The organism is Streptomyces sp. ATexAB-D23, from assembly GCF_000373645.1.
GTDB classification, from domain to species: Bacteria; Actinomycetota; Actinomycetes; order Streptomycetales; family Streptomycetaceae; genus Streptomyces; species Streptomyces castrisilvae.
In genome coordinates, this window is sequence record NZ_KB892011.1 from 1 (window position 1) to 54,906 (window position 54,906).

The 54,906-nt window shown below is 71.1% G+C and carries 55 protein-coding genes, 1 pseudogene and 2 riboswitches (1 of these 58 only partly in view); of the genes and pseudogenes, 31 read left to right on the forward strand and 25 right to left on the reverse strand.

Annotated elements, in window-relative coordinates; all coding sequences use genetic code 11:
- The 4 genes from B082_RS0111780 to B082_RS0111795 all read right to left on the reverse strand — a co-directional run.
- On the reverse strand, window positions 1-201 hold a 201-nt coding region (locus B082_RS0111780), incomplete at its 3' end, for a helix-turn-helix domain-containing protein (RefSeq protein WP_018551999.1).
- Between the two features lie 46 nt (window positions 202-247).
- Complete coding sequence (locus B082_RS0111785; RefSeq protein ID WP_051094608.1) at window positions 248-889, reverse strand: ATP-binding cassette domain-containing protein; 642 nt, start codon at window positions 887-889, stop codon at window positions 248-250.
- Window positions 890-1,050: 161 nt separating this feature from the next.
- On the reverse strand, window positions 1,051-1,266 hold the full coding sequence (locus tag B082_RS0111790; protein ID WP_018552001.1) for a DUF397 domain-containing protein: 216 nt from the start codon (window positions 1,264-1,266) through the stop codon (window positions 1,051-1,053).
- Window positions 1,266-2,165, reverse strand: a complete 900-nt coding sequence (locus B082_RS0111795) for a helix-turn-helix domain-containing protein (protein ID WP_018552002.1) — start codon at window positions 2,163-2,165, stop codon at window positions 1,266-1,268. Before B082_RS0111795 ends, B082_RS0111790 begins: the two co-directional genes overlap by 1 nt.
- Window positions 2,166-2,916: 751 nt before the next feature.
- Here B082_RS0111795 and B082_RS0111800 point away from each other — a divergent pair.
- A complete protein-coding gene (locus B082_RS0111800) occupies window positions 2,917-3,306 on the forward strand; it encodes a hypothetical protein (RefSeq protein WP_018552003.1) in 390 nt (129 codons plus the stop codon).
- A gap of 134 nt (window positions 3,307-3,440) precedes the next feature.
- Here the strand turns inward: B082_RS0111800 and B082_RS0111810 are convergent, their stop codons facing one another.
- Together B082_RS0111810 and B082_RS0111815 are read right to left on the reverse strand one after the other, a co-directional pair.
- On the reverse strand, window positions 3,441-4,298 hold the full coding sequence (locus tag B082_RS0111810; protein ID WP_018552005.1) for an aldo/keto reductase: 858 nt from the start codon (window positions 4,296-4,298) through the stop codon (window positions 3,441-3,443).
- Window positions 4,295-4,729: a cupin domain-containing protein gene (locus tag B082_RS0111815; RefSeq protein ID WP_018552006.1), complete on the reverse strand. Its 435-nt coding sequence runs from the start codon at window positions 4,727-4,729 to the stop codon at window positions 4,295-4,297. The genes B082_RS0111810 and B082_RS0111815 overlap by 4 nt, the downstream gene beginning before the upstream one ends.
- Window positions 4,730-5,144: 415 nt before the next feature.
- Between B082_RS0111815 and B082_RS0111820 the strand changes: the two are divergent.
- The 3 genes and pseudogenes from B082_RS0111820 to B082_RS0111830 all read left to right on the forward strand — a co-directional run.
- Window positions 5,145-5,324 (forward strand): annotated as a pseudogene (locus B082_RS0111820) (transcriptional regulator); the annotation flags it as partial.
- A gap of 159 nt (window positions 5,325-5,483) precedes the next feature.
- A riboswitch (cobalamin riboswitch) is annotated at window positions 5,484-5,605 on the forward strand.
- A 62-nt stretch (window positions 5,606-5,667) separates the two neighbouring features.
- Window positions 5,668-6,060 carry a hypothetical protein gene (locus B082_RS0111825; protein ID WP_018552008.1) on the forward strand — a complete coding sequence of 131 codons (393 nt, stop codon included), beginning with the start codon at window positions 5,668-5,670 and terminating at the stop codon, window positions 6,058-6,060.
- Window positions 6,057-6,785, forward strand: a complete 729-nt coding sequence (locus tag B082_RS0111830) for a (2Fe-2S)-binding protein (protein WP_018552009.1) — start codon at window positions 6,057-6,059, stop codon at window positions 6,783-6,785. Before B082_RS0111825 ends, B082_RS0111830 begins: the two co-directional genes overlap by 4 nt.
- A gap of 37 nt (window positions 6,786-6,822) precedes the next feature.
- Here B082_RS0111830 and B082_RS0111835 read toward each other — a convergent pair whose 3' ends face one another.
- Genes B082_RS0111835 through B082_RS0111845 form a run of 3 tightly spaced genes read right to left on the reverse strand, consistent with a single transcriptional unit; the run spans window position 6,823 to window position 9,775 of the window.
- Window positions 6,823-7,623: an ABC transporter ATP-binding protein gene (locus B082_RS0111835; RefSeq protein ID WP_018552010.1), complete on the reverse strand. Its 801-nt coding sequence runs from the start codon at window positions 7,621-7,623 to the stop codon at window positions 6,823-6,825.
- A complete protein-coding gene (locus tag B082_RS0111840) occupies window positions 7,620-8,711 on the reverse strand; it encodes a FecCD family ABC transporter permease (RefSeq protein ID WP_018552011.1) in 1,092 nt (363 codons plus the stop codon). Before B082_RS0111840 ends, B082_RS0111835 begins: the two co-directional genes overlap by 4 nt.
- On the reverse strand, window positions 8,708-9,775 hold the full coding sequence (locus B082_RS0111845) for an ABC transporter substrate-binding protein (RefSeq protein ID WP_018552012.1): 1,068 nt from the start codon (window positions 9,773-9,775) through the stop codon (window positions 8,708-8,710). The genes B082_RS0111840 and B082_RS0111845 overlap by 4 nt, the downstream gene beginning before the upstream one ends.
- A 29-nt stretch (window positions 9,776-9,804) precedes the next feature.
- Window positions 9,805-9,947: riboswitch (cobalamin riboswitch) on the reverse strand.
- Between the two features lie 69 nt (window positions 9,948-10,016).
- Between B082_RS0111845 and cobF the strand changes: the two genes are divergently transcribed.
- The 9 genes from cobF (at window position 10,017) to B082_RS0111890 (ending at window position 20,642) form a co-directional block, all read left to right on the forward strand.
- A complete protein-coding gene (gene cobF, locus B082_RS36015; RefSeq protein ID WP_018552013.1) occupies window positions 10,017-10,850 on the forward strand; it encodes a precorrin-6A synthase (deacetylating) in 834 nt (277 codons plus the stop codon).
- 231 nt (window positions 10,851-11,081) lie between these two features.
- Window positions 11,082-11,768, forward strand: a complete 687-nt coding sequence (locus B082_RS0111855) for a DUF6882 domain-containing protein (protein WP_037710003.1) — start codon at window positions 11,082-11,084, stop codon at window positions 11,766-11,768.
- Window positions 11,769-12,214: 446 nt separating this feature from the next.
- Window positions 12,215-13,924 carry a choice-of-anchor M domain-containing protein gene (locus tag B082_RS0111860; protein ID WP_063831054.1) on the forward strand — a complete coding sequence of 570 codons (1,710 nt, stop codon included), beginning with the start codon at window positions 12,215-12,217 and terminating at the stop codon, window positions 13,922-13,924.
- 100 nt (window positions 13,925-14,024) lie between these two features.
- A complete protein-coding gene (locus B082_RS0111865) occupies window positions 14,025-15,596 on the forward strand; it encodes an anchored repeat ABC transporter, substrate-binding protein (RefSeq protein WP_051094613.1) in 1,572 nt (523 codons plus the stop codon).
- Window positions 15,593-16,519, forward strand: a complete 927-nt coding sequence (locus tag B082_RS0111870) for a TIGR03773 family transporter-associated surface protein (RefSeq protein WP_018552017.1) — start codon at window positions 15,593-15,595, stop codon at window positions 16,517-16,519. The genes B082_RS0111865 and B082_RS0111870 overlap by 4 nt, the downstream gene beginning before the upstream one ends.
- Window positions 16,512-17,288, forward strand: a complete 777-nt coding sequence (locus B082_RS0111875; protein WP_051094609.1) for an anchored repeat-type ABC transporter ATP-binding subunit — start codon at window positions 16,512-16,514, stop codon at window positions 17,286-17,288. The genes B082_RS0111870 and B082_RS0111875 overlap by 8 nt, the downstream gene beginning before the upstream one ends.
- 44 nt (window positions 17,289-17,332) lie before the next feature.
- Entirely contained in the window at window positions 17,333-18,169 is an 837-nt protein-coding gene (locus tag B082_RS0111880; RefSeq protein WP_234018148.1) for an anchored repeat-type ABC transporter permease subunit, read from the forward strand.
- Window positions 18,170-18,315: 146 nt separating this feature from the next.
- Window positions 18,316-18,963 (forward strand): choice-of-anchor M domain-containing protein, encoded by a 648-nt coding sequence (locus tag B082_RS36020; protein WP_063831055.1) that lies wholly within the window; start codon window positions 18,316-18,318, stop codon window positions 18,961-18,963.
- Between the two features lie 50 nt (window positions 18,964-19,013).
- Window positions 19,014-20,642: a choice-of-anchor M domain-containing protein gene (locus tag B082_RS0111890; protein ID WP_158688867.1), complete on the forward strand. Its 1,629-nt coding sequence runs from the start codon at window positions 19,014-19,016 to the stop codon at window positions 20,640-20,642.
- 63 nt (window positions 20,643-20,705) lie between these two features.
- Here the strand turns inward: B082_RS0111890 and B082_RS0111895 are convergent, their stop codons facing one another.
- Window positions 20,706-22,520, reverse strand: a complete 1,815-nt coding sequence (locus B082_RS0111895; protein ID WP_026249689.1) for a flavin-containing monooxygenase — start codon at window positions 22,518-22,520, stop codon at window positions 20,706-20,708.
- Between the two features lie 198 nt (window positions 22,521-22,718).
- Between B082_RS0111895 and B082_RS0111900 the strand changes: the two genes are divergently transcribed.
- Window positions 22,719-23,735 carry an SMP-30/gluconolactonase/LRE family protein gene (locus tag B082_RS0111900; protein ID WP_018552023.1) on the forward strand — a complete coding sequence of 339 codons (1,017 nt, stop codon included), beginning with the start codon at window positions 22,719-22,721 and terminating at the stop codon, window positions 23,733-23,735.
- Between the two features lie 12 nt (window positions 23,736-23,747).
- Here B082_RS0111900 and B082_RS0111905 read toward each other — a convergent pair whose 3' ends face one another.
- Window positions 23,748-24,338: a TetR/AcrR family transcriptional regulator gene (locus B082_RS0111905; RefSeq protein WP_026249690.1), complete on the reverse strand. Its 591-nt coding sequence runs from the start codon at window positions 24,336-24,338 to the stop codon at window positions 23,748-23,750.
- A 227-nt stretch (window positions 24,339-24,565) separates the two neighbouring features.
- On the opposite strand from B082_RS0111905, the gene B082_RS39160 reads away from it, so the two are divergent.
- Window positions 24,566-24,706 (forward strand): hypothetical protein, encoded by a 141-nt coding sequence (locus B082_RS39160; protein ID WP_018552025.1) that lies wholly within the window; start codon window positions 24,566-24,568, stop codon window positions 24,704-24,706.
- Between the two features lie 31 nt (window positions 24,707-24,737).
- Here B082_RS39160 and B082_RS0111915 read toward each other — a convergent pair whose 3' ends face one another.
- The 4 genes from B082_RS0111915 to B082_RS0111930 form a co-directional block, all read right to left on the reverse strand.
- Window positions 24,738-25,598, reverse strand: a complete 861-nt coding sequence (locus B082_RS0111915; protein ID WP_018552026.1) for a DUF3592 domain-containing protein — start codon at window positions 25,596-25,598, stop codon at window positions 24,738-24,740.
- 77 nt (window positions 25,599-25,675) lie between these two features.
- The gene (locus B082_RS0111920) at window positions 25,676-26,770 is read right to left on the reverse strand and encodes a hypothetical protein (RefSeq protein WP_018552027.1); all 1,095 of its coding nucleotides are present in this window, start codon (window positions 26,768-26,770) and stop codon (window positions 25,676-25,678) included.
- Between the two features lie 307 nt (window positions 26,771-27,077).
- Window positions 27,078-28,202: an ACR3 family arsenite efflux transporter gene (gene arsB, locus B082_RS0111925; protein WP_018552028.1), complete on the reverse strand. Its 1,125-nt coding sequence runs from the start codon at window positions 28,200-28,202 to the stop codon at window positions 27,078-27,080.
- Window positions 28,199-28,600 carry an ArsR/SmtB family transcription factor gene (locus tag B082_RS0111930; RefSeq protein WP_026249691.1) on the reverse strand — a complete coding sequence of 134 codons (402 nt, stop codon included), beginning with the start codon at window positions 28,598-28,600 and terminating at the stop codon, window positions 28,199-28,201. Before B082_RS0111930 ends, arsB begins: the two co-directional genes overlap by 4 nt.
- An 80-nt stretch (window positions 28,601-28,680) precedes the next feature.
- On the opposite strand from B082_RS0111930, the gene B082_RS0111935 reads away from it, so the two are divergent.
- From B082_RS0111935 to B082_RS0111945, 3 genes are all read left to right on the forward strand, one after another.
- Window positions 28,681-29,145, forward strand: a complete 465-nt coding sequence (locus B082_RS0111935) for an ArsI/CadI family heavy metal resistance metalloenzyme (RefSeq protein ID WP_018552030.1) — start codon at window positions 28,681-28,683, stop codon at window positions 29,143-29,145.
- A 135-nt stretch (window positions 29,146-29,280) separates the two neighbouring features.
- Window positions 29,281-29,736 carry an NUDIX domain-containing protein gene (locus B082_RS39825; RefSeq protein WP_018552031.1) on the forward strand — a complete coding sequence of 152 codons (456 nt, stop codon included), beginning with the start codon at window positions 29,281-29,283 and terminating at the stop codon, window positions 29,734-29,736.
- A gap of 2 nt (window positions 29,737-29,738) precedes the next feature.
- A complete protein-coding gene (locus tag B082_RS0111945; RefSeq protein ID WP_026249692.1) occupies window positions 29,739-30,227 on the forward strand; it encodes a GNAT family N-acetyltransferase in 489 nt (162 codons plus the stop codon).
- A 44-nt stretch (window positions 30,228-30,271) separates the two neighbouring features.
- Here the strand turns inward: B082_RS0111945 and B082_RS0111950 are convergent, their stop codons facing one another.
- Window positions 30,272-31,423, reverse strand: a complete 1,152-nt coding sequence (locus B082_RS0111950; protein ID WP_018552033.1) for an RNA polymerase sigma factor — start codon at window positions 31,421-31,423, stop codon at window positions 30,272-30,274.
- Window positions 31,424-31,431: 8 nt separating this feature from the next.
- The gene (locus B082_RS0111955; protein WP_018552034.1) at window positions 31,432-31,839 is read right to left on the reverse strand and encodes a YciI family protein; all 408 of its coding nucleotides are present in this window, start codon (window positions 31,837-31,839) and stop codon (window positions 31,432-31,434) included.
- A gap of 224 nt (window positions 31,840-32,063) precedes the next feature.
- Here B082_RS0111955 and B082_RS0111960 point away from each other — a divergent pair, with 224 nt between their 5' ends.
- The gene (locus tag B082_RS0111960; RefSeq protein ID WP_018552035.1) at window positions 32,064-32,807 is read left to right on the forward strand and encodes an SDR family oxidoreductase; all 744 of its coding nucleotides are present in this window, start codon (window positions 32,064-32,066) and stop codon (window positions 32,805-32,807) included.
- Between the two features lie 153 nt (window positions 32,808-32,960).
- On the opposite strand, the gene B082_RS0111965 is transcribed toward B082_RS0111960, so the two are convergent.
- From B082_RS0111965 to B082_RS0111975, 3 genes are all read right to left on the reverse strand, one after another.
- Window positions 32,961-33,734 carry a VOC family protein gene (locus B082_RS0111965; RefSeq protein ID WP_026249693.1) on the reverse strand — a complete coding sequence of 258 codons (774 nt, stop codon included), beginning with the start codon at window positions 33,732-33,734 and terminating at the stop codon, window positions 32,961-32,963.
- Window positions 33,735-33,924: 190 nt separating this feature from the next.
- Window positions 33,925-34,395: a DUF5709 domain-containing protein gene (locus B082_RS0111970; protein WP_018552037.1), complete on the reverse strand. Its 471-nt coding sequence runs from the start codon at window positions 34,393-34,395 to the stop codon at window positions 33,925-33,927.
- 191 nt (window positions 34,396-34,586) lie between these two features.
- Window positions 34,587-36,866, reverse strand: a complete 2,280-nt coding sequence (locus tag B082_RS0111975; RefSeq protein WP_018552038.1) for a catalase — start codon at window positions 36,864-36,866, stop codon at window positions 34,587-34,589.
- Between the two features lie 210 nt (window positions 36,867-37,076).
- Between B082_RS0111975 and B082_RS0111980 the strand changes: the two genes are divergently transcribed.
- Both B082_RS0111980 and B082_RS0111985 read left to right on the forward strand, forming a co-directional pair.
- Window positions 37,077-37,478, forward strand: coding sequence for a YrdB family protein (locus B082_RS0111980; RefSeq protein WP_018552039.1), 402 nt, complete (start codon window positions 37,077-37,079; stop codon window positions 37,476-37,478).
- A gap of 144 nt (window positions 37,479-37,622) precedes the next feature.
- Entirely contained in the window at window positions 37,623-38,456 is an 834-nt protein-coding gene (locus B082_RS0111985; RefSeq protein ID WP_018552040.1) for a class II glutamine amidotransferase, read from the forward strand.
- A gap of 26 nt (window positions 38,457-38,482) precedes the next feature.
- Here the strand turns inward: B082_RS0111985 and B082_RS0111990 are convergent, their stop codons facing one another.
- Complete coding sequence (locus B082_RS0111990; protein WP_018552041.1) at window positions 38,483-39,046, reverse strand: DJ-1/PfpI/YhbO family deglycase/protease; 564 nt, start codon at window positions 39,044-39,046, stop codon at window positions 38,483-38,485.
- 348 nt (window positions 39,047-39,394) lie between these two features.
- Between B082_RS0111990 and B082_RS0111995 the strand changes: the two genes are divergently transcribed.
- The gene (locus B082_RS0111995; RefSeq protein ID WP_018552042.1) at window positions 39,395-40,411 is read left to right on the forward strand and encodes an iron-containing redox enzyme family protein; all 1,017 of its coding nucleotides are present in this window, start codon (window positions 39,395-39,397) and stop codon (window positions 40,409-40,411) included.
- A gap of 80 nt (window positions 40,412-40,491) precedes the next feature.
- Here B082_RS0111995 and B082_RS0112000 read toward each other — a convergent pair whose 3' ends face one another.
- The gene (locus tag B082_RS0112000; RefSeq protein WP_026249694.1) at window positions 40,492-41,970 is read right to left on the reverse strand and encodes an aminotransferase class I/II-fold pyridoxal phosphate-dependent enzyme; all 1,479 of its coding nucleotides are present in this window, start codon (window positions 41,968-41,970) and stop codon (window positions 40,492-40,494) included.
- A 465-nt stretch (window positions 41,971-42,435) separates the two neighbouring features.
- Here B082_RS0112000 and B082_RS0112005 point away from each other — a divergent pair, with 465 nt between their 5' ends.
- From B082_RS0112005 to B082_RS0112015, 3 genes are all read left to right on the forward strand, one after another.
- On the forward strand, window positions 42,436-43,620 hold the full coding sequence (locus B082_RS0112005) for an alcohol dehydrogenase catalytic domain-containing protein (protein ID WP_018552044.1): 1,185 nt from the start codon (window positions 42,436-42,438) through the stop codon (window positions 43,618-43,620).
- A gap of 58 nt (window positions 43,621-43,678) precedes the next feature.
- Window positions 43,679-44,716: an NAD-dependent epimerase/dehydratase family protein gene (locus B082_RS0112010; RefSeq protein WP_026249695.1), complete on the forward strand. Its 1,038-nt coding sequence runs from the start codon at window positions 43,679-43,681 to the stop codon at window positions 44,714-44,716.
- Window positions 44,717-44,947: 231 nt separating this feature from the next.
- Window positions 44,948-45,913: an LLM class F420-dependent oxidoreductase gene (locus tag B082_RS0112015; protein WP_018552046.1), complete on the forward strand. Its 966-nt coding sequence runs from the start codon at window positions 44,948-44,950 to the stop codon at window positions 45,911-45,913.
- A 170-nt stretch (window positions 45,914-46,083) separates the two neighbouring features.
- Here the strand turns inward: B082_RS0112015 and B082_RS0112020 are convergent, their stop codons facing one another.
- Entirely contained in the window at window positions 46,084-46,410 is a 327-nt protein-coding gene (locus tag B082_RS0112020; RefSeq protein ID WP_018552047.1) for a hypothetical protein, read from the reverse strand.
- Window positions 46,411-46,819: 409 nt separating this feature from the next.
- Here B082_RS0112020 and ligD point away from each other — a divergent pair, with 409 nt between their 5' ends.
- On the forward strand, window positions 46,820-47,710 hold the full coding sequence (gene ligD, locus B082_RS0112025; protein WP_018552048.1) for a non-homologous end-joining DNA ligase: 891 nt from the start codon (window positions 46,820-46,822) through the stop codon (window positions 47,708-47,710).
- Window positions 47,711-47,734: 24 nt separating this feature from the next.
- Window positions 47,735-48,346 (forward strand): hypothetical protein, encoded by a 612-nt coding sequence (locus B082_RS0112030; protein WP_018552049.1) that lies wholly within the window; start codon window positions 47,735-47,737, stop codon window positions 48,344-48,346.
- 61 nt (window positions 48,347-48,407) lie between these two features.
- On the opposite strand, the gene B082_RS0112035 is transcribed toward B082_RS0112030, so the two are convergent.
- A complete protein-coding gene (locus B082_RS0112035; protein ID WP_026249696.1) occupies window positions 48,408-48,818 on the reverse strand; it encodes a VOC family protein in 411 nt (136 codons plus the stop codon).
- A gap of 236 nt (window positions 48,819-49,054) precedes the next feature.
- Between B082_RS0112035 and B082_RS0112040 the strand changes: the two genes are divergently transcribed.
- On the forward strand, window positions 49,055-49,939 hold the full coding sequence (locus B082_RS0112040; RefSeq protein ID WP_026249697.1) for a DUF4157 domain-containing protein: 885 nt from the start codon (window positions 49,055-49,057) through the stop codon (window positions 49,937-49,939).
- 30 nt (window positions 49,940-49,969) lie between these two features.
- Here the strand turns inward: B082_RS0112040 and B082_RS0112045 are convergent, their stop codons facing one another.
- On the reverse strand, window positions 49,970-51,307 hold the full coding sequence (locus tag B082_RS0112045; RefSeq protein ID WP_018552052.1) for a hypothetical protein: 1,338 nt from the start codon (window positions 51,305-51,307) through the stop codon (window positions 49,970-49,972).
- Between the two features lie 211 nt (window positions 51,308-51,518).
- On the opposite strand from B082_RS0112045, the gene B082_RS0112050 reads away from it, so the two are divergent.
- From B082_RS0112050 to B082_RS0112060, 3 genes are all read left to right on the forward strand, one after another.
- Window positions 51,519-52,145, forward strand: coding sequence for a response regulator transcription factor (locus B082_RS0112050; RefSeq protein ID WP_026249698.1), 627 nt, complete (start codon window positions 51,519-51,521; stop codon window positions 52,143-52,145).
- Between the two features lie 227 nt (window positions 52,146-52,372).
- Window positions 52,373-54,379 (forward strand): HYR domain-containing protein, encoded by a 2,007-nt coding sequence (locus B082_RS0112055; protein ID WP_051094610.1) that lies wholly within the window; start codon window positions 52,373-52,375, stop codon window positions 54,377-54,379.
- Between the two features lie 16 nt (window positions 54,380-54,395).
- Window positions 54,396-54,906: the 5' portion of a DUF4255 domain-containing protein gene (locus B082_RS0112060; protein ID WP_018552054.1), read on the forward strand. 272 nt of this gene lie beyond the right edge of the window; only the first 511 of its 783 coding nucleotides appear in the window; the start codon lies at window positions 54,396-54,398; its stop codon lies beyond the right edge, outside the window.

Genomic DNA, 54,906 nt, shown 5'->3' on the forward strand with positions numbered 1-54,906 from the left:
CACGGCGGCCTGCTCGGCCTCGGACAGAACCTGATGGTCACCTGTGCGTCGGCCCCGCGGACGGGACAGCAGCGCGTCCCGTCCCCCCGCCCGCCACCTCGCCCACCAGTTGTCCACGGCTCGGACCGACACCTTGAACAAGGTCGCGACCTCCGCCCGGTCCCTGCCCTCCACCAGCGCGGACACCGCCAGCAGACGCACAGCCTCCTGCGCATCTGGAGACCAGGTCCGCGCATCCCCCGCCAGATCACTCACATGCTGTCAACGAGCCTGAACCCAAAGCGTTTCGGATCAATATGCGGACCGTACGGTCGCAGAGCCGCTCCATCTGTGCGAGGTCGTGGGAGACGAGCAAGAACCTCCGGTTGCCCCGCAGTGCCGCCACGGACTCCTCGACGGTGTCGCGGCTCCGCTCGTCCAGGGGGCTGGTCGGCTCGTCGAGCAGGAGAGCCGCTGTCTCAAGGGCCAAGGCACGGGCCAGGCACAGGCGCTGGCCGTTGGACAGGGTCTGGGCGGACGTGTCAAGTCGGTCGGAAACCTCTCCCCACAGGCCCGCCTCACGCAGTGCCTGCTCGACGCGGTCGCGCAGCTCCGTCCGGGACGCCCGCACCAGGTGGCGGAGGCCGAAGAGAGTGTTGTCCAGGATGCTGCCGCCGAAGACCACGGGGGTTTGTGGCACCAGGACGGCGATGCTGCGCAGGCCGGCGTCGCCCTTGCCGTGCTGGACGGGACGGTCGAGGATCCGTACCTCGCCCTGGCGACGGAGCCCGTGAGGCAGGAGGTCGACCAGAGCGCGCAGCACAGTGGACTTGCCGGCGCCGGACGGACCGCACAGACCGGTCGTTGACCCGGAGGCCAGCTCAAGGTGACCGGGCCCACCAGATGGCACAAGTCAACGGTCAATTGCGGCCCACGGGCGCGGCGGGAGCTGTGCTGATGGACTCGTGCGCGGAGACTCGGCGGGGCTGTGCACACGAGCGAGGTGCGTACGAATGAGGGGTCTTCTCTCCGCCACTGCCGTGGCGGAGAGAAGACCCCTGAACACTCGGGCTATGACGCGATAAAGCGCTCCCCGCTCACGCCACTGATGAACTGGCTCCAGCTGGCGGCCGGGAACACGACGGCCGCACCGTGGGGGACCTTGGAGTCCCGGATGGCCATCTGCCCATTGGGTAGACGGCCGCCTTCCACGCATGCGCCTCCCTGGTCGTTGCTGTAGCTCGATCGGAACCAGCTGACCCCAAGATCATCGGCCCTGGTCTGCATCAAATCTCCTTGCTTACGCGGTGGATCATGCTCAGAGACTCCTGATAGCCCGGAGCAAGTGCTTGAAGTTCACTGAATGCCGTCTCGTACTTCTTCACGTCATCATCGCGACGCGAGACGCCGGCGCCGACCAAGTTCTCGAGGTACACCATCGGTCGGAGGTTGGGGACTGGCGGCCCAAACCGCAGCAGAATGAAGGGACCGTTCATGCCGGGGTGATAGCCCAAGCTGAACGGTACGACCTGCACCTTGACGTTGGGCAGGGAGCTGGCGATCTCCATGATGTGCTCCAGCTGCCCCTTCATCACCGAGCGGTCGGCGACCACGCGTCGCAGGACCGCCTCGTTGATGATCGCCACAAAGTCGAGAGGGTCAACCTTGCGATGCAAAACCTCCTGCCGAGTCATGCGTACCGCGACCAGGCGGTCGATCTGGTCGCTGGGAAGACCCGCGTGGGCCCTCTGGTGGATGGCTCGGACGTACGGTTCGGTCTGAAGCAGTCCAGGAACGAACTCGGCCTCGTAGCATCCCATCTTCTCGGCGGTGGCCTCCAGGCCGAGGTACGCCTTGAAGCCCGGCTGGATGACGTCACGCACTTCGGGGGATTGCCACCAGTCCTTCTTCGTCTTCGTGACTGTGGCGTACCCAGCCAGGACTCGCTGCTTCTCGGGTGCTGCCCCGTAGATGTGGCACAGCGCTATGACGTCGGCCGGCTCAACTGATCCGCTGTCCGCCGTCTCCAGCCGAGTCAACTTCGAGCCGGCCCAGGACAGATGGCGGCATACCTCTGCGCCGGTCATCTTCTTCTGCAGCCGCAGCTGACGTAGCTCAACGCCCAGTTGGAGCCGACATAGAGCAGGCGTTGCTGCTTCGAAGGCCGATTCGGCCACTTCGATCATCCCGCACCCTCCCGAATCTTGGACCCGGTCTGACGGTGAACGTTCGAGTTGCGCAACGCAGCTTCTCCTGACACATGCAACGTTCGGCTGATTCGCAGAACTATCTTGCGGGGCAGTAAAGTTTGCAGAGAAAATCGTCTCAAGCAATTGCTTATAAGAGCTTCCACGATAGGTCTTGCGCTGTCATGATGTCTGCGGATCGAGTGCACTGGGTCACCGGCCGACACTCATGGTTGCCATTCCCGTCTGCTGCATGTCGGTAGCCCTTCGTGGGAGCGCTTGCAGCACGACGACCTCCGACGAAGCCGAGGCCAGCAATGCGCCAGAGCAATGCCCGCACCATGTGGAACTGGATGAGCGAGGTACGCCCCGAGCGTGTGCGAGGGGTCGACAACGCGGCCAGTTCCGTCCCCAACCCGTACGCACTCGTAGCTGCCGTACGTCGCTCCCAGGTGGACCGGCGCGTAGAGCAGATCCGCAGTTGCCACCGGACGCCAAGGGTGTGCCTATACGCTTTATCCGGCGACGGTGAGAGCCCGACTGCATCGCTCAAGTCTGCTGCGGCCTACGCCGAAGCGCGGGGCAGCGGGCTCCCAGCGGAGCCGGATGCGGCCGAGCGGGAGTCGCGGGACATCGGGGGCGAGCCAGTAAAGTGCGGTGCCGGCGCCAGGGTGTCTGCGTAGCTCGTCGCGAAACGATCTTGGGCTCGTCTCCGCAGACACCCCTTGGGTCACACCACCAGGAGGAACCAGTGCCGAACCCGCAGCCGCTCACCCCCGAGGAGAGGCTCGCTGACGCGAAGAGGCTGCTGAGCCTTCCGCCTGTTGTCGTGATCTGCGGTTCCACCCGGTTCATGACCGAGATGGCCGAGGCGGATCTGAGGGAGACGACAGACGGAAGGATCGTCGTCAAACCGGGCTGTGACATGAAGTCGCCGCACGGACTCTGGGCTGATCCGGTCGAGGCCGAGGCGCTGAAGGTTCGACTCGATGATCTGCACCGGGCGAAGATCCGGCTCGCTGATGAGGTGCTCGTAGTCGGCGACTACATCGGAGACAGCACCCGAGCGGAAATCGCCTACGCCCGGTCGCTGGGCAAGCCCGTACGGTTCACGCACCCCGAAGTAGACCCTGAAGCCTGACCGCCCCCCTGCCTGGAGATTCTGATGCTCTGCGGCTTCCACCGCACGGTCTCCTACGTCACCAACGGGCTGCGGCTTCCCCTTGAGACGTGGGCGGCACGGTTCTCGCAGTGCGGTGCCGCCTCGGACGCGGGTTACTTGCCGCTGTAGACGGGGAAGGCTGCGTGCTCGCCGTAGTCCCGCTCGTCGAGCGTGCGCAGCGTGGTCATGTCCGCTTCGGAGATCTCGAAGTCGACATCGGCGTTGGAGCGCATGTGCTCGGGATTCGCCGTCTTCGGCAGCGGCTGGGTGCCCAGTTGCAGGGCGTAGCGGATGCACAGCTGCGGGACGCCGACCGCGTACTTCTCGGCGATCGCGGTGATCCGGCGGCTGCGGAGGAGCGTGCCGTGCGCGATCGGCGAGTACGCCTGTACGAGGATGTTCCGCTCCTCGCAGAAGGTCAGCAGCTCGGCCGGGGTGTTTCCGGCGTGCAGGAGTACCTGGTTCACGTGCGGTGCCACGGTCCCGTGGGCGAGAATGTTCTCCAGGTCGGAGCGGAGGAAGTTCGAGACTCCGATGGCGCGGATCCTGCCCGCCCTGTGGGCCTCCTCCAGTGCGCGCCACGCCTGGCGGTTGCCCTCGGCGTAGTCGCCGCCACGGAAGTCGTCCCACGGCTGCGGGGCGTGGATCAGCATCAGGTCGATGTAGCCGATGTCCAGCGTCGCCAGTGATGCGTCGATCGCGGCGACCGCCGGGTCGAAGTCCTTGATGTCCGCCGCCAGCTTCGTGGATACGAACAGGTCTTCGCGAGCGACGCCGCTGGTGCGGATGCCCTCCCCGACCCCGTGCTCATTGCCGTATGCCTGAGCGGTGTCGATGTTGCGGTAGCCGGTCCCGATCGCCGCGCGCACGGCGTCGGATGCCTTGTCGTCGTCGATGAACCACGTGCCCAGGCCGAGCTTCGGTATCCCGACGCCGTTGGACAGGGTGTAGGTCTCGGTCAGGATGCTCATGCGTTCTCTCCGCTCTTCGGCAGTCGGCCGTACACCTCGTCGGTGACGGGCTCCAGCCACTCGTTGCTGACGTCTTCTCCCGGCGTGATGAAGGCGACGTGGGAGAACCACGAGTCGGCCTTCGCGCCGTGCCAGTGTTTGGTGCCCGCCGGGACGCGGATCGCGGTGCCCGGCTCCATGCCGACCGGGTCCTGCCCCTTTGCCTGGTACCAGCCGCTGCCGGCCGTGCACAGCAGGACCTGATCACCGCCGCCGCCCGTGCCGTGGTGGATGTGCCAGTTGTTGCGGCAGCCCGGCTCGAACGACACGTTGCTGACCGGCACGCTTCCGCCGGCCAGGAGCGCCAGGTAGCTCTGCCCGATGAAGTTCTCGGCGTAGGCGTCGTTGGTCTCTCCGAGCGGAAACATCTGCTCGAATCCGTGGTCGGTCATATCGGCTGCCTCCGTCATCCTGATGGTGTTGTGCCTGCTCCGGAACGCCTCGGCGGGCTGGATCCGGTGTCCACGGCGTTGGGCCGTCCGGCGTAGGAGGCCAGGTGGGTGATGGCCTCGCTCAGCTCGTCCTCGCGCAGTCGTCCTCGGGTAGCCCGTTCTCGGGCAGCTCGTTGTCCTTCTCCTTCGGTGACGTGCTGTCGTACCGAATTCCACGCTGCCACGCCTGCCGGCGCGCGTGCAGAGGGGAATGTCTTCCCGGGAGAAGGACATCCTGGGAAGAATTCCTCCCCCTCACTGCTGGTGCGTTCACTGCCAGACTGGAGGCATGAGCCCATCGCCGCATCTGAACGAGCCGGGAGAGTTCCTCAAGGCACGCCGCTCCGAGCTGACCCCCCGCGCCGTGGGCCTGCCCGAGACCCTTGACCATCCCGTCGCCGGGCAGCTGTCACTGGACTGGGACACCCTCACCGCCGCCACCGACCCCGGCCAGCAGCTCGTCGTATGGACCGCCGAGGCCGGATCACCCACCTACGACCGGCTGCGCGTCCTCGCCCCGTGGGCCGCCGACCACGCGATCTCGTCGGCCTCCTGAACCGGCTTGCAGCGCGTGGCGCGGATCGCCCCTCGCCGGCGCCGGAGCGCATCCGCAGCCGGAAACGACGGCTGGGCGGGCGATGACTGTTCCGCCGGCGACGTCCCTCCGGTGAGGAGTGGGTGGCATCATGGCTGGTGACTTGGGCGGCAGCGCTCCGAGGAAACCGGTGTGAATCCGGTGCGGTACCGCCACTGTGATCGGCGAGCGGATCCCGATGTGCCACTGCCCCACGCGGGCGGGGGCGCCGGGGCGAGCGCTCACCCGAGAGCCAGAGACTCACGCTGTCGCCCCCTCGACGTACCTCCGGGGCGGAACTCCCCGGCGAGAGGGAGGACGCGGCATGCTTGAACAGCCCGCCGACGAGAACGAACCGACAGCGGACCGGGCGGTCCCGTGCCGGGTGGTGGTGTGCCGCGACTGCTGCTGCGGGACCGTGAAGGTCGACGCCGATCACGCGGCGCAGACCGCGCGGTTGCGGGAGATCGCCCCGGTGCGGATCTCCGAGTGCCTGGACGTGTGCGATCAGGCCAACGTCGTCGTCGTGCAGCCCTCGGCGGCCGGACGGGCGGCAGGCGCCCGCCCGGTCTGGCTCGGGCTGGTCAATGACCCGGCAGCGACTGAGGACATAGTGGAATGGGTGCGGGCCGGCGGGCCGGGTGTCGCGGCCCGCCCCGAGATCCTGGACCTCTATGTGATCGCCGCGCCCCGCCGCGTCGGGACAGCGGCCTCATGAACGGCGGCCGGGGCACGGCGGACGACGTACCGATGGACGACGTACCGGCGGACGAGATCGTCGAGGCGTTGCGGGACGTCGCGCGGCTGGGAGGCTTCTTCGCCCTCGATACGGTCCGGGGGCTCGCGTCCGGCTCCGGCTCCGGCTCCGGTGAGGAGCGTCTCACCCGGGAGGGTTTCGCGGCGCGGGCCAGGACCGTCAACGAACGCTACGGCACTGCCGAAACCCGTATCGGCGTCTCCATCGCCCACCTCGGACTCGCGGCACGCCTGTGGTCGCCGGTCCTCGCCTGCGCCCTGGTCCACGGGATCGTGCCGGTGATGACCACCGTGGAATGGGCCGGCGACGGCTCAGCCCTTCGGCTGGCCGGGCCGCGGGGCAGCCGTGTCCCCCGGTCCGGGTCGTCACCGGCGGACGCCGTAACCGCGCAGACCGACGGCGTCCTCCAGCGCGTCGAGAGCCACCTGCCCGTCAAGATGGCGCCCCGGCTGCTCGCGGGGAACTCCGCTTCCGCGCTGGCCGGCTCCGCGGCGCAGCTGCTGAGGTCCCGGCCCGGCCTGCGGGCGCCGCTCACCGAGCTGACACGGGAACTCCTGGAGACCGGACGGCTGCCCGGGACCGGCCGGATCACCGGCCCCGAGCTGACCTTCCGCCGCCGCAGTTGCTGCCTGTACTACCGGGCGCCGAACGGCTCGAAGTGCGGGGACTGCTGCCTGGCCCGGTGACCGGGCCCGGTCGCGAGACCAGGCACCGGACCGGAGGTCACCTCTCCGCGCCGGGCAACGGCCCGTCCGCCGGCAGGAACGTCACCTGGGGGCGGCCCGTGCGGGGATGCACCGCGACCTCGGCCGTCACCTCGTAGACCTCCGCGAGCAGGCGCGGAGTGAGCACCTCGTGCGGCGGTCCGGACGCGACGACACCGCCGTCGCGCAGAACGTACAGGCGATCGCAGTAGTACGCGGCCAGGTTGAGGTCGTGCAGGGCGACGAGAACCGTCGCGGGCAGTCGGCGCAGCGCGGTCAGGATCTCCAACTGATGGCGGATGTCCAGGTGGTTGGTCGGTTCGTCCAGGACGAGCAGCGACGGCTCCTGGGCCAGGGCACGGGCGATCAGCACCCGTTGCCGCTCGCCGCCGGAGAGATGGTCGAAGGGGCGGTCGGCCAGGGTGACGGCGTCGACCGAGGCGAGCGCCGTCTCGATCGTGGCGGCGTCCTCGGCCGTGTCGCCCGACAGGAGCCGCTTGTGCGGGGTCCGGCCCATCGCGACGACTTCCCGCACATTCAGATCGAGGCCGGACGGGGTGTCCTGCACCACCGCGGCCAGTGTGCGCGCGAGCCGGCGTGGGGGCAGGGTCCAGGCGTCGGAGCCGTCGACGCGGACCGTTCCGTCCTCCGGGCGCAGGACGCGGTAGACGGCGCGCAGCAGGCTCGACTTGCCACTGCCGTTCGGGCCGACGAGGCCGATGGTCTCGCCGGGACGGGCCGTGAGCGTGACGTCGTGGACCAGCCGCAGGGTGCCGGCCGTGAGTGTGACGCCCTCGACGCGCAGTTCGGCCGCCGTCATGCCGCGCCTCCCGCCTTCTTGCGCGCGTCGCGCCGCATCAGCCACAGGAAGAACGGCCCTCCGCACAGGGCGGTGAGCACGCCGACCGGGATCTCCTGCGGTGCCGCCACGGTTCGCGCCGCGATGTCGGCCAGGACCAGGAACGACGCACCCCCCAGCGCGGCGGCCGGCAGCACACGCCGGTGGTCGCCGCCGACGAGCAGCCGCACGACGTGCGGCAGCATCAGGCCGACGAATCCGATCGGTCCGGCGGCGGCGACCAGCACACCGGTGACCAGCGAGACGAGCACGAACATCCGGGCCCGGAACCGTGCGACGTCCAGGCCCATGGTGGCGGCGGCCTCCTCCCCGGCGAGCAGCAGGTTCAGGTTCGGGGACTGCACCATGAGGACGGCGATGCCGAGCAGCAGCGCCGGACCCGGCAGCCAGAGCGAACTCCAGGACACACCGCCCAGACCGCCCAGCGTCCAGGCGAGGACGGTGCGCGCCTCGTTGCCGTTGTCCGTCGTCAGGAGCAGCAGGTTCAGCAGTGCGCTGAGCACCGACGCCACCGCGACCCCGGCCAGGATGAGCCGCAGCGAGGTGATGCGGCCGCCGGTGCGGGCGGCGGCGTAGACGAGCACGAGCGCGCCCAGCGCCCCCGTGAACGCGGCCGCCGGCAGGGACACCGTGCCGAAGAGGCTCACCCCGAACACGATCACCGCGACCGCGCCGAGCGAGGCACCGGAGGACACCCCGAGGAGGTACGGCTCGGCAAGCGGGTTGCGCACCAGCGCCTGCAGCGCCGTTCCGACGACGGCGAGGCCCGCGCCGGTGACCGCGCCGAGCAGGACGCGGGGCCCGCGCACGTCGAGGACGATCGTCTCCCGTGCCCGGGTCCAGGTGGGCTCCGTCCAGTCGGCGCCGAGCGCGTGCGTCACGATGCCCCACACCTGGCCGGGCGGTATGCGCACCGAGCCGACGGCGAGTCCCGCGGTCAGGCAGGCGGCCAGGAGCACGGTGAGCGCGACCAGGGTGACGGCGAACGCGGCCCGGCGGCGCGGCTTCACCACAGCGGTGCTCTCGGCGCCCGTGGTGAACGCGGTCACTTGAAGTTGTCCGGGTGCAGCCCGCGCGCCAGGTCGCCCACCGCGTCCGCCGAGCGGACGCCGACGAGGGTGTCGGTCAGCGGCAGCACCACGAAACGCTTGTTCTTGATCGCGGGCACGTCGGCGAGTGCGGGCTGGGAAAGCAGGAACTTCTTCTTCTGGGCGACGCCGGTCCCCGCGTAGTCGTAGATGGCGATCACATCCGGCTTGCGGTCGACGACCTGTTCCCAGGAGACGTCGCCGAACACGTCGTCCAGGTCGGAGAAGACGTTCTTGCCGCCGGCCAGCCTGATCAGTTCGTTGCCCAGGCCCTTGCCGCCGGCCGTGAAGGCGGACTTGTCGCCGCTGTCGTAGACGAACACCGATACGTCACGCGCGTCCTTCACGGCCGCGCTCGCCCTGTCGACCCGGGTGCGCAACTCGGAGACAAGGGCGGACGCGCGGTCGGGGACGCCGAAGATCTTGCCGATCGTGCGTATCTCGGTGTACGTGTCCTGCATGGTCACCCCCTTCTTCCCGGCGCAGTTCTCCCGGTTGAGGTAGGTGTCGATGCCCGCGTCCTCGAACGCCTCGCGCGAGCGCCCCTCCTTCTCCGCGAACGCGCTGGCGTACCCGCCGTAGACGAAGTCGGGATCGGTGTCGAGGACCTTCTCGAACGACGGCGCCTGCTTCGACAGCTGCGGGATCGACGCGAAGTCCTCGCGCAGCGCGGGCAGGACCGCCGAGTCGGGGTACGACGTACCGGCCATCCGGTCCTTGAGCCCGAGCGAGAGCATCAGCTCGGCCGGATGCTGGTGGATGGTCACCGCGCGGGACGGCGGCTTCGTGTACGTCGTCCTGACACCGCAGTTGTCGATGGTGACGGGGAAGCCCTTCGCCGTCGAGGCACTTTCCTTTGGGGAGCCGGCGGCGGTGCCGGAGGAGCCGCAGCCGGCCGTCAGCAGGATCGCCGACAGCGCGGTGACGGCCGCGGCGAGGCGCGCCGGACCGCGCCCGCGTGAGGCTGCGGACGCCGTGTGCGAGGGGAAGAACAAGAAATGGGGACGGCTGTGACCGTCATGCATGGGAAGCCTCCTGCGGAGTCCGCGCTCCTCGGATCGGGCCCGCGGCAGGTCAGTGACCTGACTTCCGCGGACGCCCCGTGGGACGTGCGCGGTCACAGTGGCGGGACCGTGCCGGATTCGCACCGGCTTCCTGGCTCCTGCCGCGGCTTTGACCTGGTGATCGTACGTAGTGACCAGGTGGACGAGGAAACCGGGGTCGGGCGCCGAGGCGCATGGGAGAGGCCCCTGGAAGACTGTCCACATGAGTACGCAGCAGCGCGCGATCCTCGTCATCGGCATCGGGGCCGGCGATCCCGACCACCTGACCCTTCAGGCCGTGAAGGCGATACGGCGCGCCGACGTCTTCTTCATCGTCGGCAAGGGACCTCACAAGGCGTCCCTGACCGACCTGCGCCACCGGATGATCGAGGAGCACGCAGAGGGTTCCTACCGTGTGGTGGAGGTCGAGGACCCCAGCCGCGACCGGGGCGCGATGGGCCGCTCGGACTACACGGCGGCGGTCCAGGACTGGCGCGAGCGGCGTGGCGAGATCTTCGAGAGGGCGATGCGCGAGGAGATGACGGCCGGCGAGACAGGGGCCTTCCTCGTCTGGGGCGACCCGTCCCTGTACGACAGCACGCTCGGCATCCTCGGGGACATCGAGGACCGCGGCGCGCTCCTCGTGGGCGTCGAGGTGATCCCCGGCATCACGAGCGTCGCCTCCCTGACCGCCCGTCACCGCATCCCGCTCAACCAGGTGGGCCGCCCGGTGCACATCACCCCGGCCCGCCGCCTCGCCGAAGTCGGCCAGAACGACGACGGAGACATCGTCGTCATGCTCGACGCCCACGAGTCGTTCACCCAGGTCGCGGGCGACGACGACGTGTGGATCTACTGGGGTGCCTACCTCGGCACCCCGGACGAACTCCTCGTCGCAGGGCCGCTCCACGAGGTCTCCGACCGCATCCGGCAGGTCCGCGCGGAGGCGCGCGAGCGGCACGGCTGGATCATGGACACGTATCTGCTGCGGATCATGGACGGACGCGGCTCCCCGCGCCGGGCCGAGACGGACGGGAGCGGCCGGAACGCCCCGTGATACCCGCCGGGTCGCCGGCTCGACGGGTCCCGACGGATGAACGAACAAGCCGCTGCCGTGGTCTGCCGGGCAGCTGCGGACGGTCGCGACCGGCCCGGCGTCGGGCCGGTGCGAGGCCAGGTGACCATGCCGGTGGGGCATCTGGACGGACTGTTCCAACGCAGGCGCAAACGTTCAGGAGTTGGGCCCCGGGCTCTCCCTCGTCGTGGCTTGCCCTCTACGCTCGTGATCATGGCAAACGGATTCAGCGACCAGTTCCTCCTTGAGGCGGAACGGCACTCCGTCTGGGGCGCCGCTCAGCTCGAGACACTCATGGAGTTCCTGCCCGAGGCACCGTGGAACGCGGACCTGGCGACGTGTTCCTACCAGCAGGGGGAGGTGCGGCTACGGGTCGGTGTCCTTGGGACATACGACATGGAGGGGGGTTCCTGGCTGTGGGGCTGGGCAAATCCGGGGCTCGGCGGGAGTGAGGCCGTGGCGTTGTCCGCTGCCGTGGCACGGTACGGGCAGGCGCACGGGATTCCCGAGTTCACCGCCGAGGAAATCGATCTGTCCGGTTTCGACGATCCGCGGCGGGCCGCCGAGATGCTGGCCTTCGCGGGGATGGGGGTGACCGACGCCCCCGGGTACATCGGGCAGCCCGCAGGGCCCGGCACACAGGTGTACTTCCTGCCCGACGACCCGAAGGTCCCGAGCGCCGAGCTCGATCCGGTCGCCCTGCCGCGCGTGCTCATGACCGGGGTCTCGCTCATCGGGCGTTCGCCGCGGCAGGCCGTCACGGGGTACTTCGAGCACTACGGGGTGCCGCAGCGCGTGGAGGGCGACCGGCTGATCGCCGATCTGCCGACCGGTGCGGCTGTTGTCTCCTTCGACGGGATGGGGCGTATCGGCAACATCCAGCTCACGGTCGGCAGCTGACCCGGGCAGTGGCGTAAGTACGTTTCCTCGGGGCGCCGGCGGCGCCGTCGCTTCAACCGCGGCGGCGACCGTCCGGCGAACGCCTTGCCCCGAGTCGAGCCCCTCAACGCTCTCGGCGCGCCGCCGATCGATGCAGGTATGGGGCAAAGCGTGGCGAACGGGACCTCGCGACGGGCAACCTGCTGATGGCTAGTTGAAAATGATTACCATCGTGCTTAGGGTTGATGTGGTCACGCGGGGGCAGCGGCTCGGGGCGGCACCGCGGGCCGCCGAGCCGCGTCGACGCCGTCGGCGCGTCGTATCGGCAACGGTGAAAGGTGCCCTCCACCGCAGGCCGCACGTTGTTGATCCGCCAGGACCGGGAGGTCCTGAGCGCACGCGCCCCCATCCGGCACAGCGAATCGTCCGCACCGAGTGGCGCCCATCTGCAGAGGAGCACATTGAACATGTCATCACCCAGGAAGCGCCGTTGGGCAGCAGCCGGAGTTGTGGGGTCGGTCGCGCTGGCCGGAGTTGCCCCGGCGGCTTTCGCCGGCACCTCCGAGGACGCCGCTCAGTCACCTGCCCCGTCCGTACGCGTTGTGCTGTCGCTGGAGGGTGAGGCCCTCGCGCTTGAGATGCCGCAGGGTGGTTCGGACGGCGCCGGGGGTGTTTCCGACGGAGAGCGACGCCCGGATCTGACGATCGGCGGCGAGGCGAGGACGACGGCGCCGGAGGAGGGCGTCCCCGCTTCTCCGGGGTCGCCCGGCGACGACCTATGGATCGTGGGCGGACGGTCCCCGGCCCCCGAGGGGAGCCTGGCCGACCCGGTGACCGGTTGGGACACCACCCGGGTCCCGGCCGAGGAGCTTGCCGACGCGCGCATCGACTGGGAGTTGACCGGGGTCGAAGGACCCGGCGACGTAATGGCCTTTGAACCCGGAGGCGTTGAGGGGGAGGGGGCGGTGGCGGAGCCGAAGGTGGTGTTCGACAGCACCGACGGTCTGCCGGACGCGCTGACTCTTCCGGCCGCCCGGCACGGCGCGTTGGCATGGGCGTTCACCCGGGCCGGTGACTACCGGATCTCCTCGCGGGCCACCGCTGAGCTCGCGTCCGGAGACAGCGCCCGGACGGACACGGTGTGGACGGTGCGGGTCACCGACGAGCGGTCCGCTCCGCCCGCCGGGCCGTCTGCCGCCCCGGACGGAGGCGAAGGCGCCGTGCAGCCGGGCGACGACTCCGCCCCCGCCCGAAGCCGCACCGCCGGGGCCCCGGACCGGAAGACCGCGGCGGACGGTATCGCGAGCGAGCGGACCGTCATCGCGGACGGCCATGTCGACGCGATCGCCGGGAAGATGGTGAACGGCACGCTGCGGACCCTGTTCAGGGACAGCCGCGACCCGGGTGACATCATCTGGCGTGAGCCCTCCTCCGTGGTGCTGCACGTCAACCCCGCCGCCAGGGAGCAGATACCGGCAGGCGACACCTACTCCTTCCTCGGCAGGGCGGGCGGCGACTTCTGGCTCATTCCCCAGGTGCAGAAGCAAGGCGTCGTCTGGGCCGGATGGAACACGGAGGCGCTGGGCGACGGCGACCTGAGAGGTCAGGTCGACATGAAGCTGACGAAGGTCAGTGGGCCCGGAACCCTGGCCATCTGGGAGACGGCCGGTCTGGGGGGCGCGCAGGTGCTCTACAACAGTGCCGACGGCCTTCCCGATACGCAGAAGGTGAACCCCGGCGTGCACGCGCACGGCAACTGGGCCTTCAGCAAGGAAGGTACGTACCACGTGACCTTCCAGCTGAGCGGCACGTCGGCGAACGGAACGGCGATGTCCGACGCCCAGACGTACACCTTCGTGGTGGGGGACGGGGATCCGAACGCCGCCACCCCGGGAGACGGGGACGGTGCCGGCGGCGGAGACGAGGACGGTGCGGCGTCAGGTCCGGCAGACACCGACGGCCCGGCGTCCGGCTCCACCGGGGGTACGGGCGGAGCCGGTGGCGGGGCCGCGACCGAGGGAGGCAGCAAGGGCAGCCTCGCGCACACCGGGACGGAGCCGGCCGTCCCCTTGGGAGTCGGCGCCGGGCTTCTGGTGGCCGGCGGTGGTGCCGCCATCGCGATGAGCAGGGCGAACAGGCGGCGTACCACCGTCGGCCACCGCGCCGTCCGGATCTGATCGGGTGCTCGCGGCCCTCCGGGGCCGCGAGCACTCCTCCACGGCCGGCGCCCGGCCCCTTCTCCCCGGCGCCGGCCCCTTCTTCAGCGGGAGTTCATACATGCGTATACCCAGACCGGTCATACGGTCCCTGGTCACCGTGGCCGCCCTCGGAGCCGCTCTCTCCGGGTGCAGGGGCCATGCCGGGACGGCAGCCGGAACCGACAACCCTGACGCCGTGCTGCGCGTCGTGACCACGACGGAGATCCTGGCCGATCTCGTCCGCCAGGTCGGCGGGGACCGGGTGCAGGTCGACTCGGTCGTGCCGGCCGGCGGTGACCCCCATTCGTACGAGCCCACACCTGCCGACGCGACTGCCGTTTCGAAGGCGGACGTCACGTTTACCAACCATCTTCTGCTGGAAGAGCACGCGCTCATCAAGACGGTCGACGCGAACGCCCGCAAGGGGACTCCCAATGTCTCCCTCGCCGAGGCTTCCGAAACATACGGGGCACACGTCATTCCGCTCGTCGAGGACATCGGCCTGGACGTCCTCTGGCTCGGGCTGCGGGTACGCGGAGAGGGCGAGTCCCGGGGCGCGACCCGGTCCTCCGATGTCCTCCTGTCAGCCACCGATGTCCGGGGCCCGGGAGACCTCGTGGTGTATCTGACCGAATCCCTCGGCCGGCCCGAGATCTACTTCAACTCCGCGGACGGCCTTTCGGCCGAGGACACCACCAGCCTGCCGCCCGCCGCGCACACCCACGTGAACTGGGCCTTCACAAAACCTGGTGTCTACGAAGTGAGTCTGGCCGCGAAGCTCAGGAACGCGGACGGTACGACGCAGCCGGTGGGCACCGGCACCTTCACGTTCGCCGTCGGCGTCGACCCGCACACCGTGGCAGGCCCCGGAGACACCGTCCTCGACAACGGGCACACGGATCTGACGGTCAACATCGACAGCGGCAGGATGTCCGCCTTCACCGACCTGCGAACGGAGGGAAAGGCGCAGGAGGAGATACCACCCGGTGACGTGGTCATCGACGTACCCAACCGGACACTGGAGAGGATTCCGGCTCAGAAGCGGTTCGCGTTCCTGGGCAAGCCCGGAGCCGAGGTCTACCAGCTTCCACAAACGGTCCTCGGTAAACACGTGCACGGCGAGATCGACCCGCACCTGTGGCAGGACGTGCAGAACACCAAGTCCTACGTCCAGCTGATCCGGGACACCCTGAGGAAGGAGGACCCGGACGGGGCGGACCGGTACACCTCCAACAGCCGTCGCTACGAGCAGCGGCTGGACGAACTGGACACGTACGTGCGCCGCCAGGTCGGCGCGATTCCGTCCGGCAGACGTCAGCTGATCACCACGCACGACGCGTTCGGATATCTCGCCGACGCCTACGGAATGACGGTGGCCGGATTCGTCGTGCCGAACCCCGCGCAGGAGCCCAGCGCGGACGACGTCGAGAAACTGTCGATGACCATCAGGAACCTCAAGGTCCCGGCGGTGTTCATGGAGCCGAACCTCGTGCAGCGCGCCACCGTGCTCAATCAGGTCGCCGAGGACCAGCACGTCAAGGTGTGCACGCTGTACGGCGATGCCTTCGACGACGACGTCCGGCACTACACGGACATGATGAGGCACAACGCCGACGCGCTCCGCTCCTGCCTCGGAGGTGCGGAGAAATGACCCGCACACTCGCCCGGCGGGCAACGTTCTCGCTCGCGGCCCTGGCTCTGACGCTGGGCCCGGCCGCGCCCGCTCACACCTCCGAAACCCTGCCCCCCGGCGCCGGGTCCGACGCCGCACCACGTACCGGGACCGGCCGAAAGGTCATCGGGGACGGCCACGTGGATCTGGGCCCGCGCTTCGACGGCGGCACGTGGACCGTGCAGATCCGGGATGACACGACCCGCCCCGCGACGTGGCGCGACACCTCGGATGTGGTGCTTCAGGTGAAGGACACGGCAAGGACCCAGGTGCCGGAAGGGAAGACATTCACCTTCCTGGGCGACCCCGGCGACGACGTGTGGCTGCTGCCTCAGGCGCAGCGGGACGGCGTTCTCTGGCCCGGCTGGAACAGCCAGGACCCCGAAGTGGTGGCCAGGGTGGGACGAGAGGTCAACTGGCAGCTGACCGGTGCCGAGGGGCCGGGTGACTTCGTCCTCTTCCTCAACGGCAGTTTCGGAACTCCGAAGGTGGTCTTCGACAGCAGACGGAAGGCCCCACAGGAGACCGGCATCGAGATCAACAGTCACGTACACGGAAACTGGGCGTTCACCGAGCCCGGTACGTACCTGCTCGGCATCCGGATGTACGCGGAGACGAAGGACGGCGAGCGCCATGACAGCCGGCGCACCCTTCGGTTCTCCGTGGGCCCCCAGAATCCCGGGCAGGCGTTCGCCGCCCGGCCCACCGGCGACCACGGGCCGGCGGGGGACGGTACGGAGCAGCGGGCGAATTCCGGTGGTTCCCCGGCCGCTGTGTGGTGGGGAGGGGGAGCGGCCGTGGTCGTGGCCGCGGCGGCCGTCGCCCTGGTGCGGCGGCGCGGCCGTCGTGACACCGGCTCATCGCCAGACACCGAACGCTCTGAAGGGACCAGCGATGACTGACCACCGAACGTCCGTCGGCGGGGCACCCGCGCTCGAAGTGCGGGCGATCTCCGTGCAGCTCGGAGGGCGGCTCGCCCTCGACGGGGTGGATCTGACCGTGCGAACCGGTGAACTCGTCGGTCTGATCGGCCCGAACGGCGCGGGGAAGACCACCCTGCTCCGCGCGGCACTCGGACTGCTCGCCCCGCACTCCGGCACCGTGCACGTCGGCGGCGAGGCCGTCGGCAGGAGCCGGGGGAGCATCGGTTACGTCCCTCAACGCCATGAGTTCGCCTGGGACTTCCCCCTGTCCGTCGAGAGGGCCGTGCTGACCGGTCGTACCCACCGCATCGGCTGGCTCAGGCGGGCGGGGGCGGCCGACCGGGAGGCTGTGGAGGAAGCCCTCGAACGCGTCGCCATGCTCGATCTGGGACAGCGCCCCATCGGCGAACTGTCGGGGGGCCAGCGGCAGCGCGTTCTGGTGGCTCGGGCACTCGCTCTGCGTCCCACCCTGATGCTGCTGGACGAGCCGTTCACCGGACTCGACGTGCCCACCCAGGAACTTCTGACGGACCTGTTCAGGCAGCTGCGCCAGGAGGAGAAGGCGCTGCTCATGACAACTCATGACCTCCCCGCGGCCGCCGGTATGGCGACGCGGCTGTGTCTGCTCAACAGGACCGTGATCGCCGACGGGCCACCCGACGAGCTGCGCGACCCGGCTGTCTGGCTGCGGGCCTTCGGCGTCACGAAGTCCGATCGGCTTCTGACCTCCCTGGGGGTGTTGCGATGAGCGGGCTCGGGGACGTCCTGGCAGGTCCGTGGGAGCACCTGTTCATGCAGCGGGCGTTCGCGGTGGCGGTGATGTGCGGCATCGTCTCGGGCGTCGTCGGAAGCCATGTGGTCCTACGGGGGATGGCCTTCATCGGCGATGCCGTGTCCCACTCGGTCTTTCCGGGGGTCGCGATCGCGTTCGTGTTCCAGTTCAACCTGGTTCTCGGTGGCGCGGTGGCCGGTCTCCTGACCGCGCTGGCGGTGGCGGTGTTCTCGCAGAACCGGAGGCTGAAGGAGGACTCGGTCATCGGGGTGTTCTTCGCTGCCGCTTTCGGCCTCGGCATTGTCATCCTCAGTACGGCACCCGGCTACAGCGGCTCACTCGAGTCGTTCCTGTTCGGCCAGATCCTGGGTATCAGCGACGGCGATGTGCGCACGGTCGCGGTGATGGGCCTGGTCCTGCTCGCGGTGGCGGGGGCGGTGCACAAGGAACTCGTGACGGTCAGTCTGGACCGCGAGACGGCGCGGGCAGCCGGGCTTCCGGTGTTCGCGCTCGACATCGTGCTGTACGCCCTGGTGACCGTCACGGTCGTCATCTCGCTCCAGGCGGTGGGCAACATCCTGGTCCTGGCCCTGCTGATCACGCCGGCGGCCTGCTCGCGCCTGCTGACCGACCGGATCGGCGTGATGATGACGCTTGCCCCTGCCATCGGCGCCGGGTCCGCGGTTGTCGGTCTGTATCTCTCCTACGCCTACAACCTGGCCGCCGGGGGACTGATCGTCCTTGTGGTGACCGGCGTCTTCATTCTCTGCTGGCTCCTGGCGCCACGTCACGGACTCCTGGCCGCGGGGCGCCAGCGCCGCGACCGGGGGCGGACGCCTGTCGGCAGCCACCCTTGAGACGCGTTCCGGGTTGGCCGAACCGCTGAGGTGACCCGTCGTCACCAGGACTGCCCCGGAAGACTCTTGCGGTCCTATTAAAAACGATTATCATTTTCAATGTTCGCGCACATACAAGTGCGCCCTTGATCCTTGGGGGGATCACTATGCGTATTCCCGTCCGCACGATGACCGTGGCCGGTTCGGTGGCAGCGGCGCTGGCCGTGACGGCCCTGGCGGCCACTCCGGCGACCGCGGCGACAACTCTGAGCGTCGGCCACGTCGACGTGCTCGACGCCGAGTGGGACGGCTCCGGCCTCCACCTCCACGTCCACGACGAGGAGAACGACACGGAGCACGAGCCGGCCGATGTCGTGCTGTCCGTCCCGGCCGCGGCGAAGGTCGCCAACCCCGGCTACGGCTTCCTGGGTTCCGGCAGCGAGGTCTGGCTGCTGCCGGAGGATCAGGCGGTGGCCAACGCGCGTGGGGTGCTCTTCGCGGGATTCTCCACGGAAGCCCTGACGACCGGTGTGTTCGCCGGTGACTCGGTCTCGTACCGTCTCGTCAGTGCCACCCGCGACGGAGCATCGACCGAGGACTTCAGCGTTTACGCCGGCAGCGGCACCCGCTGGTACGACAGCAACACCGCGACCACGTCCTACAAGTCGAAGGCGTTCTCCGTGGGCGCCCACAACCACGCCAACTGGGCCTTCGAGGAGGCGGGTACGTACAAGCTGACCTTCAGCGTCTCCGGAACGGTGGCAGGGGTCACCGAGACCGCCACTGAGACGTACACCGTGGTCGTCAGTTCGTGATGGTGGCCCTGACGCGCGGCTCGCGGTCGCCGGCCGTCGCCATGACGGCTGTGTGCGCCGCGGTATTCATCGGCGCGGCGGGGCTGGTCGCCGGCGGCAGCGGGGACGCCCGCGCCGCCGGCGGCGCGGCCGTGATCGAAGAGGGCGAACTGGACCTCGTCCCGCGCATCGTCGATGGTGCGCTGAAGCTGGAGATCGACGACCGCAGCGGCGGCGCGCCCAAGGTGCGCACCCCCTCGCAGGTCGTCGTGCACGCCGGGCCGGCCACGAAGGAGACCGTGGTCAGTCCCGCGTACCCGATCCTCGGCGAACTGGTCGACGCCTACTTTCTGAACGGTTTCTTCAACTCGGGGCAGATCTACGCCCCGGAGCCGGTGTGGAAGGGCGGCGAATCGGGTGGGGGCAGCGAGGTGGGTCTCACGGGATTCGAAGGCCCGGGGCGCTTCGCTCTCTACGCGTACACGCCCGAAATGGACTCCGACGACGAGCCGGCCGTCCCGTACCTGGGCAGTGATGCCGACGCTCCCCGGTCCTTCGCCCTGTCGGCGGACGAAGGAGGGATGAAACCCACCTGGGCGTTCACGGAGGAAGGGGTGTACCGCTTGACCTTCACCGTGACCAAGGGAGAGTTGTCGGCCACCGAGACACTGGCGGTGGTGGTCGGTGACGACGTCGACCCTTCAGGGGTGATCCCCGGGGACGGAAGCGAACCCGCCGAACCGTCGGCGACTCCTCCGGTGAGCCCTTCGGCCACGCCCACACGGCCGGCTGCGCACGTGATCGACAACGGGCATCTCGACCTGGCGGCTCGCCCCGCCGATGACGGGCTCTCGTTCGAGATCAAGGAGGGCAGCGCCCAGGTCCACTCGTGGTACGAGCCCGACGAGGTGGTCCTGCATGTGAAGCCGGCGGCCAGACGCAAGGTCGCGGAGGGGTACGAGTTCGTCGGCGATGTGGGCTCCTCCATGTGGCTGCTGCCCATGCAGCAGATCGACGGGCTGGTGTGGCCGGGGTGGAGCACGGAGGAGTTCGCCACCTCGGATGTGAGGGGTGACGTCTCCTTCAGCCTGGATTCCGCCGAGGGCCCCGGCTCGGTCGCGGTGTTCTCGACCGGCGCGACGGGTTCGGTGACCATCGGTCTCGACAGCCGCGACGGGCTGCCGGACGTCCTGGCCCACTCGGCGCACGCCCATAGCCACTGGAACTGGGCGTTCACGGCCGAGGGCGTGTACCGCACGACCTTCACGGTGAGCGCCACGCTCGCGGACGGCCGTACGGTGCGTGACACCGAAACCCTCGCCTGGGTCGTGGGCAACGGGACCGACCCCTCGGCAGTGGTCCCGGGCGACGGCGGGGAGCCGACCTCGTCTCCCACGGCGACGCCGACCCCGTCGGCGTCGGAGCCTACTTCGGCGCCGTCGTCCACGCCGTCCCCACCCGGGGCGTCGGGCTCCGCCGGTCCGGAGGGCGGGTCTGCGACGGCGACGTCCTCCTCGGCCGTGGTCACCGGGCCGGCTGCCGGGAGCGGCGCGGTGGGTGCCTTCAGTGACCCGAGGCCGGCGGGTGGCCTCGCGTCGACGGGATCCTCCGCCGCCGTGATCGCGGGCATCGCCCTGGCGGCCACGGCCGTCGGAGGCGGGGTGTTCGCCGCCGCCCGACGCCGTCGCGCGGTCGGGTGAGACCGAGCCGGCGGAGCCGGGCCTGGAACGGTCCGGCTCCGCCGCCACGCGGGACCTGTGCGGTCAGTCGGAGGACCGGAGGGCGGTCCTGGGCCGGAGGGCCTCGGCGATGGACTCCTTGCGCCACCGCCTGAGCAGTTCGTGGAACGCGAACGCGCCGTGGGGGTAGGCGCTCGCGGAGTTCGGGCGGCCGAGCCCCTCACGGTTGTAGTAGCCGGGGGTGCACTCGGCGTGGAACCACTCGTGGTCAGCGGCGTCCTCGGCGAGAACGGCCAGCCAGGCGTCCTCGGCCTCGGGGGACGGTTCGATGAGGGCACGCCCGGTCTCGGCCGCGGCGACCAGGGCGGCGGCGTGTACGGCCTGCTCGTCGAGTACGTGCGTGAAGTTGACGCTGCTCGCGTTGTGCAGGGTGCCCATGTGGATCAGGTTCGGGAAGCCGTTGCCGGTGAAGCCGTGCAGAGTCCGCGGGCCCCGTTCCGCCCACGCGTGCAGCAGTTGGGTGCCGCCCCGGCCGTGGACGGGGAGCTTGCCCGAGTGGATGCCGGAGACCCCCACGGAGAACCCCGTGGCGAAGATCAGGCAGTCGAGTTCGTAGGTGTTCTCGCCGACGACTGCCCCGTGCTCCGTGATGCGCTCGATGCCGTGGGTGTCGGCGGTGTCGACCAGGGAAACGTTGTCGCGGTTGAACGCGGCGTAGTACGTGTCGGAGAACGTGGGGCGCTTGCAGGCGTACCGGTACCAGGGCTTGAGTTTCGCCGCCGTCCCGGGGTCGGTGACGGTCTGCTCGACACGGGCGCGCAGTTCGTTCATCTTCGCGGCGTCGGCCGCTTCGTAGGCCGCTTCGAAGGCCGCCCCCTTCTCGTCGCGGCGGAAGCTCGGCAGGAGTTTTTCCAGGAGGGCGGCCGAGGCGGTCCACCCGTCTGCCACCAGGTCGTGGCCGGCCGGCTCGCCGGAGACGATCCGCAGGAAGTTCTCGCGGCGCTCCCCGGCCCAGCCGACGTGATCGGCACCGACGTCCTCCGCGCTGGTGCGGCGGTTGGCGCGTACATCCACGCTGGACGGAGTGCGCTGGAACACGTAGACGTGCTGGGCGTCCTCGGCGAGCATCGGGATGGCCTGGACCCCCGTGGCGCCGGTGCCGACGATGCCCACGCGCTTCCCGCTCAGGCCGGTCAGACCACCCTCCGGTGTGCCCCCGGTGTAGGCGTAGTCCCAGCGGGACGTGTGAAAGGTGTGGCCCCGGAAGCGCTCGATGCCGGGTATCCCGGGCAGCTTCGGATCGGACAGGGTCCCGGTGGACGTGACGACGTACGTGGCGTGGAAGGCGTCACCCCGGTCGGTGGCCACGAGCCACCGCTCGGACGCCTCGTCCCAGGTGAGCGAGGTGACCGCGGTGGAGAACAGGGCGTCCGGATAGAGGTCGTACTTCCGGGCGACGCGCATGGCATGACGGCGGATCTCCTCGCCGGGGGCGTACTTCCACTCCGGCACGTATCCGGTCTCGTCCAGCATCGGCAGGTAGACGTGCGACTCGACGTCGCAGTGGATGCCCGGGTAGCGGTTCCAGTACCAGGTGCCGCCGAAATCGCCGCCCTTCTCCACGATCCGTACGCGTCCCACGCCCCGCTGTCGCATCCGCGCGCCGGCGAGGATGCCGCCGAAGCCGCCGCCGACCACCGCGACATCCACGGTGTCCCGCACCGGTTCGCGCTCGGCGGCCTCACCCGCGTAGGGATCGTCGGCGTAATACCCGAACTCGGAGTCCGTCGACCGGTATTGGCGGGCGCCGTCGGGTCGCACCCGCCGCTCGCGTTCCAGCCTGTAGCGCTGCCTCAGGGCGTCGAGCCCGGCAGGGTAAGGGGTTTGAGTGATCGTCATGTGGGGGTCTGCCTCCGATCGGGCGGCCGCGCCGGATCGAGCAGCCGCCATCCGCTACGGTAGCAACTACCGGACAGCACTGTCCGGTTGTTGCGCAGGTGACCCTCACGCGCGCGCAGGGCGCCGCCGCGCCCCCGTACGGGCCGGGCGAACCACCTGGCCCGGCGGGCTCCCGCAGACAGGAAGAGTGATCCCTCCATGCGACGACTCCCGGTCCGTTCCCTCGCGGTGCTCGCCACCGTCGGCACGCTGGCCCTCGCCGGATGCGGTACGGAAACCGCCGGCGGCGGCGCACCGGCCGCCGCCCCTGCCGACAGGACCATCCGCGCCCACCAGGTCATGCGGCTGACCGAGGCGCACGCGGAGACCGGCATGACGTTGCTCGAAGGTCCGACCTTCGACGAGAACGGCGACCTGCTCGTCGTCGACGTCACCGCACCCGCGGGGGAGCCGAAGGTGATGCGGGTCGACGTGAGGAAGAAGACGTCGAAGGCCGTGCACACGGATGACCGAGGGGCCTACACCTCGGCACAGTTCAGTCCGTACGACGGCCGCCTCTACCTGACCGACTACGCCCACGGCGAGGTCGTCAGCCTGGCACCGGACGGAAGCGACCCGCGGACGTTCTTCTCCGGCGAAGTCGACGGAGCCGTGATGAACCCGGACGACATCGCCTTCGACAAGCAGGGCAACCTGTACGTCAGCGACTCACGCGGTCTGTCCACGGGCGACGCGCACGGGCGTGTGGTGCGGATCGAGCGGGACGGCAAGAAGTCCACCGTCCTCGCCGAGGGCCTCGCCCCGGTGAACGGAATTTCCTTCGACGCGGACTACCAGGGGCTGTGGATCAGCGAACTCACGCAGGACCGGATCTCCTACCTCCGCCTCGACGGAGCGGGAACGGTGACCTCCCGGCACACCGCCATCCGCGTGGACGGCGGGATCGCCCAGACCGATTCGATCGCCGTGGACGCGGACGGCAACCTCTACCAGGCACTCCACGGCCGGGCCGCCATGATCGTGTACAATAAGCACGGCGAACGCCTGGCGACCGTCGAGATCCCCGCAGGCACCAAGGGGCTCGAATCGGCGACGAACGTGGCGATCACGCCCGGCGGGACCAAGGCCTACATGACCGTCAGCGGACCGGGCGGCGGCTACCTGTACACCTTCGACGCGCTGGGGAAGGGCATCCGGCAGTCCAACGGGGGCTGACACCCCCGGCGCTCACCCCTCGAAGGGCCGGACCGGCCCCACTTCCACATCGAGGAGCCGCCACGCCGCCTTCGCCCGGCGCTCCCGCACCTCGCGTGTGGGACCGCCGGTGGCGCCGGAGACCATGGCGACGGCGAGCATGAGGTCGCCCGACGCGCCCAGCCGGTGCCTCTTCGGCAGGTGCCGGCGCAGCGCGGACTCGACCCGGTCCGAAAGGACCAGGGCATGGGCGAGGGCCTCCGAGTGGCCGGCGGCCCCGTTGCTGTGCAGCAGGCCGAGAAAGGCGGCCGACTCCGTCAGGTGCCAGGTCAGAACGCCGAGGACATCGGCGAAGCGCGCGGCCTCGGCCGCGGCCGCCTGCTCGACCTGCCGCACGTTCTCCTCCAGGACCGCGATCGCCACGGCCGCCCGGTCGGGGAAATGCCGGTACAGGACGCCCTGTCCGACCCCGGCGCGACGCGCGATCGCGGAGAGCGGGGCATCCAGTCCTTGGGTCGCGTAGATCTCCCGCGCGGCGGCGATCAGAGCGTTCCGATTGCGGGCAGCCACTTTCGGCCCGTGATTCGCGGGCCGCCGCTCGGCGGGCACAAGGGGCTGGCTCATCCCGGAAGCGTACCGGCCGGTCGTCGGACCGGGCCGCCGCAGGAGCCCGGGTCCGTGGCGCCGCCTGTGAGCGGCGGGGGTGGGTCGGAGGGCGATGAGGGCCTTGTGGGCACGCCGGTCGACGCCGTCGGGCCCGTACCTGCCGCCGTGCCGGCAGGAGGTCACCGGCTCAGCACATCGCTGCTGCTCGCATCGGGTGGTGCTCCTGGTAGGGGTCTTCCGCAGCAGTGGAGGTACGGGGCCGGGATTCGCGCCGGACCCGGCCGCACCGCACGGGCCGGCTCACCGAGGACTTCGCCCCGGCCGTCGCCGACCGGGCCCTGGCCGGTCTCCCCGTCGCGGGAGACGGCGACGAGTCCGGCCGCTGACCGCCGGCACGGGCTGAGCCCGCCTCCCGCGTCACAGCGCGACCGCCCCCACCACGGCCGCCGCCGCCACGATCACCAGCCCCACGACGTTGACGGCCATGTCCCGTTTCCAGGAACGGCGTTCGGCTCCGGCGTCCAGGGTGAGGACCGCTGGGTCGTCGGGGGAGTAGTGGACCGTGACGTCCCGGCCCTGTGATCCGGCGGGGTCGCGCAGCCCCGACTCGCAGTAGGCCGTAACGGCCGTACCGTCGAGGGTGGTGAAGGTGATGACCGGAACCACGTACGTGGAGGTGTGTCCGTCGTCGTCGGTGCGGACGCTCTTGAGTACGGCGACGACACGGCCGGGCACGGCGGCCATGGCGGCCAGGGTGTCGAGGCGGCGATTCCTGTCCCGCACGTTCCCGGGCAGGTGGTACGCGCCGGAGAGGGCCCACGGCCCGCAGAAGCCGAGCAGGGCCCACGGCCAGCCCCGGTCGATCGCGGCGACGACGACCAGACCGGCGTAGAGGAGGAAGACGGCGAAGGCCGGCGGCCCGAGCCCGCGCCCGCCCTCGGAGAGGTCATCGGTGAACCGGAAGGCGTGGGGCCTGCCGGGCGGATAGCGGACGCCGATCTCCCGGCCCGTCCACGCCACGCTGATCCTCTCGCCCCGCTCCCCGTCGTTGGTGACGGTGAACTCCTGCCCGGTGGAGGGGTCCTGGAAGGAGACGACCACGGCGATCCCGTCGTGCGGGGAGCTGCCGTGCCGGGGTTCCCCCACCCGTTCGATCCGCCCCTTCACCCGGACCGCCCGCTGCGCCCGGGTCACCCCGGCCAGCGACATCCCGTAGCCGATCAGCGCGACCGTGCCGAACACACCGCACCACAGCACCAGATATCCGTGCCAGCCCATCCGTCTTTCCTCCTGTCACTTCGGGGACGGCCACCGGGCGCACCCCTGCCGTCCGGAACACCGCGGTCCGGCGCGCCTCACCGCGAGGGCTCGCGCCGTACCACTTCGCCCTCTCCATTCGCCTCCAGCGACGCCGTGCCTTCGGGCCCGGTCACGACGATCCTGATGACGAGGGAGCCGGTGAGACGGTCGGCGGTGATCTGCCAGGTGCGGAGGGAGCGGACACCGAGGGTGGAGGTGGCCTCTTCGACCAGGGCGGGGAAACGGCCGTAGGGCAGCGCACGGGGATCGAGCCTCGGGGTCTGCGCACCGGCCGGCGAGAACACGACCGACAGCAGGCGTTCCCGCACGACGACGGTGAGTGCCCGGTGTGTGTCCTCGCCCCCGGTGAGCGTGCCCACGGCCCGGTCCAGCTCGCCCGTGTCGAGAAACGACTGTCCCGGTCCCAGGGAGACCGTTCCGGACGCCGACGACGACACCGTGGTGGACGACGTGGCGGAGACGGACGGTGGCGCGCCCGGGGGCGGTTGCGCGGTGTCGTCCCGGTCGAAGAGGTCCGCGCGGAACAGCAGGACCACGACGGCCGCGCCGAGCAGCAGGCCGAGGAGCAGGACGAAGCCGAAGGCACAGCCCTCCGGAGGCGCGGCCACCTCGGCCGTCCCGGGCGCCGAGTCGATGCGGGCCGCGTCCACCCGGTCCTCCCACTCGGGTGTCGGCCGCTTGACGATGCGCGCCCGCCACGGGCTGTCCGGCGGGTACTGGACGACCACGACGCCGCGCGGCCGGTAGTCGGACAGATCCACGAGGTTGATGTCCTGCGTGATCTTCACCCGGTACGCCGGCCCGTCGTCCGGTGCGACGGTGAGGTCGAACCGCACCGGTATGTCGCCCGACTCGCCCCCGACGGCTTCGAGGCTCTCGATCATCGCGAGCGCCGTCCGCGGCACGACCGCCGCCTCCCGGGCACGCCTCGGCGCTCCGGCGAGGAAGAACAGCAGCCCGTAGAGCGCGGGCAGGACCAACCCGGTGACGAACAGGGGTACGTTCTCGGCGATCCCGCCCACGACGAGCGCGGCGAGCGACGTGCCGGCCACACCACCGGTCAGCAACCCCCGCGCGAGGACGAGGGGCGTACGGTGCGTGGGCGGCGGCGCACCCGTGGTGATCGTCATACGGGCGATTGTGCTGGGCCCGGGTGACGTCCGGTAGACCTCGGTGTGACCTTCCGGCAGGAGGCGGGGGAGCGCCTGTCGCTGATGCCCGCGGTCGCCGCCTCGTCGTCGCGTGGGCCACGACGGTTCATCAGGTCAACCTCGGTCCGGTCCTCGGACAGACGGGTGAGGAAGGCCGTGGCCATCAGCGGGCGTCCGGCGTTGTGGCCACACGAACAGCACGAACAGCACGGACAGCACGGACAGCACGGACAGCACGAACAGCACGGACAGCACGGACAGTACGAACAGCGCGGACGGCCCGGACTCAGGCGTGGGCAGGGCCTTTGGTGGAGACCGGCGGTCCGGCCGGTGGCGCGGGCTGAGGGAAGAAGCGGCGGGCGGCCAGCGAGACGTGGACCAGGCCGATGAGGACCGGCACCTCGATGAGGGGGCCGACGACTCCTGCGAGGGCCTGGCCGGAGGTGGCGCCGAAGGTGGCGATGGCGACCGCGATCGCGAGCTCGAAGTTGTTGCCCGCGGCGGTGAACGCCAGCGTCGTCGCCTTCGGGTAGCCCAGTCCGACCGCGCGGCCGGCGGCCAGGGACCCGGCCCACATCACGGCGAAGTACACCAGCAGGGGCAGTGCGATCCGTGCGACGTCCAACGGCTTGGAGGTGATGGCGTCGCCCTGGAGGGCGAAGAGCACGACGATGGTGAACAGCAGTCCGTACAGGGCGAACGGGCCGATGCGCGGGATCAGTTTCGTCTCGTACCAGGCGCGGCCCCCGGCCCTCTCGCCGAGGCGGCGGGTGAGGAAGCCGGCGAGCAGCGGGATGCCGAGGAAGATCAGGACGGAGCGGGCGATCTCCCACACCGACACGTCGAGGGTGGTCTGCTCCAGGCCGAGGAGGCCGGGCAGGGCGGTCAGGTAGAACCAGCCGAGCGCGGCGAACGCGATCACCTGGAAGACGGAGTTCAGGGCGACGAGCACGGCGGCGGCTTCGCGGTCGCCGCGGGCGAGGTCGTTCCAGATGATGACCATGGCGATGCAGCGGGCGAGTCCGACGATGATCAGGCCGGTGCGGTACTCGGGCAGGTCGGGAAGGAAGACCCAGGCGAGCGCGAACATCAGGGCCGGACCGACGATCCAGTTCAGGACCAGGGACGGGACGAGCAGGCGGCGGTCGCGGGTGACGGTGTCCAGACGGTCGTAACGGACCTTCGCCAGGACTGGGTACATCATCACGAGCAGACCGAGCGCGATCGGCAGCGAGACCCCGGTGACCGTGACCTTCGCGAGCGCGTCCCCCAGGCCGGGCACGAGACGCCCCAGACCGAGACCGGCGGCCATCGCGATCAGAATCCACACGGCGAGGAAGCGGTCCAGGAACGACAGCCGGCCGGCCACCGGGCCGGCCCGCCCGGCCGCGGTGGCGGCTTCGGCGCTCATGAGGCGGTCTCGGCGGCGGCGACCGTGGGCAGCGGCTGCCCGGCGGGCCGGCTGAGGATCGCGGCCAGGTGATCGGTCGTCTCCGGCAGCAGCCGGTAGTAGACCCAGGTCCCGCGTCGCTCGGAGTCGATGAGCCCGGCCTGCTTCAGCAGCTTCAGGTGGTGGGAGATGGTCGGCTGCGACAGGTCGAAGGCAGGGGTGAGGTCGCAGACGCAGACCTCCCCGCCGGCGCGCGAGGCGATCATCGACAGCAGCCGCAGCCGTACGGGGTCGCCCAGGGCCTTGAACACCTTCGCCAGACCGGTGGCCTGATCCTCGTCCAACGGGACGGTCAGCAGGGCGGGACAGCAACCTTCGGCGCCGCCCCGGCCGAGCACCACAAGCTCTTGTTTCGACATGCTTCTATGTTGACGTTTTTCGATGCAAGGCGCAAGGTTGCATCGACAGACATCAATGCAACCCGATCGGGGAGACCGTCATGTCCCGTGCCCAGCTCGCGCTCAACGTCGCCGACCTCGAAGCATCGGTCGCCTTCTACTCCAAGCTGTTCGGCGTCGAACCCGCCAAGCGGCGCCCCGGCTACGCGAACTTCGCGATCACCACCCCGCCGCTCAAGCTCGTCCTCATCGAGGGCGAGCCGGGCCAGGAGACCCGCCTGGACCACCTCGGTGTCGAGGTCGACTCCACCGACGAGGTCACCGCCGCCACGACCCGGCTCAAGGACGCCGGCCTCGCCACGTTCGAGGAGAACGACACATCCTGCTGCTACGCCCTCCAGGACAAGGTGTGGGTCCACGGCCCCGGCAAGGAGCCGTGGGAGGTCTACGTCGTCAAGGCCGACGCCGACCGGATGGGCAAGAGCCGGGCCCTTGAGGATGACGCCTGCTGCGGCGGCCGGGACGAGAACGCGCAGCCCGCCGCGGGCTGCGCCTGCGGCAGCTGAGCGTTCCCGCGCATCCTGTTCGTTGAGCCCTTCCTTCCCGCGGCGTCGGCCCGCGCGGGAGGGGAGGGCTCGATCGGCGTGGTGCCGGTGCTCCGGCCCGGACCGCCGGGCAAGGCCCCTGCGATCATGTGTCCCATGGGTGAACTGGTGGAACGCGTCGATGAGCGGGACCGCGTCATGGCGGTCGTCGAGCGCGGCGAGGCCATCCGGGAGCGCTGGCTGCACCGCGTCGCGACGATCGTGTGCCGCGACGGCGACGGACGGTTCCTCGTGCACCGTCGCCCGGACCGCACGTCCCGCTTCCCGGGGCAGCTCAACGGGATGCTCGGCGGCGCCGTCGACGTGGGTGAGTCGTACGAGCAAGCCGCGGCCGGGGAACTGGCGGAGGAGCTCGGGGTCCACGCCGAGCGGGTACCCCGCGTCGCCGTCCGCCGTCCGCGAGACGGGCTGGCCGCCCCGCGTACTTCTTGTGCCCCCGGCGTGGCCGCGGCGGCGGGGTCCGCCGACAGCCCTCGGAGCGGGAGCGGAGACAGGAAACGGTGTTGCGTCCCGTGGGGGCGGGCGTGGAGGCTGTGCGGCCGGAGGTGGTGAAGATGGTCAAGGTCGAGTTGCGGCTGTCGGTGCGCGACCTGGTGCCCGCGGATCTGGAGCACTGCGGTTGGTCGGGGTCCGAACAGCATCTGGCCGGCGTCGCACGGGAGTTGGAGCGCGCCCGGCTCGGGGAGGTCGACTATCTCGCTGTCTGCCCCCCGACGGGCATCCCCGTGGCGAAGGGCGGAGTCGACTACCGGGCCGAGGAAGGCGCCGGAACTCTGTGGCAGCTGGCGGTCCACCCCGCGCTGCAATCGTGCGGCATCGGCACGCTCCTGGTGGAGGCGGCGGAGCGGCGCATCCGGGAGCGGGGTCTGCGGCGGGCGGAGCTCGGCGTGGAGGAGTGCAATCCACGGGCTCGGGCGCTCTACGAACGGCTCGGTTACGTCGCGTTCGACCGTCGGCCGGACTCGTGGGACGAGACGGCCCCGGACGGCTCGTCGCGCCGCTACGAGACGGTGTGCACGTTGATGCGCAAGGACCTCTCGTAGGTTCCGGCTGTCCCGGACGAGGCGCGGCGGGCCCCCACCGCGCCTCACCTCCAGCCGTCCCGGAGGGTGTTGAGACGGGCGGCCTGACGCGTCAGGTGGTCGCGTTCCGCGAGCCCGGGGGCCTGGTGCGCGGCCTCGGCGTACAGCCGCGCCGCCGTCTCCCGGTCGCCGGCCCGCTCGTGGAGGTAGGCCGCCACCGCGGTGTGCCGGGGCAACGACCCGTCCAACGCCGCGAGTTGCGCCAGACCGGCGCGCGGGCCGTCCGCCTCGCCGACCGCCACCGCGCGGTTCAGCCGTACGACGGGGTTGTCCGTCAGGAGGGCCAGCTCGTCGTACCACTCGACGATCTGCACCCAGTCCGTCTCCTCGGCCGTGGGCGCGTCCGCGTGGAGGGCCGCGATGGCGGCCTGGGCCTGGAACTCGCCCAGCCGGTCCCGCGCGAGCGCCGCTTGCAGGATCGCCACGCCCTCGGCGATCGAGGCGGTGTCCCAACGGCTCCGGTCCTGCTCGGCCAGCGGCACCAGGCTCCCGTCGGGCGCGGTCCGGGCGGGGCGCCTGGCGTGGTGGAGCATCATGAGGGCGAGCAGCCCCGCCACCTCGGGGTGGTCGACCAGGGCCGCGACCTGCCGGGTCAGGCGGATCGCCTCGGCGGCCAGGTCGACATCGCCGGAGTAGCCCTCGTTGAAGACCAGATACAGGACGCGCAGCACCGTGGCGACATCGCCGGGGCGGTCGAACCTCCGGCCGTCCAGAGTGCGTTTGGCCCGGCTGATGCGCTGCGCCATGGTCGCCTCGGGCACCAGGTACGCCTGCGCGATCTGCCGGGTGGTCAGCCCGCCGACGGCGCGCAGGGTGAGCGCGACCGCCGACGACGGCGTCAGTGACGGGTGCGCGCACAGGAAGTACAGCTGGAGCGTGTCGTCGTGACCCGGCGCGGGACCCGGCGTGGGTTCCTCGTCGGCGAGGTCCTCACGCCGGCGGCGCGAGGCATCCGCGCGCGTCGCGTCGAGGAACCGGCGCCAGGCCACGGTGACCAGCCAGCCCTTGGGATCACGCGGAGGGTCGGCCGGCCAGACCCGGACCGCCTCGATCAGCGCGTCCTGGACCGCGTCCTCGGCCGCCGCGAAATCTGCTCCGCGGCGGACGAGGACGGTGAGCACGCTCGGCGTGAGACTCCGGAGCAGGGTCTCGTCCATGGAAGAGGTCACTCCGTGATGGTGGGCGGTGCGGTCAGGAACGGGCGCACCTCCAGCCACTCGTGGATCGGCCTGCCGCCCGCCCCGGGGGCGGCCGACAGCTCCCCGGCCAGTTCGTAGGCGCGCTCCTGGCTGTCGACGTCGATCACCATCCAGCCGGCGATCAGGTCCTTCGTCTCGGCGAACGGGCCGTCGGTCACCGGCGGGCGCCCCTCGCCGCCGTACTGGACCCAGGCCCCCTCGGGGGCGAGGGCCTGGCCGTCGACGTACTCGCCGGTCTTCTCCAGCCGGGCCGCGAAGTCGTTCATGTACTGCATGTGCGCCGAGATCTCCTCCGGCGTCCACCGGTCCATCGGCACGTCGTTGACCGCTGCCGGGGCGCCGCGGTAGTGCTTGAGCAACAGGTACTTCGCCATGGTCTCTCTCCTTGCCGGTGCGGCCCCTTGCGGCCGCTTTCACTACGGGGACGGAGCCGGTGACGGGTTCTCGACATCCTCGCCCGATCTTTTTTCCGGTTCCGTTCCGGGACCGGTCCATGATCCGCGAACTGTGGACGCCGCGCCTGCGGACGATCTAGCGTCGGGCGGGACAGCGACGGTGCCGCACCTCGCGCGGCACCGCACCGGCACACGGGGAGATCATGACCCACGGCAACGCGTCCACCGAGAACACCGAAGCCCCCGTCACCTTCATCACGGGCGGTTCGAGCGGTATCGGGGCAGAGAGCGTGCACCGCCTGCTCGGTCTCGGCCACCGGGTCGCGGCGACCGGGCGCAGTGCGAAGAAGCTGGCCGCGCTGGCCGGCGCCGCGGCCGATGCGGGCACGGGCGACCGGCTGCTGACGTTCGAAGGGGACGCGGCGGACTGGGGGCATGTGTCGGCGGCCGTCGAGGAAACCGTGCGTGTGTTCGGTCGACTCGATCACGCCATCGCCAACGCCGGGTACTCGGCCGATGCCCACGTCGAGACCGGCGACCCCGAGAAGTGGCGGGGCATGGTGCTGACCAACGTGCTGGGCCCCGCCCTGCTGGTACGGGCGGCGCTCCCGGCACTGAAGGAGAGCCAGGGCCGGATCGTGCTGGTCGGGAGCGTCGCGGGGTTCAAGAACACTCCCGGCAACCTCTACTCGATGACGAAGTTCGCGGTGACCGGCCTCGCCGAGAACGTCCGCATGCTGACGACCGGCTACGGCGTCGGGACGACCCTGATCGCGCCGGGCCGGGTGCTGACGCCGTTCTGGGACGACCGTCCGGGCGGCGCCGAGGCGGCCGGCCCGATGATCTCCGCCGGGCAGCTGGTGGACACGCTCGTCTGGGCGATCTCCCAGCCCCGCGGCGTCGACGTGAACACGCTGGTCGTCCGGCCGATCGGCCAGCCGAACTGACGCGGCCGCCCGGTGGCCGTACGGGTGAGCGCCGACGCGCGTCCCTCCGCGGTGTCCGCCCGGTGCCTGGAGAGCCTGCCGAAGCGGCACGGCGGCACGGCGGCTCGGCGGCACGGCGGCACCAGCCGTCCGGACTCCGGCCCCCTGGACGGTTCAGGTCCCGGTGTCCCGTTCGGAGACGGTGAACAGCGCGCCCTCGGGATCGCGGATCACGTACGCCGTTCCCGGGAGGCCCCCCGCGGGGGCCGCCTCGCCCCCGGCGGCCACCGCCGCGGCCGCCGTCGCGTGGCTGTCCTCCACGAAGAAGTCGATGATCCAGCGGGCCCGGACCCGTGGGTCGGGATCGTTCTCCACACCCCCGCCGCGCAGTGTCACCACGGTGTGCCCGCCGGCCCGGACGAGCACGCTCTCCTGCACGTAGTCGACCGTGCACCGGCTCTGCGGCTTGGCCCAGCCGAACACCTCGGCATAGAAGATGGCCGCCTCGAAGGCGTGGCGTGCCTGGAGGTCGACGCGTGCCGGTGCGCGCGGGCCGTCCGACCAGACGGGTGCGGGGCCCTCCCAGAATCCGAAGGCGGCCCCTTCGCGGTCGGCCGCGATCGCCGCCCGTCCCTCGCCCAGGGGAAGGGGCCCCACGGCCAGCGTGGCGCCGCGTTCCCTGATCCGGTCGGCCGTCTCGTCGGCAGCCGGTACGGCGAAGTACGGAATCCACGCGGGTGAGGGGGCGGCCGGGCCGGGGCAGCCGATCCCGGCGACTCCCCTGCCGTGGGCGTGGGCGAGGACGAAATCGCTGCCGAGACTGCTTTCGTGGTACTCCCACCCCATGACCTGGGCGTAGAACGCCCGCGACGCGCGCAGATCGCGCGCCGTCAGACTCACCCAGCAGGGCGCACCGGGCACTGGCGTCTTCCATTCGAGGCTGGGCATACGGCACTCCTTCGCCGGCGGGCGCTCCCAGAAGAACGATCCTCCCGCGGCCCGGGACGCGCACCCGGCCACTTCCCTGTCCGCGCCCGATTCCGCAGGGCGGCGTCCGTGGCCGGGAGACGCGGTGTTCTCGCCTTCCTCGCCCGACACGGAACCGGGGGAGTGCCCGGAGGGTGCTCAGGGGGAGGAGTCAGGCCTCCCGGCCCTGGTCCTCCTCGTCGTCCGTCGTACGGACGGCGGCCTCCTCGGCGGAGGCCGCACCACCGTCGATGCCCACGTCGTCGGCGTAGACGTCGGTGCGCCGTCCGGGCACGTCGTCCGCCGCGCTCAGCCGGCCGGAACGCGTGTCGCCGTCCTTCGGCTCCACCGGTTCGCCCTCGCCCTCGGGCAGGTCACCGATGCCGTCGCCGTCCGGCGGCTCGACGTCCTCGACCTCCTGGGCCAGGCGCTGGTCGAGGGACTCGCCGCGGCGCTCCTCCTCGCCCGTCGTTCCGTACTTGTCGACGGCCAGCGGACGCTCGGGCGGGGAGTAGCCCTCTTCCATCTGGTCGTCCAGCCCTCGTTCGCCGAGGGTGTTCTCCATGTCGAGTTCGTCGTTCGGCGGGTCCTGGCCGTCGTCCTGCGGCTGGTAGACGTCGTCGCCACGTGCCTCGGTCGGCATGATTCGTCCTTCCGTCGGAGGCGTCATGGGTGCCTGGGGCGCCACCGGGTGGCATTCCGCCACCCGGCCGCTTTCCCTTCACGCCCTTGCGAGTGCCCTGCCGGGCACGGTGAAAACACCCTGTTTGTCACCCTAGGTGTGCGGCTGTTCCGCGTCCTCCCGGGCGGCCTCGTTCCGGGATCGGCGCATCCTCACAGGGCCGGCGGGAAGCGGTCCCACGCACGGTGACCCGCGAGAAGCGCGGCGACGCCGTCCAGCACGGTGGACGCGGCGCCGCCCGACACCACCCCGGCCGCGTCCGCGGCCAGGCCGGCCTTCTCCAGCACCGTCGCCCCGTCGCCCCAGGCGCCGACGGCCTTGCCGTGGCGGAACGCCTCGGTGACCAGGAGCAGGACGCGCGGGTCGACGCCGGTACGCGCGGCCGCGGCGTCGTCGGTCTTGGCGTCGCGGGCCCCGTACGCGTCGGCGGCCGGAGCGGGGGACCCGGCCAGGAGGACCGCGTCGAACTCGGTCGACCGGGCGGTGGTGAAGGTGCGCTGCACGGCGACCGGGCCGCCGCCGGCCGCCAGCTCGCCGCCCGTCGGCGCGATGACCAGCGGGACCATCCCGGCGTCCAGGATGGCCCCGCGCGCCTCCCGCACGGCGTCCAGACCGGTCTTCCCGTCGGTGACGATGCCGATCACCCGGCCGTCGACCGGCCAGGTGCGGCCCAGCTGGGACAGCGCGGGGCTCGGCTCGACCGACGCCAGGGCCACCGTCGCCTCCGGTGCCTCCAGGCCCAGCCCCTGCGCGACCCGCGCACACAGTTCCGGGTCGATGTTGGCGAGCGACCTGAGCCCCCGCTCCTTGACCGCCGGCTCCCAGCACTTGCCGAGTTCGAAGGTGTACGCGGCGACGATGTGCTCGCGCTCCGTCGGCGTCATGCTCAGCCAGAACAGCCGGGCCTGGCTGAAGTGGTCGTCGAAGGAGGCCGCCGCGTCCCGTACCTTGCGGGCCGCCGGGACCTCGGCGGGCACCTCGATGTACGCGCCGGTGTCCGCGCCCGCGACGAACGGGCAGCCGCCGTCCAGCGAGTTCGGCCGGTACGGGGCGACACCCCGGTGCACGGCCGTCTGGTGCATGCCGTCACGCAGCATGTCGTTGACCGGCGTGTGGGTCCGGTTGATCGGCAGCTGCGCGAAGTTGGGTCCGCCGAGCCGGGTGATCTGCGTGTCGACGTACGAGAAGAGACGCCCCTGCATCAGCGGGTCGTTGCTGACGTCGATCCCCGGAACCAGATGGCCGACGTGGAAGGCGACCTGCTCGGTCTCGGCGAAGTAGTTCGACGGGTTCGCGTTCAGGGTCATCAGACCGATCGGGCGAACCGGCGCCAGCTCCTCCGGAACGATCTTCGTCGGGTCCAGCAGGTCGATCCCCTCGAACATCTCGTCCTCGGTGTCGGGGAACGTCTGCACACCCAGCTCCCACTGGGGGAAGGCGCCCGCCTCGATCGCGTCGGCCAGGTCACGCCGGTGGAAGTCCGGGTCCATGCCCGCGGTGAGCTGCGCCTCCTCCCACACCAGCGAGTGCACACCCAGCTTCGGCTTCCAGTGGAACTTCACCAGCGTGGTCGCGCCCTCGGCGTTGACCAGCCGGAACGTGTGGATGCCGAAGCCCTCCATCATCCGGTACGAACGCGGGATGCCCCGGTCCGACATGTTCCACAGGGTGTGGTGGGTCGCCTCGGTGTGCAGGGTGACGAAGTCCCAGAACGTGTCGTGCGCGCTCTGCGCCTGCGGGATCTCACGGTCCGGGTGCGGCTTGCCGGCGTGGATGATGTCGGGGAACTTGATCGCGTCCTGGATGAAGAACACCGGCATGTTGTTGCCGACCAGGTCGAACACGCCCTCATCGGTGTAGAACTTCGTCGCGAACCCCCGGGTGTCGCGCACCGTGTCGGCGGAACCGCGCGAGCCGAGCACGGTGGAGAAGCGCACGAACACGGGCGTCTCGGCGCCCTCGGCGAGGAAGGCGGCCTTGGTGATGCCCGCCGCCGCGCCGTAGGCCCGGAACACCCCGTGCGCGGCGGCCCCACGGGCGTGTACCACCCGCTCCGGGATGCGCTCGTGGTCGAAGTGGGTGATCTTCTCCCGCAGGTGGTGGTCCTGGAGCAGCACCGGCCCCCGGGGACCGGCCTTCAGTGAGTGGTCGGTGTCGTACAGGCGCGCACCCTGCGCGGTGGTGAGGTACGCGCCGCCCTGGGCCACCCTGTCCTGCGGGGCGCCGGTCGGCTGCCCGGTGGGGCTGTACGTGTCGGGGCCGGTCTGGTCGTGCTTGGGCGGCAACGGCTCGCGCGCCTTCGTGGGCTCCTCGACCTGGGGGGCCTCGGGGCCGGGGGCGCCGGGCAGCTCGTTGCCGGGACTGATGGCGTCCTGCACCTTGCCTGCGATCTTCTCCGCGGCGGCTGACACCGGATTCTTCTTCTCGCTCACTGACTTCCAATCTCGCGGGGGGAGGGGCAGTGCCGTGCGCGGAGAGGTCGGCACGCGCTCGGGGACGGCATCGCCTGACCACGCGTACCCCCCGGCCCTCGGCGGGACACATGGGTTGCGCCATCCGGCGTCTGCGCCCCGGCCGAGGGCGCGGTCCCGCTGGGCGGAGCCCCCAGTACGCTTGCGGCCACCGAACGACATGGGGGCACAGTGAGCGAGAGACCAGCGGACAGGGCGGCGGCGAACCCGACGGCCGGGCGGCCCTGGTGGGCGGCCAACGAACTCCTCGCGTTCCTCCTGGAACTGGTGGCCCTGGCCTGCCTCTTCCGGTGGGGGTACTCCCTCGCGGACAACCTGGCCGTCCGGCTCCTGCTCGGCTGCGCCGTTCTCGCGGCGGCCATCGTGCTCTGGGCGCTGTTCGCCGCACCGCGCGCCCGCTTCCGCCCGCCGCTCGCCGGAGTGCTGGCGGTCAAGGCACTGGTGCTCGGCGGGAGCGCCTTCGCGCTGTACGGGGTCGGGCACCCCACGGCCGCCGCGATCCTGGGCGTCGTCGTCGTGATCAACACCGCCCTGGCGGAGACCTTCCGGCGCAGGGTCGCTCCGGTCCCGTAGAGGCGCGGCCGGGCGACCGGCACGGGGAGTCGGTAGCGTGGACATACCGACGAGACCGGACGCCCAGGGACCGAGTACCGGGGAAGCCACCGCCGTTACGCCCGGCCACGGCCCCTGACCGCCGCCCGGGAAGGGAAGCCGCTCATGTGCAGATGGCTGGCCTACTCCGGCACGAGTGTCGTGCTCAGCGATCTCCTCTACAAACCCGAGCACTCGCTCATCGACCAGAGCCTGCGCTCACGCATGGGCGTGGAGACGACCAACGGGGACGGTTTCGGCGTCGGATGGTACGGGCCCGGCGGGGAGACACCCGCGATCATCCGCGACACCGGGCCCGCCTGGAACAACCGCAACCTGCGTGAACTCGCTTCCCACGTCAGCTCGCCGCTGTTCTTCGCGCACGTGCGGGCGTCCACGGGCACGGCCGTCCAGCAGACGAACTGCCACCCCTTCCGGCACGGCCGGTGGCTGTGGATGCACAACGGGGAGATCGCCGACTTCCACCGCCTGCGCCGCGGCCTCGCCCTGGAGCTCGACCCGGCGCTGTTCTCCGCCCTGGAGGGGTCGACGGACTCCGAGGTGATGTTCTACCTGGCCCTGACGTTCGGGCTGGACCAGGACGTGCCGGGCGCGGTGGCGCGCATGGCCGGTTTCATCGAGCGTGTGGGGCACGACGAAGGGGTGGAGCACCCGCTGCAGATGACCGTGGCGGTGTCCGACGGCGTTCGGCTGTGGTCCTTTCGCTATTCGAGCCTCCATGAGTCGCGCTCGCTGTTTTACAGCAGCAAGGCGGAGACCGTACGCGCCCTCCACCCCGACCTGGACTTCCTGCGGGGCGTCTCCGACACCACCCGCCTGGTGGTGTCGGAGCCGCTCGGCGGCCTGCCCGGTGTGTGGAAGGAAGTGCCGGAGAGCAGCTACGGCGTCGTCCAGCCGGGTACGGACGAGTTCCTTCCCTTCGTGCCCGAACCCTTCTGAGAACGCCTCACCCTTCTGAGAACGCCTCAAGGGTGCCCGGCGAGCGCGGCGTCGATCTCCTTGAGGAACGGGTCCAGGTCGCCCGGGTCGCGCGAGGTGATGAGCCTCCAGCCTCCCGAGTCGTCCGTGACAACGGGCTCGTCCACCCAGTCGCCGCCCGCGTTGCGCACATCGGTCTGCAACGAGGCGTACGAGGTGAGCCGCTTGCCCGGGACGCTGCCGGTCTCCACCAGCATCCAGGGGCCGTGGCAGATGGCCGCGACGGGGCGGCCGGAGGCGGTGAAGGACCGCACGATGTCGCACGCCGTGCGCTGAAGCCGCAGCGTGTCGGCGTTCAGCGTGCCGCCCGGCACCAGCAGCAGGTCGTACCCGGCCGGATCGACGTCGTCGAGCGTGAGATCGGGCCGTACGGTCCTGCCGGGGTCCTTGTCGCCGACGAGGGTCTCGATGTCGTCCTTCTTCAACGCGGCGACATCGACCTGGGCACCCCGTCCCCGCAGGTGGTCGACCGGGACGACGAGTTCGTCCTGCTCCACGCCGTAGTTGGTGACGATGGCCAGTACCCTGCGCTTGCTGTCGCTGCCGCTCATGTGCGTTCGTCCTTCCGTCGTGCGGGGAACACGCCCGGTGACCTTGCTCCCGGGCGCAGCCTCTGGGTTCCCCCCACGGCGGTGCTCATCCCTACGGACCGCCCCCCTCCGGCAGCCTCCTGCGGTGCGGAGGCCCCCGCAACCGCACACACGCCGCCCGGCCCCCGCTGTAGCGGCATCCGCGGCGGGCGCTCATGGTGGGAGAGAGGGCGGGCGGCTCTCCGGCCGGTTGGGGCGCCGGGCCGCGGGTACTCGGAGCCGGCCGGTTGACGCGCCGGGCCGCGGGTACCCGGAGGCGGTCGGCGGACCAGGCCGTTCAGCGCGAGCAGGCGTTCGAGGAGTGACACCATGGCAGGTCAGACGGGCGGACCGGCGCTTCCACGGGCCCGCGGCGACCTTTCGGCGGCGGTCATCGCCCGTCTGCGGGGGAGCGGCGCACTGCCGGACCCCGCCCTCGCGGACGCGGCCGAGCCCTACGGGGACGATCTGCAACTCGCCCTGTACATCTGCTACGAACTGCACTACCGGGGCTTCGCGGAGGTCGACCCCGACCACGAGTGGGACCCGGACCTGCTCACCGTCAGGGCCGCGCTGGAACGCCGCTTCGAGTCGGCCCTGCGCGCGGACACCCCGCCGGGCACCGGTCTGACCGACGCCCTGGACGCCCTGCTCGTCGAACCCGCCGAAGGCACGGGGGTGTCCCACTTCCTCCAGGAGCACAGCACACGCGAGCGCTTGCGGGCGTACGCCGTGCAGCGCTCCCTCTACCACCTGAAGGAGGCCGACCCGCACGCCTGGGTGCTGCCCCGCCTCAGCGGGCGCGCCAAGGCGGGCATGGCCGCCATCGAGTACGACGAGTTCGGCGCCGGCCGCGCCGAACGGGTCCACGCCCAGCTGTTCGCCGACCTCATGGCGGACCTGGGCCTGGAGACGGCGTACGGCCACTACCTCGACCGGGGCCACGCGGAAATGCTGGCCCTGGTGAACCTGATGTCCCTCTTCGGCCTGCACCGCAGGCTGCGTGGCGCGCTGGTCGGCCACTTCGCCGCTGTGGAGATCACCTCGTCCCCCGCGTCACGCCGCCTCGCCCTCGCGATGAAACGGGCAGACGCCGGGCCCGCCGCCGAGCACTTCTACACCGAACACGTCGAGGCCGACGCGGTCCACGAACAGGTCGTCCGTCACGACGTCGTACGCGGTCTGCTGGACGACGAACCCGCCCTGGAGGCGGACGTCGTCTTCGGTATCGACACCACCGCCCTCCTGGAGAACCGCCTTGCCGACCGCCTCCTGACCGACTGGCGCGCCCCGGCCCGGGGTCTGTCCGGCGGATCTTCGCGGGCCCACGAGAATCCGCGGGACTGAGCCGTGGTGCGGCGGCAGGTGCGGCCCCGGCCCTTGGTGACCTGGGCGCGGGACCGGATGTGCGGGAGCGGTCGCCCCTCTCAGGAGCCGTCGTTCGCGCAGACCCGCACGGTGCGCAGCTCCGGGTCCGCCGGATCGGGCAGGTTCATGCCCGCTTCGAGGCCGCTCAGGAGGTAGCGCAGCACGGGTTCGGTCAGCCGCTCCCCGGGCAGCACGACCGGGATGCCCGGCGGATAGGGAGTGATCATCTCCGCGGCGATCCGTCCCGCCGCATGCTCCACCGGGACGTCCTCGGTGGCGGTGAAGTAGGCGTCGCGCGGCAGCCGCGCCTGCTCCATCCGCAGCTCGGACGGGGCGGGGACCGCCACCTCGGGCCCCCGGGGCAGAGAGTGTGCCCGGCGGGCCAGATCGCGCAGCGCCGTCGTGAGGCGTTTCACCGTCTCCGCGTCGTCGGCATGCGTGAGCTGGGTGCTGATGCGGCGATGGTCCATCAGGTGCGCATCGATGTGGTGGTGCTCGCGCAGCCAGTCCGCCGCGGCGTAGCCGCTGACACCGAGTTCCCGGATGTCGATGACGACCGGCAGCGGGTCGAACTCGCAGCCCGCCCCGGGGCCGCAGAAATCCTCGCGGCCGTTGACGTGCATGCCGTCGAGGGCCTCGACCTCCTCCCGCACCGAGGCGGCGAGCGCGAGCGCGTGCGACATCATTGTGTGGCCCCGCAGCGCCATCTGACGCCGCCAGCCGTCCATGCCTGCGTACAGCAGCACGGAAGGGCTGGTCGTGCCCAGAAGGTCCGCCCGGGACGCCAGCGTGCCGTGATCGATCAGATCGCCCCGCAGGTGGAACACGGAACCCTGCTCAAGGCCGCTGCCCATCTTGTGGATGCTGGTGACGCAGACATCCGCTCCGGCGTCCATCGCCCACGTCGGCAGATCCTGATGGAAGGGCAGATGCGCGCCCCAGGCCTCGTCGACGACGAGCGGACGGGACCGGCGGTGACACACTTCGGCGATGGCCCGCAGATCCGCCGCCACCCCGTACGGCGTGGGGCTGGTCACCAGTGCGCCCTTCGCGTCCGGGTGCGCATCGAATGCCCGTTCGTAGGCGTCCGGGGACGGCGGGTGTGCGAGATGCCGTTCGGTGTCCCACCGCGGTTCGATCCACACCGGCTGGATGCCGGAGAGAATCAGTCCGGAGATCACAGCCTTGTGCGCGTCCCGCCCCACGAGCAGCTTCTCGCCGTGGGCGGCGACGCTCAGCATCGCCGCCTTGACCGACAGGGAGCTGCCGCACGTCGAGAAGAACGCGTGCTCCGCGTGCACGGCGTCGGCCATCAGGGCCTCCGCGCGCCGGAGCACCCCCGACCTCGTCCGCCGGTCGTCGAGCCCCCCACTGGCCAGGACGTCCCCCAGGAAGACGGCGTCGCCGAGCACGGCCCTGACCTCCGGAGCCGCGCCGCGGGCCTGCTTGTGTCCCGGCGGAGTGAACGCCAGTTCGTCCTGCTCACGGTAGGCGGCCAGCGCGTCGAGAACGGGTGCTTCTTCGTGGTTCTTCGGCATGTCGTCCGCCTTCCCATGGTCGTCCCCGCCGATCACGCGCCACGCGGAGCTACGGAAGCGGGGTGCCGCCTGTCGCGTTCACGAATTCCCCGGTGATGAAACTCGCGTTCGCCCCCGGTTCACGACGGCTTTGCGGTCCTTCAGCAGGCGGTGGCCCGGTAGGAGTCCTCGCTGTGGTCGGGCGGCGGGTCCATGGGCCCGGTCCGGTGCCCCGCCCTGTCGATCCTGGGCGCACCGGGCACGGTTCGCGACTCGGAATCCGCACCCGTACCGCCCCGGACATGGGGGAGGGGCCGGGGGTTTTCGTACCCTCTGGGCCGGGAACGGGCCCAAGGGGGCGGAATCACGCATTCTGGTTGAAGTCGCACTCTCTGGGGATCCGGCGCAGGGAGCCTTGGAGGGGGCGCGCCCCCGCAGGACGACCGAACGGGCGGCGCGGCCGTCACCGGACAGCGAGGAGATGACATGCGTGCACTGACCTGGCAAGGAAAGCGCGAAGTCCGCGTCGAGACCGTTCCCGACCCGGTCATCCAGGACCCGGCCGACATCATCATCCGGGTCACCTCGACGGGCATCTGCGGATCGGACCTCCACCTGTACGAAGTGCTCGGCCCCTACCTCGACGCCGGGGACATACTGGGGCACGAGGCGATGGGCGTCGTGGAGGTGACGGGCCCCGAAGTGACCGCCGTGGCGCGCGGCGACCGGGTCGTCGTCCCGTTCAACGTCTCCTGCGGCACCTGCTTCATGTGCGACCAGGGCCTGTACTCGCAGTGCGAGACCACTCAGGTGAAGGAGTACGGCACCGGGGCTTCACTCTTCGGGTACACCAAGCTCTACGGACAGGTGCCCGGCGGGCAGGCCCAGCTGATGCGGGTCCCCTTCGGCAACACCCTGCCCGTCAAGGTCCCCGACGGCCCGCCGGACGACCGTTTCGTCTACCTCTCCGACGTCCTGCCCACCGCCTGGCAGGCCGTCGAGTACGCCGGCATTCCGCCCGGCGGCAGCGTCACGGTCCTCGGCCTCGGGCCGATCGGTGACATGGCGGCCCGGATCGCCCTGCACCGGGGCGCGGGCCTCGTCATCGGCGTGGACCTCGTCCCCGAACGCCTGGCCCGCGCGGCGGCGCGTGGCATCCAGGTACTGGACCTGGGCCGGTACGGAAAGGACCTGCCACAGGCGGTCCGGGACCTCACGGCAGGGCGCGGCACCGACGCGGTCATCGACGCCGTCGGCATGGAGGCCCACGGCGCACCGATCAGCCGGGCGGGCCAGTGGGCCACCGGGCTCCTTCCCGACGCCGCGGCCCGCAAGCTGATGGAACGCGCGGGCATCGACCGCCTCACCGCCCTGCTCACCGCGATCGACGTGGTGCGCCGGGGCGGCACGATCTCGGTGTCCGGGGTCTACGGGGGCGCGGCCGACCCGCTGCCCCTGCTCACCCTGTTCGACAAGCAGATCCAGCTGCGGATGGGCCAGGCGAACGTCAAGCGCTGGGTGCCCGACATCCTGCCGCTGCTCGGCGACGACGATCCGCTGGGCGTGGACGGCTTCGCCACGCACCACCTGCCCCTGGAAGACGCACCGCAGGCGTACGAGACCTTCCAGTCGAAGTCCGACGGCATGGTCAAGACTCTCCTGCGGCCCTGAACCGTCACGCGGACCGCGGTGGGCCACCGGGGGAGCGCGCCGCACGGAAGGAGTCACGGTGAACGCATCGCAAGGACTGCGCGTCGTGGTCACGGGCGCGACGGGAAACGTGGGAACGAGCCTCGTCCGGGCGCTGTCGCGGGACCCTGCCGTGGGCTCGGTCCTCGGGCTCGCCCGCCGGCTGCCCGATCTCACCCTGCCCCGGGTGGAATGGGGCAGGGTCGACCTCTCGCGCCCCGACAGCGCGCGAGCGCTCGGCCCCCTGCTGGCGGGCGCGGACGCCATCGTCCACCTCGCCTGGCGCTTCCAGCCGACGCACGACCCCGTCGTCACGTGGCGGAGCAACGTCGAGGGGTCGCTGCGGGTCTTCGACGCGGTGCGCACGGCGGGCGTGCCGGCCCTGGTCCACGCCTCATCGGTGGGCGCCTACTCGCCCGGCCCGAAGCGGGAACCGGGCGTTGACGAGCGGTGGCCGACCCACGGGTGGCCCGATGCCGCCTACTGCCGGGAGAAGGCCTACGTGGAGCGGGTCCTCGACACCTTCGAACTGCGCCACCCACAGATCCGGGTGGTGCGGATGAGGCCGGGCTTCCTGTTCAAGGAGACGGCGGCCGCCGAGCAGCGGCGCATCTTCGGCGGAAAGTACCTCCCCGGAGTGCTGCTCCGCCCCGACCTCCTGCCGTTCGTACCCGACCTGAAGGGGCTGAGGTTTCAGGTGCTGCACACGGACGACGCGGCCGAGGCGTACCGGCTCGCCGTGCTGGGCGACGTGCGCGGCCCCTTCAACCTGGCCGCCGACACCGTCACCGACGCCCGCGCGCTCGGAGAACTCCTCGAAGCCCGCGTGGTGCGCGCCCCCGTGCCGCTGGTGCGCGGAGCGCTGGCGACGGCCTGGCACGCGCGGGCGGTCCCGGCGTCGCCGCACCTCTTCGACGCCGTCCTGCGGCTTCCGGTCATGGACTGCGCACGGGCACACGAGGAACTGGGCTGGCGGCCGCGCTACTCGGCGTCCGACGCGCTGGCGGCCTTCCTGCGCGGTGTCGTCGGCGGCGAGGGCGAGGCGACCGCCCCGCTGGCCGGCAGCCGGTGGAGCTGAGGGCGGCGCCCGGACCGGAGAAGGGGAGCGCGGACTCCCGGACCGACTGACCGGCCGGGTGACGGAACGCAACATGGGCGCCCGGGTCGTCGCGGCCGAGGCCATCGCGCTCTGACCCGGCGTCAGCGCCCGCCCGCCGGCGGGGCGCTGCGCGTCCGCGGCCAGGGAATCGTGCCCGGGACGGCCTCTCGCCGTACGTTTCGACCGCCGGGGATCGGTAAACCATCCCATATGGTGCAATTCGGATACACGATGATGACCGAGCAGTCGGGACCGCGGGCCCTCGTGGAGGACGTGGTGGCGGCCGAGCAGGCGGGCTTCGACTTCTCCGTCACCTCCGACCACTACTTCCCCTGGCTGGCGTCCCAGGGACACGCCCCTTATGCCTGGAGCGTGCTGGGCGCGGCGGCGCAGGCCACGTCGCGCATCCCACTGATGACGTACGTGACCTGTCCGACGACCCGCTACCACCCCGCCGTCGTGGCCCAGAAGGCCGCGACGCTGCAACTGCTCTCCGAGGGCCGCTTCCGGCTCGGGCTCGGGTCCGGCGAGAACCTCAACGAGCACGTGGTGGGCGAGGGCTGGCCGGACGCCCGGGTGCGGCTGGAGAAACTTGAGGAAGCGGTGGAGATCATCAAGGCGCTCCTCGGCGGCGGCACCGTCAACCACCACGGCGCCCACTTCGACGTGGACAACGCCAAGCTGTGGGACGTTCCCGACGTGGCCGTACCCCTCGGTGTCGCCGTTTCGGGAGACCGGTCGTGCGAGATCGCGGGCCGGCTGGCGGACCTCGTCATCGCCACGGAACCCAAGGCGGAGCTGGTCACCGGATTCGAACGGCACGGTGGCGGCGGAAAGCCGAGCGTGGGCCAGCTGCCCGTCTGCTACGACACCGACCGGGACGCGGCGGTGAAGCGGGCGCACGACCAGTTCCGCTGGTCGGTCGGCGGCTGGAAGGTGAACTCCGAACTTCCGAACCCGGCCGCCTTCGACCAGGCCACGCAGTACGTCGGCCCCGAGGACATCGCCGGGTCGGTTCCGTGCGGCGACGACGTCGGGCAGTTCGTCGAGGCGGTACGCCCGTTCGTCGACGCGGGGTTCACCGAGGTCGCTCTCGTACAGATCGGCGGCGGCCACCAGAGGCCGTTCATCGACTGGGCCCAGGAGAAGCTGCTGCCCGCTCTGCGCGCCATGTGACATGCGTACGCGTCCGTGTTTCCCGGCGTCCGGCCGGGAAACACGGACGCGCGCGGAGCTGCTTCCCGCGGTCCGGCGAGGAGGACGACCGGGCGAGCGGCCGGGCGGGAAGGACGAACCGGCGGACGAAGGGCCACGGCGCCGTCGCGCCCACCGGCCACAGTGCCGGTTCAGCGGCTCACGGCCTTGAGGAGCTGCTCCTTGTTCATCGTGGAGCGGCCCTCGATGTTCTTCTTCTTCGCCTCTTCGTACAGCTGGTCCTTCGTGCGGCCCTGCGCGCCCTTGTGCGAGCGTTGGCCGCCGCGCTCGGAGGCCGATTTGGGGTCGCGCGTGGACGTCCTGCTCGCCGTCCTCGACTCACCGGAGCGGGCGCGCTCCTTGTTGACGGTGCGGGCGGCGATCTCCTTGGCGCGCTTCTCGGACGTGCCGCGCTTCTCCGCTCCCTCCTTCACATGCTCGTACTGGCGCTCGCGCTTGGGGCTCGATCCTGCCGGCATGACGCTGTCCTCCTTGTGCTGGTCCTCGATCCGTAGGGCCTGTAGGGCCCGGTCCCCGGGCATACCCCGGGTTGCCGGGGGGCCACGTCCGAAACATGGCACCGCCGACGCGGGTACGCCCACCGGGCCGCGCGCTCGGGTGACACGGCGGGCGGCCCGTGCACCCGGCCGACGGGGCCCACAGGGCCGATCGGGGCAGCCGCCGCACCGCGGACCGGTGAAGGTGCCGGCTTCGGGTACCGGGTTCGTACGAGGCTGGGCCTGTCCGGGCCCGAAGACGCACGACGCCCGTCCGGGCCCGAAGACGCACGACGCCCGTCCGGGCCCGAAGACGCACGACGAGGAGGAACCGGATGGCCGCAGAAAGGAACGCGCCGGCGGACGCCCGGCCGGGGGCCGGTGAGCGTACATGACCGCACGCACGCGCCGCGTACCGGAGATCAGCCGCCCCGACAAGGTCCTGTTCCCGGACGACGGCATCACCAAGGCCGAACTCGCCGGGTACTACCGCACGGTGGCCCGCCGCATGCTGCCCCACCTGCGGGAGCGGCCCCTCATGCTGGAACGCTTCCCCGACGGGATCGGCGGCCACGGCTTCATGCAGAAGGACGTGCCCGGCCACTTCCCCGACTGGGTCCACCGCGTCGAACTCCCCAAGGAGGGCGGCACCGTCACCTACCCGATCGCCGACGACACCGCGACGCTGGTGTACCTCGCCGGCCAGGCGTGCGTCACCCCGCACCGCTTCCTCTCCCGGGCCGACCGGCCGGACCACCCGGACCGGATGGTGTTCGACCTCGACCCGCCCCGCGACGACTTCGCCCCGGTACGCGAAGCGGCACTCGCCCTGCACGCCCTGCTGGACGAGCTGGAGCTGCCGTCCCTGGTCATGACCACGGGATCGCGCGGCCTGCACGTCGTGGTGGCGCTCGACCGCCGCGACGCCTTCGACGACGTACGGGCGTTCGCCCGCGCGGCCGCCGAGGTCCTGGTCGCCCGCAGGCCCGACCGGTTCACCACCGAGGCCAGGAAGAAGGCGCGCGGGGACCGCCTCTACCTTGACATCCAGCGCAACGCGTACGCCCAGACGGCCGTCACCCCCTACGCCGTCCGCGCGCGCCCCGGCGCCCCGGTCGCCGCCCCACTGGCCTGGGAGGACATCGAGGACCCGGACCTCGACGCCCGCCGCTGGACCCTGCGCGGCGCCGACGCGCTCCTGGCACGCAACCCCTGGCGCCACCCGCCGCGGCCCCGCTCCCTCAGCCGCGCCCGCACCCTGCTCGACGCGCTGACCGCGTAGGGCCGACCCACGACGGAGGAACCCATGTCCGGAGCGACGAAGGTGAAACGGCTGCTGGACGAGCACGGGCAGACGTACGCCGAGGAAGCCGGCATCCGGCTGAAGGACACGCCCATGCCGCTGTACCAGCTGCTGACGCTGTGCGTGCTCTTCTCGGTCCGCATCAAGGCGGACATCGCGGTGGCCGCGGCCCGCGAACTCTTCCACGCAGGGATGAGCACACCCAGGGGCATGGCCGACGCCACCTGGCAGGACCGGGTCGACGCACTGGGCCGCGGCCACTACCGCCGCTACGACGAGAGCACGGCCACCGCGCTCGGCGAAGGCGCGCGGCTCGTGCTCGACCGGTACCACGGAGACCTGCGACGGCTGCGCGACGAGGCCGGCGGCGACCCGGAGGAACTGCGCGGACTGCTGCGCGAGTTCCCCCGGATCGGGCCCGTGGGCGCCGACATCTTCAGCCGTGAGGCGCAGGGCGTCTGGCCCGAACTGCGCCCGGCGTTCGACAAGCGGGCCCGGGACGCCGCGGAGGGGCTGGGGCTGCCGCACTCCCCGGAGAAGCTGTCGGCGCTCGTCGGCGGCGACGACCTTCCCCGGCTGGCGGCCGCGCTGGTCCGGGTCGAACTGACCACATGAACCGCGCACGGCCGGCCCGTACGTCCCCCGACGGCGTCGCACCGGCCGGCAGGCCGAGGGATCAGCGCAGCTCCTGGATGCGGACCAGGTTGCCCGCCGGGTCCCGGAACGCGCAGTCGCGGATGCCGTAGGGCTGCTCCGTCGGCTCCTGCACCACTTCCGCGTCACCGGACTGCACCTTCTCGAAGGTGGCGTCGAGGTCGCGGGTGGCCAGCAGGATCCAGCCGTAGGTGCCCTTGGCCATCATCTCGGCGATGGTGCGCCGCTCGTCGTCGGTGACCCCGGGGTCCGCGGCCGGCGGGGCCAGCAGAATGGATGTGCCGGGCTGGTCCACCGGGCCGACGGTGATCCAGCGCATCCTGCCCTGGCCGACGTCGTTGCGGACCTCGAAGCCCAGCGTGTCGCGGTAGAACGCGAGCGACTCGTCCGGGTCGTCGTGCGGGAGGAAGCTGGTGTGAATGGTGATGTCCATGAAGATCATGCTAGGCAGCGCCTCCCGGCCCCGCTTCTCGATTCCTGACCGGTTGCGCCGCCCGGGGCGCCGCTCGTCCGTACCGCCCCGCTGCCCGAAGAGGCAGCATCCGATGCCCCGTGCCGGACAGCGGCGGGCTGGACGGGGCAGGGAGGCGTCCACGAGGGTGGAGGGCCGGTAGGAGGGCGGGCCGCCGCGGCCCCGCGCGGTGGGCCGGCCCCGTGCGGTCAGGGGAGATGACGATGAACGCACAGGACCACGATCACCAGCACGACGACGTCGAACGGGACCACCACACCCTGCCCCGGGAGACCGGGGGCGGGCCCGAGCGGCTGCCGGCGGACCACCTGCACGGTGAGAGCGCGCCGTCCCCCGGCACGTCGGAGACCCGCGACGGGGGCCCGGACGCCCACCACCTCTTCCGGGCCGCCGCCACCGGCCGGGCGGACGTGGTGGGCGCGGCCGGCATGGGCCTGCTCCAGCGTACGGTCGGCAACGCCGCGCTCGGCCCGGTGATCCAGCGCGCTCGGGCAGGAGGCGCCGAGCACTCCGAGGAAGCGGAGACGCGCTCGCCCGTCCACGACGTCGTCGGCTCCGGCGGCGGTACACCGCTGGACACCGAGACCCGGGTGGACCTGGAGAGCCGGATGGGTGCCGACTTCTCCGACGTGCGCATCCACAACGACTCGGCCGCGCACGAGTCGGCGAAGGGCGTCGGCGCGCACGCCTACACCGTGGGCAACAACGTCGTCTTCCAGCGCGACGCCTACGACCCTTCCTCACCCCAGGGGCGTACGACGCTGGCCCACGAGCTGACCCATGTGATCCAACAGCGCAACGGGCCGGTGGAGGGGACCGAGGCGCCGGGCGGAATCCGGGTCAGCGACCCGTCGGACCGCTTCGAACGCGAGGCCGTCGCGAACGCGGACCGGGTGCTCTCGGACCCGGCGCCCGCGTCCTCCCCGGCCCCCGCCTCCACCGCGCCCTCGGGCGCCCCCGCCGTCCAGCGGGAGGCCACGCAGGACGAGGACGAGGAACCGGCCGACGTACAGGGGTCGTTCGTCCAGCGCGCCGAGGAGAAGGGCGCGGAGGAGGAAGAGGACGACGCCGCGCCGGCCTGACGGCCACCCGCCAAGGGGGATGGCGAGGCGTCAGTTTCCGTCGGCGGCGCGCATCGTGCCGCCGAGGAACATCGACTCCGAGCACCGCGAAGGCGTACTCGCGCCCACCGGCTTGCCCACCTTGCGGCAGTCGATGGTCATGGTCACCTTGCCGCCCGCCGGGACCAGGATCGGCGTCACGAAGTGGTAGTCGGAGTCACGGAAGTTCTCCAGGCCCAGGCTCAGCACCCGGGTCTCCTTGCCGGCGGACACGACCAGCGTTCCGGCGTCGCCCTGCGGGTTCTGCACGACGATGTCGGTGAGCTGGAACGTCTTCCCGGCCGGGACGGTCAGCGCCGTTCCGACGTTCGTCCCGCCGCCCACCGAGTCCTGCACCCTGACCTGCGCACTGGTCGGGGTCGCCGCCCCCGCGTCCGCCGCCGACGAGGCGCTCGGCTCGGGTGTCGGCTTCGACCCGCCGCCGCCCGATCCGGTCCCGGCTGTCCCGCCCCCGCTGCCCGCGCTGTCCCCGGAACCGCCCGTACCACCCTGCTCCGGGGCCTTGCTCTTGTCGGCCGCGGCAGCGGAACGCACCGCCTCGGGCGTGATCGCCTCCCGTGCCGCCGACTTCACCGCCGGGCGCAGCAGCGCGTACCACACACCGACCAGCGCGATCAGCAGGACGGCCGCGGTGATCAGGGCCCGCGGCAGCCAGCGGGGGAGCAGTGGTTCCTGCTGGTACGAGCCGTCCACGAGGACCGGCTCCACCGGGTCCTGGCCCTCGGCCACCTGGGTCGCGGCGAACACCTGGAAGGGGTGCGTGACCGGGTTGCCGCGCCACATCCGCTTGACCGGGCGCACCCGCATCTTCGCGAACTCCGCCTTGCCAGGCGCCACTTGGATCTCCGTCGCGGCGAACACGACCCGGGCCCGTTCGGTCCCGGGCTGAGCGCCCAGGCGTACCGTCACCGGCGTGTTGCCCCGGTTGTCGACGGCCAGCTGATGCTGTCCGTTGCGCGCGCCGTGCGAGCTGCGCGGGACCAGCTCGGCCGTAGTCTCGGTGAACGGCAGCACCGTCACCCGGCCCTCGGGCACCACCGTCCCGTCCTGCTCGCCGGTCGGCACCACCCGGACCCCGAACGGCGTCTCACCGGCCGGCACCGTCGCGTCGCGGGGCGGCCGCAGCATGAGGGTCACGGTCCCGGAGTCACCCGGATAGAGCGACAGGACCGCCGGCTCCACCGCCGCCCAGGCGGCACACGCCCCGACCACCTCGAAGCGGTACTCCTCGACGGTCTGACCTGAGTTGCGGACCTGAAGGGGGACGGCCGTCTCCTCGCCCGGAGCGGCGATGACGGTGGTTGCGTCGAGGCTTGCCGTGAGACTCATACGCCGGACCGTAAAGTCGCGGCGGGGGTCGTACATCGGCCCCGAAGGAACACTTTCGGGCACATCCAATGCCCCCGACAAACATTCAAGTTTCCTCATCAGCAAAGAGGGGCATCTTCCGTCCGCCTCACCACCAGTGGGGCCGACGAACACGGCTGCGAGGCGTGTGCACGGTGGGCCTTCCAGCTGTTGTCCAGGGGGGAGCACAGATATGGAGCGCACTACTGTCGCGTTACGGGCCCAGGACCCGATCTCGCAGGCGGGTGTGGCCAGCCAGCTGAGAGCGCGGCCCGAAGTCAGCGTCGTGGAATGGAACGAAGAGGGGCCCTGGCCCGAGGTGGTCGTCATGGTCGTCGACGCCGTCGACGAGGACGTGCTGACGACGCTGCGCCACATCCAGCGCACGACCGAATCCCGCGCCGTGCTGGTCACCACCGACATCGACGAGCAGAAGCTGGTGAGCGCGGCGGAGTGCGGGGTCGTCGGGGTCATCAAGCGGGCGGAGTCCACGCCCGAACACCTGGTGCACGTCATAGAGACCGTCGCGCGCGGGGAGGGCCACCTGCCCTCCGACCTGCTCGGAAGGCTCCTCGCGGAGGTCGGCCGGCTCCAGGGCCAGGTGCTGGCACCGCGCGGACTGCACTTCACCGGTCTCGCCGCCCGCGAGGTGGACGTGCTGCGCCTGGTCGCCGAGGGGTACGACACCGCGGACATCGCCACGAAGCTGGCCTACTCCGAGCGCACGATCAAGAACGTCCTGCACTCGGTGATGACCCGGCTGCAATTGCGCAACCGCTCCCACGCGGTGGCGTACGCGATGCGTCAGGGTCTGATCTGACGTAGCGTCAACTCAGCTCCCCCGGGGCCCTGGTCCCGGGGGAGCTGCCCCAAAGGGCAGCGGGCGCTACCCGCCGAAAGGGCTGACTTCCCGCTGTGCGCACAGCGCACACGAGGGACCGTGTGGGCGCTGTTCTTCGGTGGGAGGTCCGGGTGCGGGGGAGAGAAGCTGTGCGATGGATTCGGTCGGCGGGACGCCCACGCGGACTGCCGGGGGCACGCCGTTCGGTGGCGCTCGTACTCCTGCTCCTGAGCACCGCGCTCGTCCCCGCGTCGGGCGCGGCGGGCGCCGCCCCCGCCGTGCCCGTACCTCCGGACCCCTGGGTCACCCCCGCGGTCCTGCACGAGGCGCTCGACCCGGGCGGTTCGACCGGCGTCGACAAGTCGGTGCGTACGCCGGCGATCCCGCCGAAGCCGGAGGTCGTCCTGCTGGTGGACGGTACGGGGAGCATGGAGAAGCCCATCGCCGACGTGCAGGAGAACCTGTCGGACATCACCGAGAAGGTCCTCGCCGAGCAGCCCGAGTCCCGATTCGCCGTCGCCACCTTCGGAGACCAGCAATTCGACCCCACGGGAGGCGAATTCGCGGTCCTCCAGGGACTGACGAACGACCTCGGCAAGGTGCAGGACGGCGTCGACGCGCTCACGACGGACCGGGGGGCCTACAGCATGGGCCCGTCCGAGGACTGGATCAACGGACTGTGGCAGATCGCCAACGGAGCCGGTGGCGAAACGGTCTTCCGCGAAGGCTCCAACCCGGTGATCGTGCTGGTCAGCGACGCGTCCAGCCACTCACCGAGCGCCGGCCACACCATCGACGATACGATCTTCGCCCTCCAGGACAAGGGCGTCCGGGTGGTCGGCGTCGACGTCGACAGCGAGCTCGGCGACGGGCTCAACGGCACCGGCGACGCCGGTGTCCCCGGACAGGTCGAGGACCCACCGACCAAGGCGGGCCAGGCCACCCGCATCATCAACGCGACCCAGGGCCGGCTGCTGGAAGGCATCCAGGGAGACGAAGTCGCCCAGGCCATCGTCGACGGCATGGACAACCTGCCCACCTCCGTCGGCCACCAGCTCCACGCGTGCAGCCCCTACCTCACGGTCGCCCTCGACCCGCCCACCCGCAGTCTGACCAGCGGCGACACCGCCCACTTCGCCGAGACCGTCGACGTCGCGGCCGACGCCCCGCAGGGCGCCACTCTCACCTGCACGGTCCAGTTCCTGCTGGGCACACAGATTCCGGGCACCAACACCCTCGCCCCCTCGGCGGCCCCCGATCCCGACTTCGAGGAACAGATCACGATCGAGGTGAACGACGTCGACGCCCCCGTCGTCGCCGTGGACGACCGCATCGCCAGGGCGGACGACGAGAACGGTACGAGGATCAGCTACTGGGCCACCGCGAGCGACGCGCAGGACGGCCGGCTCCCCGTCACCTGCACACCCGCCTCCGGGTCCCTCTTCCCGATCGGCTCGACCACGGTCACCTGCACCGCCACGGACTCGGCGGGCAACACCGCCACCGACACGGCGGTCTTCCAAGTGCTCGACCCGCCGCCGCCACCTCTGCCCCCGCCGCCCGCGACGGACGTCGCCGTCAAGGCCGACGTCAGCCCCGACCGTACGTACATCGGCCGCCCGGCCCACGCCCGCTTCACCGTGACCAACGCGGGCCCGGACACCGCCCGGGACGTCGTCGTCGCCACGACCTGGCCGAAGCCCGGCAAGGCGAAGGACCGCGCCCCGACCTCCCTCAACCGCTGCACGGCCGCCGCACCCTGCACCATCCCGCCCGGCGGCCGGATCGAGGTGACCCAGACCGGTACCTACCACGAGGCGATCACCGGGGACGTACGCGCCACGGTGAGCGGCATGCTGGGCGACCTGCACCCCGTCAACAACCAGGACACCGCCCGGCTGCGCGTGCTCAAACCCTCCCTCACCGTCACCCCGCAGGTCGCCAGGCCGGGACAGCCCGTCCTCGCCCGCGGCAAGGACTACCCGCCCGGCGAGACCGTGCACCTGACGTGGAGCCCCGGCATCACCGCCGACCGCTCCGGCGTACGGGTGGGCCGTGACGGAACCTTCGAGGTCCAGGTGCTCGTACTGCGCAAGGACGCCCTCGGTCCCCGCGTCCTGCGGGCGGACATCGCCCGCCTTCCCCGGCTCCAGAAGTCCGTCCTGGTCGTGCAGCGCAACCTCCAGCCACCGGACTTCAGGGGCCGCACGTGAGAGGGGCGGTCTCCGGATGATCCATGAGGTGGACGACGTCCTGCGGTCCCTGATCCGGGCGGAGGTACTCGGAGGCAGCCAGTTCACGGTCGTCTTCGACGCGCCCACCCGCGAGTGGGCCGCCAAGGTCAACGCCCCCATGGTCAACCTCTACCTGTACGACATCCGCGAGGACATGCGAAGGCGCGAGCGCGGCCTCCACAACGAGTACGACGGGCGGGGCGCCGTCGTCGCCCGCCGCCGCCCACCGCGCTACTTCAAGCTCTCCTACCTGATCACGGCATGGACCAAGCGCCCGGAGGACGAGCACCGGCTGCTGTCCTCCCTGCTCGGCTGCCTGCTGGCGTACGAGGCGCTGCCCCCGGAGCGGCTGGCCGGCTCCCTCGCGGAGATCGGGGCGGCCGTCCCGATGTCGATCGCCCTGCCGCCACCGGAGGACCGCTCGTTCGCGGACGTGTGGAGTGCGCTGGGCGGCGAGCTGAAACCGTCGCTGGACCTGGTGGTGAGCGTGCCGGTGACGGCCTCGC

Bases quoted from the DNA above. Each gene is read 5' to 3' on its own strand.
- B082_RS0111905 (WP_026249690.1), bottom strand. From the start codon at position 24,338: ATGAGCCAGCCCCTTGTGCCCGCCGAGCGGCGGCCCGCGAATCACGGG.
- B082_RS0112015 (WP_018552046.1), top strand. From the start codon at position 44,948: ATGGTGCAATTCGGATACACGATGATGACCGAGCAGTCGGGACCGCGG.
- B082_RS0111855 (WP_037710003.1), top strand. From the start codon at position 11,082: ATGGCAAACGGATTCAGCGACCAGTTCCTCCTTGAGGCGGAACGGCAC.
- B082_RS0111815 (WP_018552006.1), bottom strand. From the start codon at position 4,729: ATGACCGACCACGGATTCGAGCAGATGTTTCCGCTCGGAGAGACCAAC.
- B082_RS0111900 (WP_018552023.1), top strand. From the start codon at position 22,719: ATGCGACGACTCCCGGTCCGTTCCCTCGCGGTGCTCGCCACCGTCGGC.
- B082_RS0111895 (WP_026249689.1), bottom strand. From the start codon at position 22,520: ATGACGATCACTCAAACCCCTTACCCTGCCGGGCTCGACGCCCTGAGG.
- B082_RS0111830 (WP_018552009.1), top strand. From the start codon at position 6,057: ATGAACGGCGGCCGGGGCACGGCGGACGACGTACCGATGGACGACGTA.
- B082_RS0112050 (WP_026249698.1), top strand. From the start codon at position 51,519: ATGGAGCGCACTACTGTCGCGTTACGGGCCCAGGACCCGATCTCGCAG.
- B082_RS0111880 (WP_234018148.1), top strand. From the start codon at position 17,333: ATGCAGCGGGCGTTCGCGGTGGCGGTGATGTGCGGCATCGTCTCGGGC.
- B082_RS0111870 (WP_018552017.1), top strand. From the start codon at position 15,593: ATGACCCGCACACTCGCCCGGCGGGCAACGTTCTCGCTCGCGGCCCTG.
- B082_RS0111920 (WP_018552027.1), bottom strand. From the start codon at position 26,770: ATGACGATCACCACGGGTGCGCCGCCGCCCACGCACCGTACGCCCCTC.
- B082_RS0112035 (WP_026249696.1), bottom strand. From the start codon at position 48,818: ATGGACATCACCATTCACACCAGCTTCCTCCCGCACGACGACCCGGAC.
- B082_RS0112040 (WP_026249697.1), top strand. From the start codon at position 49,055: ATGACGATGAACGCACAGGACCACGATCACCAGCACGACGACGTCGAA.
- B082_RS0111930 (WP_026249691.1), bottom strand. From the start codon at position 28,600: ATGTCGAAACAAGAGCTTGTGGTGCTCGGCCGGGGCGGCGCCGAAGGT.
- B082_RS0111955 (WP_018552034.1), bottom strand. From the start codon at position 31,839: ATGGCGAAGTACCTGTTGCTCAAGCACTACCGCGGCGCCCCGGCAGCG.
- B082_RS0111835 (WP_018552010.1), bottom strand. From the start codon at position 7,623: ATGACGGCGGCCGAACTGCGCGTCGAGGGCGTCACACTCACGGCCGGC.
- B082_RS0111845 (WP_018552012.1), bottom strand. From the start codon at position 9,775: ATGCATGACGGTCACAGCCGTCCCCATTTCTTGTTCTTCCCCTCGCAC.
- B082_RS0112000 (WP_026249694.1), bottom strand. From the start codon at position 41,970: ATGCCGAAGAACCACGAAGAAGCACCCGTTCTCGACGCGCTGGCCGCC.
- B082_RS0111935 (WP_018552030.1), top strand. From the start codon at position 28,681: ATGTCCCGTGCCCAGCTCGCGCTCAACGTCGCCGACCTCGAAGCATCG.
- B082_RS0111965 (WP_026249693.1), bottom strand. From the start codon at position 33,734: ATGCCCAGCCTCGAATGGAAGACGCCAGTGCCCGGTGCGCCCTGCTGG.
- B082_RS0111950 (WP_018552033.1), bottom strand. From the start codon at position 31,423: ATGGACGAGACCCTGCTCCGGAGTCTCACGCCGAGCGTGCTCACCGTC.
- B082_RS0111970 (WP_018552037.1), bottom strand. From the start codon at position 34,395: ATGCCGACCGAGGCACGTGGCGACGACGTCTACCAGCCGCAGGACGAC.
- B082_RS0111825 (WP_018552008.1), top strand. From the start codon at position 5,668: ATGCTTGAACAGCCCGCCGACGAGAACGAACCGACAGCGGACCGGGCG.
- B082_RS0111985 (WP_018552040.1), top strand. From the start codon at position 37,623: ATGTGCAGATGGCTGGCCTACTCCGGCACGAGTGTCGTGCTCAGCGAT.
- B082_RS36020 (WP_063831055.1), top strand. From the start codon at position 18,316: ATGCGTATTCCCGTCCGCACGATGACCGTGGCCGGTTCGGTGGCAGCG.
- B082_RS0111865 (WP_051094613.1), top strand. From the start codon at position 14,025: ATGCGTATACCCAGACCGGTCATACGGTCCCTGGTCACCGTGGCCGCC.
- B082_RS0111960 (WP_018552035.1), top strand. From the start codon at position 32,064: ATGACCCACGGCAACGCGTCCACCGAGAACACCGAAGCCCCCGTCACC.
- B082_RS39825 (WP_018552031.1), top strand. From the start codon at position 29,281: ATGGGTGAACTGGTGGAACGCGTCGATGAGCGGGACCGCGTCATGGCG.
- B082_RS0112020 (WP_018552047.1), bottom strand. From the start codon at position 46,410: ATGCCGGCAGGATCGAGCCCCAAGCGCGAGCGCCAGTACGAGCATGTG.
- B082_RS0111875 (WP_051094609.1), top strand. From the start codon at position 16,512: ATGACTGACCACCGAACGTCCGTCGGCGGGGCACCCGCGCTCGAAGTG.
- B082_RS0111915 (WP_018552026.1), bottom strand. From the start codon at position 25,598: ATGGGCTGGCACGGATATCTGGTGCTGTGGTGCGGTGTGTTCGGCACG.
- B082_RS0111945 (WP_026249692.1), top strand. From the start codon at position 29,739: ATGGTCAAGGTCGAGTTGCGGCTGTCGGTGCGCGACCTGGTGCCCGCG.
- B082_RS0112005 (WP_018552044.1), top strand. From the start codon at position 42,436: ATGCGTGCACTGACCTGGCAAGGAAAGCGCGAAGTCCGCGTCGAGACC.
- B082_RS0111860 (WP_063831054.1), top strand. From the start codon at position 12,215: ATGTCATCACCCAGGAAGCGCCGTTGGGCAGCAGCCGGAGTTGTGGGG.
- B082_RS0111810 (WP_018552005.1), bottom strand. From the start codon at position 4,298: ATGAGCATCCTGACCGAGACCTACACCCTGTCCAACGGCGTCGGGATA.
- B082_RS0111995 (WP_018552042.1), top strand. From the start codon at position 39,395: ATGGCAGGTCAGACGGGCGGACCGGCGCTTCCACGGGCCCGCGGCGAC.
- arsB (WP_018552028.1), bottom strand. From the start codon at position 28,202: ATGAGCGCCGAAGCCGCCACCGCGGCCGGGCGGGCCGGCCCGGTGGCC.
- B082_RS0112030 (WP_018552049.1), top strand. From the start codon at position 47,735: ATGTCCGGAGCGACGAAGGTGAAACGGCTGCTGGACGAGCACGGGCAG.
- B082_RS0112045 (WP_018552052.1), bottom strand. From the start codon at position 51,307: ATGAGTCTCACGGCAAGCCTCGACGCAACCACCGTCATCGCCGCTCCG.
- B082_RS0111790 (WP_018552001.1), bottom strand. From the start codon at position 1,266: ATGCAGACCAGGGCCGATGATCTTGGGGTCAGCTGGTTCCGATCGAGC.
- B082_RS0111795 (WP_018552002.1), bottom strand. From the start codon at position 2,165: ATGATCGAAGTGGCCGAATCGGCCTTCGAAGCAGCAACGCCTGCTCTA.
- ligD (WP_018552048.1), top strand. From the start codon at position 46,820: ATGACCGCACGCACGCGCCGCGTACCGGAGATCAGCCGCCCCGACAAG.
- cobF (WP_018552013.1), top strand. From the start codon at position 10,017: ATGAGTACGCAGCAGCGCGCGATCCTCGTCATCGGCATCGGGGCCGGC.
- B082_RS0111990 (WP_018552041.1), bottom strand. From the start codon at position 39,046: ATGAGCGGCAGCGACAGCAAGCGCAGGGTACTGGCCATCGTCACCAAC.